This window comes from Phormidesmis sp. 146-12 (assembly GCF_052939495.1).
In genome coordinates, this window is record NZ_JBJPHS010000054.1 from 1 (window position 1) to 46950 (window position 46950).

Here is a 46950-nt window from a genome sequence, read left to right on the forward strand (position 1 = left end):
AGGGATCGATAGCTTTCTTGTCCATCCCCTCAACTAAAAACTGTCCGAACCATTGGAGTAGGGTGTGTTAAGCGACCCGAAACGCACTGCCTTGAAATCTACTAGAACGATCGCTGAAAGCTCTATCAAAAGGCATTCAACCACCCACCACCCACTTGATTGACAGGTCAGAGGTGAGATTCAGAAGATTCCCCCTGGCCACCTTAAAACAAGGGGGAAATTTGGGGTTCAAAGCTCGATCGTTGGTCACTAAAAGATTTAGAGAGATTAGAACCTGTTTTTTTGAGTTCCAATTTCTTCAGCTTTTGTGCTGCGTTTTTGCCTCATTTCCCATAGGTTGCTGGGAACGTCTCTCAAAATTTGGATTTGTCTTTACTAAACCAATATAAAGTTTTTATAAACTCCTCACAATTTCAGTGAAGTTACCGTATCATTCTCGAAGTTTCATTATTGAGGCTCAAGAAGAATATTTAACTAAGCCAATTTTCGCAAAAGGGTTAAGTGCAAGAGCTAACCCGCTGGTGCCAACTCCGTGATCTAACTGAGATGATAACAAACTTAGTGTGGTGAGTTTTTGATGAAATTCCTGACGAAATCGTTGGGGAGTGAGATCCTGCGTCTGCTATTGGTGTTGATCTTTACGGGAGGTTTTAACAGTCGAATTCAACCTGCGGTGACCCAAGAGGCGACTTCTACGATCGTCAACTCCGCAAGCGGTGGCTTTAGAACCACTGACAATCCCAATACTCCCGCGCAGGACGTAACTTCCAATCAAACTTCTCTTACAGCAGTCATACCGGGTCGATCGGGCCTGGACATTGCCAAAACGGGCGATCGGGCGGCCGCAGAACCCGGCGACATTGTGGTTTATCGGCTGCTGATTCGCAACACAGGGACGTTTCCCGCCAGCAATTTGACGATTCGCGATACGCTGCCGCTCGGTTTGCAATATGTGGCCAATTCTCAACGGGCGGCGATCGGGGGCACGACGGTCACACCCCCTCCGCCGACGGTCAGCAACTCGATCGTGACCTTTAGCATTCCAGGAACGCTGGCACCGGGGCAGACGCTAACCCTCGTGTATGGCGCGCTGCTTTCACCGGACGCAATCAGAGGGACGGGCAGAAATCTCGCAGTGGCGCAGGGGACGACTCCGGCTGGCCCGATTTCTAGCAATTCATCGAGCTATCTAGTGAGAATTCGTAGGGGCATTTTGTCAGACTGCGGCACGATCGTCGGTCGCGTGTTTGTCGATAAAAATTTCGATGGCGAACAGCAGCCTGGAGAGGCCGGCGTTCCCAATGCGGTGATTTTTATGGATGACGGCAATCGGATCACAACGGATGCCAATGGTTTGTTTTCGCTGCAATACGTGATCGCAGGCTACCGGACTGGCACGCTGGATTTGACGAGTCTGCCGGGCTATACGCTGGCTCCCAACCGCTATCGGATTGAGAATAACAGCCAATCTCGACTCGTAAAACTGGCTCCGGGCAGTCTGGGACGAATGAATTTTGCTGTCACGCCAACTTATGGAGGAGGACGGTAATATGCAGGTTTCCTCAATTCGATGGGGTTGTTTTACCTCAATTTTGGGCGCGATCGTGTTCTCTAGTTCTGCTCAAGCGAGTGGATTGGATGACTATTTGCGATCGGTAGAAGCGTTCAAGGTTCAACCTAATTCAGAAACTAATCCAGAAACTAATTCAGAAACTAATTCGGCGATCGCTCCCGAAATTCTCACGTCTGTCCCGCTTCAACAAACGGCTCAAGTTCCGGTCGCTACGCCTGCAACGGGCACAGTTCGGATTGAGTTTTCGCCAGCCAGCGATTCCCGAATTCCCGCAGACGGGCGATCGACGGTGACGCTTTCGGGGCAGATTCTCGATGCCAACAATCAGCCGATTTCTGAAGATGTGACGGTGACGCTGACCAGCAGTGCCGGGAAGTTTATTGGAGCCGACCAGGATAGCGATCGACTGGGATTTCAAGTCATTGCTCGACAGGGAAGATTTTCGGCTGAGTTGCAGTCTACTTTGGAGGCAAAACAGGTTCGCGTGAGAGCGGCGATCGACGGACTTCATGAAGCTAAACCAGAATCCAAGCCGTCTCCTCCCCCCTTTGCCTATCCCGGAACCTTACCCAGACACCCTTCTCAGACGTTGGAGGCTTACGCAACGGTAGAATTCATCACGAATTTGCGGCCGTCCCTCGTATCGGGATCGATCAATTTGCGAATTGGGGCAGCCGGGACGAACTACTACAAGAGTTTTGCGGATTTCCTCAGCGAGACTTCTTTTGACAAAGGGACTCAAGTCGGGTTTGATGCGTCGGTGTTTGCGATCGGCAAGGTCGGCGATTGGCTGTTTACGGGCGCATTTAATAACACTCGTCCGCTTAATCAAACCTGTGACGGCACAACTCGCTTGTTTCGCGATACGCAGTTTTGTGATCAGGTCTATCCCACCTATGGCGATAGTTCTACAGTCGATTATCTAACGCCGTCGATCGACAGTGTGTTTCTCAAATTTGAGCGCACGTCGCGAGTGCCGGGGGCGGGGTCTGATTATGCAATGTGGGGCGATTATAAAACTGAAGAATTCTCCAGCACTTCGCAATATTTCACGGCTACATCTCGCCAACTGCACGGCTTTAAGGGCAATTACAATTTCGGTAATTTTCAAGCCACGTTGATGTATGGCAACAATTTGGAGGGATTTCAGCGCGATACGATCGCTCCCAACGGCACGAGTGGAAACTATTTTCTGTCGCGTCGCTTAGTGATTGGCGGGAGTGAGAGCGTTTTTATCGAAACTGAAGAACTCAACCGTCCCGGAAGTATTGTCGATCGCATTCCGCTCAGTCGCATTCGAGATTACGAAATTGATTACGATCGCGGGACGATTACCTTTCGCAATCCCATTCAGACGACTGATTTTGATCTGTTTGGTCGAACGTTGGTGCGGCGCATCGTCGTCACTTACCAGTACGAAGGCATCGGAACGGGCGGCACTAACCTTTATGCAGGACGGGCACGCTACAACTTTTCGCGAGAAGTGCAGCGAGAAAGCTGGGCGGGAGTCAGCTACCTGAGAGAAGATCGCGGCAGTCGTGACTTTGAACTGTATGGAGCCGATGCGCTGTTCTCGTTTGGCAAAGACGGTCAGATCGTTGCGGAGTTTGCCCGATCGACCAATGCCGATCCCTTTTTGGGCGATGTCGAAGGGTCAGCCTACCGTTTAGAGGCGAAAACGTCTTTATTTGCGGGGGTGTTGGCGCGGGGCTATTACCGATCGGTGGATGAGAATTTCTCTAACAATGCCACCTTGAGTTTCGTCCCCGGACAGACGCGCTACGGTGGAGATATTGCCGCTAAGATTGGGGCTTCGACGCAGTTTCGGGCGCAGGTCGATCGCGAAATCAACTACGGCATCGCTTCAGGATTTGGATTGGGAACCGATTTATTCAATCCCAGCAGCAATCTTTTTTGTGATACGCCGGGGTTGGCGCGATGTGGTCAAGAACCGTTTCGGATCGGGCGAGTAGACAACAGTTTGACGATGATCAGCGCTGGATTTGAGCAAAAAATCGGGGAGTCGGCGTTGAGTTTTGATTGGGTCAATCGGACTCGTGACGATCGCGCGACCAACAACCTTGATCAAGACAGCAATCAATTAGTGTCTCGCTTATCGGTGCCGTTGACCAAAACGCTGCTGTTTCGCGCCCAAAACGAACTCAGCCTCGGTGACGACGATCCGCTTTATCCCAGTCGAACCACCGTCGGATTAGATTGGAAAGTTTCTCCGGGCGTGACGATGCGACTGGCGCAGCAGTTTCTCTCAGGCGGACAGTTTTCTAGCAACTCAATCACCAGTCTGGATACGATTATCGATCGCAAACTTTCAGACGATACCTCGCTCACAGGACGCTACTCAGTTCTGAATGGGATCAATGGCACGACGGGACAGGGTGCGATCGGCTTAAATCATCGGATTCGCTTGTCACCGGGCTTGAGAATTAACCTGGGGTATGAACGAATTTTTGGCGATCTTTTTGCCTATACGGCCGCAGGTCAACAGTTCGCGCAGCCTTACGCCGTGGGGCAAAGTTCCTCCTCGCTGGGGGTGAGTTCGGGAGACAGCTACAGTGTGGGCGTTGAGTATAGCGACAATCCTGACTTTAAGGCGAGTGCCCGATTTGAGCGACGCAATTCTTCACTCGGAAACGACACCTTCTGGTCAGCCGGAGCCGCCGGAAAAATTTCGCCCGCTTTAACTGCGTTGGTACGATTTCAACAAGCAAATGCGGCTAACCAACTGCTCACCGGATTGGGCGACACCACAAATCTCAAAGTCGGTTTAGCCTATCGTGACCCCAACAGCGACAAATTAAATCTACTGTTTCGCTACGAATATCGCCAAAATCCGGATGCGACTCCCACCTCGCTACTCTTTGGGACGGGATCGGGGGCAAAAGTTCATTTAGGAGCGATCGAAGCCATTTATGCCCCCAATTTTCGCTGGGAGTTTTATGGCAAGTATGCGATCCGTAGCGCTCAGTCTACGTTAGCCAGAGATTTGCTGGGCACGAATGCCATCTCACTCGGACAGCTTCGCACCACTTATCGACTGGGATACAACTGGGATTTGGGTGGAGAAGTGCGCTGGATCGGGCAGTCGGTGACAGGCTTTAATGAATTCGGATTTTTGGCTGAAGTTGGCTATTATCTCACGCCTAACCTGAGAGCCGCCGTGGGTTACAGCTTTGGAGAAATCAACAACGATCGCGACTTTGAAGGCAGTCGATCGAAGGGTGGCTTTTATGTAACGCTCTCCTTTAAGCTCAATGAATTGTTTAACGGATTTGGATTACAGCGAGTCGTCCCGCCTCAACAGCAGCAAGAATCCCAGATAAAACCTGTGGCCACACAACCAGACATATCGCCGCAATCACAAATGTTGTCTCCGATAATCCAGTCGATGATTCGGGATCAATCCGCTGAGGCGGTCGTGAGAGGAGTGACAGAATGAACATGAAAACAGGATTTGCATCACTGCTGTTATTAATAAGTTACAGTTCGCTCATTCCGTCTTCAACCTTTGCCCAAACGCCAACGCGATTCAAAATCGTAGTCAACAGCGATCAGGACAGCGTACAGGCAGATAGTAGTCTGACACTCCGAGAAGCGATCGAACTGATTAACGGCACCTTACCAGTCGATCGATTGAGTGACGCTGAGAAGTCTCAAGTTTCAGTCATCAACGAATCCACCTCGCAAATCGACTTTCAGCTTCCATCGGGACAAACCATCATTCGAGTCGGGCGAGAACTCCCGGCGATCGTGGCTCCCGTGACGATCGATGGCACCACCCAAACCGGATACGAAGCCGATAAAGCGGTGATTGCCGAACTGCCCCTAGTGCAGCCGATCGTCGAGATTACGCCTGTTCAGAATACGTTTGTGCCGCGAGGGTTGACCATCACTTCAGACAATGTGACGATTCGCGGCCTGAGTTTGTATGGGTTTAACGATGATGTTGATGACACGGCCCGCACGCCACCCGCCGATATTTTCATCGCTCACCGCCTGCCGCCCCCGGATATCCGCAAACAGCCGACACCTGCTAATTTTGCGCCCTTTTACAGCGATGATGTGCCGCCCAAAAATGTCGTGATCGAAAACAACTGGCTGGGTATTCGTCCCGATCAGAGTGTGCCGCCGACGACTTCAGCCTTTGGCGTTTCGGTCTTCAACAGCACAGGTACTACAATTCGGCGCAACTGGATCGCCAACCACGACGGCAGCGCCATTATTACGTCGGTCAATTCCACCAATTTACAGGTGACTGAGAATGCGATCGTCGCCAACGGCCTGGCCGGAATGCCCGATGCGATCAGACTCGAAGGCAACATCGATCAATCCGAAATTTCTGGTAACTTAATCTGCGGCAACGATGGGTCAGGCGTTTACTTATTTAAGCCAGAAGGAGCCACCCAAATTAGAGACAATCGCATTACCTACAACGGCCGTCGATTTCGTCGCGCCGCCGTCTATCTCATGGGCAACAACCATCAGGTGACAGGCAATCTGATCACAAATCAAGCAGGGTCAGGCGTTGTGGTGGCAGCCTTTCCGCTCAGTCGGCGCAATACGATCGCCAACAACCGATTCGCCAACCTCGAAGGACTCAGCATCGATCTGGTGACTCAGGGAAATGTCAGCGTCCAAGCCTACCAAAAAGGAGACGGCATCAACCCCTTTAGAAACTCACCCAATCGCCGCAAAGATACCGGAAACGGGGCGATCGACGCTCCCCAATTCACCTCCAAGGCCTTCGTTCTTTCTGGCGCTCAGGCTCAAATCACGGGGAAAGCCGATCCCGATTCGCAAATCCAACTCTATCGCGTCACCGAAAACACGTCTCCCTACGGCACCCTCAGCGAACCCCTTGGCAACGCCGAAACCGACAAACAGGGCAATTTTACCTTTACCTCAGAGACTCTGAAGCCGGGAGATCTGATCAGCGCGATCGCCACCAATCCCAACTATGGCACCTCGGAACCTGCCTTGAATACGATCGTTCGCACCGCCGAAACTACCACTCCACCCAACCTTCAGCCGCCGACCAGTGCCACTCCTACCTGCGTCACGCCGCCGATCGCTCAAGTGCCTACTCCGCCGACCCCCACGCCTGAACCCAACGTTCCCGTCCGAATTACGGTGCCCAAAAACGTTCACTTTGCCCTCGATCAGTCCTACATCAGCCCCGAAAGCGCCAGCGTGTTGGATCGAATTGCCGCCGTCGTTCTCGCCAATCCCACGATTATTTTAGAACTGCAAGGCCACACCGACCCCCGCGCCAGCGATGACTACAACCAGCGATTAGGTCAACGCCGGGCCCTTTCAGTCCGCAACTATCTAATTCGCAAAGGCATCAATTCCGCGCGGATGACGATTCGATCGTTTGGCGAACGACAGCGACGCTCAGACGGAAACACTCGATTGGATTTTGCTCGCGATCGCCGCGTCGAAGTCATCTACAAAGATGCTCGTGATATTGAAGTCTTCGTCCAGGAAGAAGATTTGCAACTGGAACCAGCTAGAGGTGGAAGGTAATGCAACGCAGATTTTGGAACCCGCTTACGCTCAAAGCCGCTCACTCCTGGACTTGGCTCACCGGAGGTTTGACGGCCCTCTTGCTCAACTCGCTTGGCTCATCAGTGAGCGCCCAGACAATTCTCTTTCAAGAAACCTTTCGCGGTGCGGCGACGACCGATGTGTTTCTCTCTGGCGGCATCGGCGGATTTCCCTGTCTGACCGCTGCCACCCCCGCTACGGCCATCCCTCCCAGCATTCCTTCTTGTGTCGAAGGGGCAACCGATACGGTAGGCAGTGGAGCCTTACGCATTACCTCCAATGGAACCGAACAGCGAGGGTTTGTGATCTACGATCGCTTCATCCAATCGCAGTTTGGGCTATCGATTACCTTCGACTTTTTCTCTTTTAACGGCATTGGTGAGCAACGGGCAGACGGGATCACCTTCTTTTTGATTGACTCTCAGGCGACTCCCACCCAGGCAGGCTCGTTTGGCGGATCGTTGGGATATGCTCAACGCAGTTTTGGCGGTGTCGTCCCTGATGAACCTGGAATCGCAGGCGGCTATCTCGGCATTGGTTTCGATGAATTTGGCAATTTCGCCAACGATGCAGAAGGCAGAGGCGCAGGATTTTTTCCTCCGGGCGCTCCTCCCCCTGGGTGTGAAGTGTCTCCATTTGGACGCGATCCGGATGCTGCCACCCGCACGGGCGTTCCTGACTCAGTAACCCTTCGCGGGCCAGGAAATGGCACCACGGGATACTGCTTTCTGGCAAACTCTGGCACTCGTCCTGAAGGCATCGATGTTCCTACCACCGTTCGGACTGCTGCCCGCCGCACCGCCCGCATCACCTTACGACCTGGAACCAACCCAACCGTGCAGGTCGAAATCGACTTTGGGGCAGGCTTTGTCATAGTAATTCCCGAACGCCCCGCGCCTCCCGGATTGCCCGATCGCTTCCGATTTGGGTTTGCCGCTTCTACGGGCACGTTTACCAACTTTCACGAAATTCAGAATCTCGTCGTGCGATCGCTGGTTCCGGTTCCTCAACCTCAGTTAGGCGTTGCAAAACAGGTGGGCGTTCCGGTCAACAACAACGACGGCACGTTTACAGTTCCTTATCTGATCACGGTACAAAATCCGTCTCAGGTCAATCTCACCAGTCTGCAAGTCACCGAAGATCTGAGTCAAACCTTTGCCGGAGTGCCTGCGTTTAGTATTGTCCCTGGTTCGCTTCAAAGTAGTGCGCTGCGCGTCAATCCCACTTTTAATGGCACCAGCGATACTAACTTGCTTGCCGGAACGGATATTCTGACTTTTGGGCAGACCGCAACGATTAATTTTAGTGTGCGACTCACCCCCGGCACTGTCACCAGAACTTTCTTAAACACAGCGATCGGCACCGCTAGAGATCCCGACAACAATCCGGTTACCGACACTTCGACCAACGGCACCACCCCCGACGCAAACAACAATGGCAACCCTGGAGACGACAATACGCCCACGCCCGTCAATTTGCTGTCTCAGTTTCGCTTAGTCAAACGCATTACCGCCTTGACTCGTGGAGGGGCGCAGACTCGATTTACTCAATTTGTCGATGACCCTGGCGATATCAACGACACCGCCCCTGGATTTTCTCAGCTTTCTCCGGTTGGGCTGGCGACGGTCGATCGAGCCAATCCGCTGCGATCGGGCGATGAAGTTGAATACACTGTCTACTATCTCTCGGATGGCACTCAGCCTGCTTTTCTGGCGAATATTTGCGATCCGATTCCTGTGGGGACGACGTTTGTCGCAAACAGTTTATCGATTAGACGCGCCAATTCTGAAGCCCCAGGCGGCAGTTTCTTCTCTCCGTTAGCGCCATTGCCGCCCAATAATTCCTGCCCTGATCAGACTAATGCTAGAGGAGCGGCGCTGTTTGATTTGGGTACGATTCCTAATACGGCGGGCAATAACTTTGGGTTTGTTCGCTTTCGAGCCAGAGTGAATTGAAGGATGAGGGTTCCTATGAGCTTCTCTACATCACTGAGTCCGAATATGAATGGTTGAGGGCAAAAGTCCGAAGTCCCGCGAAATTGAGGGGTTGGGGGGCAGAAGCACTCTACATCGAAGCGAAAAAGCTTTATAGAATTCACCCTTAAACGTCTGAATGTATCGCTATCTGATATTCCACAAGCCTTACAACGTATTGAGCCAGTTTACGGATGAGAGTCCGACTCAGGAGCGCCAAACGCTAAAAGACTATATTCCCGTGCCGTCAGTGTATCCGGTGGGGCGACTAGATCAAGATAGCGAAGGGCTGATGTTGTTGACCAATCACGGAGCCTTACAGCATCGATTGAGTGACCCCAAATTTGAGCATCCTCGAACCTATTGGGTGCAGGTCGATCGCAGTCCCACTGACGACTTGTTGGAGCCACTGCGAACAGGCATTCAGATTCAACACTACAAAACTCGACCCGCGATCGTTTCGCTTCTCCCTCAAGAACCCACCTTACCGCCCCGCGACCCGCCCGTTCGCTTTCGTAAAACAGTTCCTACGGCCTGGCTCGAAATCACCCTCACCGAAGGACACAACCGACAGGTGAGAAAAATGACCGCCGCCATTGGATTTCCGACTCTGAGATTGGTGAGAGTGGCGATCGGGCACCTGCGTCTAGAAGGGCTGGCACCCGGACAATGGCGCGATCTGACTGATGAAGAACTGGCTCCTTTGCTCAAATTAAACCAGCGATAGCGGTTTCAATAAGACCTTCGACAAAATCACATACAAGACCGCTGCCACGATCACGCCATTCACAGGAGCGATATCAAAAAAGACAATACCCGTCTGATTGTTAGACGAAATATAAGCTACAACAGAAGCGACCACATAGCTGATAATACCAGCCCAATTAAAAGCAGGTTGAGTTTCATCTAACGAAGGGAACTGCCCCTGACGATAAAACCAGAAATCCGCCATAATGATCCCGCCAACCGGAGGAATCACAGTCCCCAAAAAGATCAGGTAGGGCACCAACATCTCATAGATACCTGCCCAGGCTAACACCAAGGCGATCGTCGCTCCTCCCAACACAAACACAGTTCGTTTATTAATCCGAAACATATTTGCACTGGCTACCGCAAACGCATAAATGGTATTATCTTGCGTCGTCCAAATATTGAGCAACAACAAAACAATTCCACCTAAGAGAATGCCTTGTTGAGCCATCACCTGCACAATATCTTGATTGCCATAGACCAGCGCGCAATAGGCTCCGGCAAACACCATCAGACCATTGACTCCCAAAAAGGCGGCCAAAGTGCCCCCGATCGCGGTTCCGCCTGAGTTGGCAAAGCGGCTCCAGTTGGTTGATTGCGTTCCGCCAGAGATGAAAGTTGCGACAATTACGGTGAGTGCCTGACCGACACTGAGTTGTGCCGTAGGCGCGATCGCTTGGATGCCCGCAAATCCGCCGACTTGGTGGGTGGCGATCACGAGACTCCACAAGATCAAAATCACCATCAGGGGCACGGCCAGCCGACTTAGCCAATCCATCGCTCGATAGCCAATATAAGCCGTTGAGCAAAACGCATAAGTAAAAAACAAAATGCTCAACCAGTTCCAGGAAGGCGGAATTCCTAATAGCTTGTTAACGACATCGCCCACCAGCGCAGACGTGTAAGCATACCAGCCAATCTGCGTAAAACCGAGAATAAAATCAACCCAGCGAGACCCAATATTACCAAAACTAAATCGCGCCATCAGCACCGTAGACAGCCCGCTTTTGTAAGCAATGTAGCCCAACGCAGAGCAGTAGAGACCCAAAATCAGATTTCCGATTAGAATAATGCTGATTAAGTCAGGCGCAAATCGAAACGCCGGGCCAACCTTTCCCCCCGCAAACAGCGTCGTCGAAGTCAGCGCAAACCCCATCAACAAGGGAGCCAACGACCAGATCGATCGCCGCTCACTCCACGGCACCGGACTCAATGGATAATCTTCTTCAACCAGAGACTTTGCAGCCGTCTGCGATTTAATGGAGCTACTCATAACACCCACATTCCAGCGTTAAGGATGGGTGAATTTTCGCATTCACCGCAGGGTTGAAAAGTATTACAAGTGACTGTTTTTTGAGTTGCTTTCTCAGTACGGCGATTATGTTATTTTAATCATCCATTTGTAATTTGCTGCCTTCATGATTTGCTATGTGGGAGCATTGGCAAAAACACCCCCACCTTGTTGACCTAAATGATCCTAAATTGGATTACAAACTTGCCGTTTTTCCGGTTTCTGCCTGTGTCTCGATCGGTTGCACGTTGGTATAGCCCATTCCACTCGCAATCTCGCGCAATAACGAAATTTGTTCTTCAAACTCCAGGGACTCGATCGCGCCCAACGCATTGCTTACCGCCTCAGAGGGACTGTAGCCTTCGGGCATTCCGACCACCGTTTCTCCCATTGCTTGGGCCCAGGCGTACCAGACCATCAGTTGGTTATTTTCCTTAAGTGCTCCGTAGGCGTGAGAATATTCGGTATCCGCTCGATTTACGATGTCACGCATCACATTCATCTGATTGTCGTGAGAAAGATTGTAAAACTCTTCCATCAAGATCGGCGCTAATTCTGGCTCGGTGGCCGCAGGGGCCGCAGGCGTGACCGACGCTCCCATTTTTTCATAAACGTAATACAGCAGCGCTAACTTATCGTCAGTGCCCAACTTGTCATAGGCGGCGATCGTCTGTTGGGTTTTTTCGTCCAAATATTCAGAACGCACCGTGTTTTGGTTTGCAGACTGAGCCATGAGTTATCTCCAAAAAATAATTCGTATTCATTAAAGAGGTATCAGGCTTTACAATTCATCGTCGCCCATCCTCCGACCGAAGTGAAGTCTCTCTTACGAAAGAGGTTCAAGATCTGCCCTCAGACGGTTCAGAACTACGGGGATCACTCTGCTACGGTGACAGCATCTCAAGATAGTTAGCCAGCGATGGCGGTCAAGAAATCAATAACAGGAGTTTTTATGTCAGATATTAACAATGTGAACCAAACCTACGACGCTCAACAGGCTGCCGAAGAAATTGCCGAAGGCGATCGTCCCGCTCCTCAAGTCGATGTCTCTAGCGACTATGAAGCCTCCAAGGAATACAGCGTCAGTGAAGTCGATCGTACGGGCGAGGGTCAAGAAGCTGCCGAAGCGGCCACCGCTCCCAAGTTTGAAGTTTCTCAGCCCGAAGCAACCAAGTTCACCGCAGAACCGACGGGCGACCCTAACGACTATCTCGACATGGCTAAAGACGTTAGCGGCACCAGTGGATCGACTGGAAATGTGAGCGATGATCTGGTCAAGAAAGCGATCGAGCTAGGACAACCCGGACAATAAAAAATCGTCACTTCGAGAATGCTTCGCTTCGTCGGTTGCAGAATCGCGATCGCCCCCTAACTCCCTCCCCTGCGGATGACTTTGAACTGGAAATCCTGTCCGAAAGTCGCCAGAGTGGGGGGGTGGGGGCAGAGGCATTAAAGGCTGAAGCGAAAAACAGTGTTGCTGATCGAAGGGATGAATCTGTGGGAAGTGTCCATCTTTTCGCCCCCTAAATCCCCCAAAATTGGGGGACTTTGAACCTTGAGGTTCCCGCCGCTTTGGGGCAATTCATCCCCTGATTCAGCAACACCCGAAAAACTAATCAACAGCACCGCCTACGTTATTTGGGTTCAAGAAAATCGAACTTTTTGTTGTTCTTGCTGTTCAAAAACGTGGCTTGCGTCCAGTCATTCGTTCTGGTTACATCAGTTTAATGAAGGGCGGCTACTCTCAAATTGGCGACTTCGACATCGGGCAAATCTTGGAACAGGGCGGTACTGAGATAGCGTTCTCCAAAACTCGGCTGAACCATCACAACTAGTTTTCCTGCATTTTGGGGACGTTTGGCCACCTGGATTGCAGCACACAGCGCAGCCCCCGAAGAAATGCCCGACAGAATCCCTTCTTCTCGCGCCAGACGACGACCATAGGCGATCGCGTCCTCATCCGCAACCTGAATCACTTCATCGATCAAGTCCACTCGCAAAACCTTGGGCACAAATCCCGCTCCGATGCCTTGAATCTTGTGAGGCCCTGGCTGTCCGCCCGACAAAACGTGACTATTCATCGGCTCGACCGCTACAACCTTAAAGTCTGGTTTGCGCGGTTTGATGACTTCAGCCACTCCGGTGATGGTTCCCCCTGTGCCAACGCCTGCGATGAGGAAGTCGATCGTGCCATCGGTATCGCGCCACAACTCTTCTGCTGTGGTTTCTTGATGGATTTTGGGATTGGCAGGATTCTCAAACTGTTGAAGCATGTAGGCTTCTGGTACAGCAGCCACAATGTCATTAGCGCGCCGAATCGCCCCTTTCATACCTTCGCTGCCGGGGGTGAGTTCTAGCTGTGCACCGTAAGCTTTTAGCATGGCTCGTCGCTCTTGACTCATCGTTTCTGGCATCGTCAAAATCAAGCGATATCCTTTTGCAGCGGCAACCATCGCCAGCGCAATTCCCGTATTGCCAGAAGTCGGCTCGACTAAGATTGTTTTTTGAGGGTGAATTTGTCCAGCAGCTTCGGCAGTCTCGATCATGCTGGCCCCAATTCGATCTTTGACCGAAGAAGCGGGATTCATGCCTTCGAGTTTGACGACGATCTGAGCAACACAGCCTTCTGCTTGAGGAATGCGATTGAGCCGAACGAGGGGAGTTTTGCCAATCAGTTCGGTAACGTTATCTGCAATGTGCATAAAGTTCTCCTGACGATGAGTAGCGGACGACCTTGAAGCGAGGAGGCTGATTTTTTCGCCCTAGCTCTGAGTATAGTACTCAATCTCGATAGGCTTTATGAACTTCGGAGGAATTTAAGAAAGTTTAGGAACGATCGCTGCAATTTAGCCTAGATCATCACTCTGCAAACAGCCTTTCTTTAAGCCAGATGCCTTCTTTAGCGTGGAGATAGCGCGGATCTGGGTGAAGCGCGATCGCTCGGTCATAACACTGCAAGGCATTGCCGTAAGCCATCATTTCAGTCAAGAGCAGTCCTCGATTAAACCAGGCTTGATGATCAGTGGGCGAAATGGCAACGGCGCGATCGTAAGCTGCCAGTGCTTCTCCGGGTCGCTTTAGTCCACATAGCGCATTTCCTCGATTGTTCCACGCTTTGTTATTGTTGGCGTTGAGGGCGATCGCTTGATCAAATGCAGCGACGGCGGCAGCAAATTCTCCTTCTACACAAAGGGCACAGCCTCGTCGGTTCCAGTCTTCTATACAGGTTGGGTCATGAGAACTCATACTGACAAGTTTAAGAAAACAGTTGCAAAAAGAATGAGAGGTCTTTGATCATGCAAAAAATGTTCTGAATTTGCAATCCATCCTTTGACTGACAACCGACCTGATTGACTGACAAAACGCCTGAAGCCCCCGTTTTTTGTAGGTTGGTGTTGAGCAACGCGAAACCCACCGTCGCCTCTCTCACATTAGGTTTTACCGAGTTCAACTCAACCTACTGGAAAAGATCTGTCAGTCAATCAGGACAACCGACTTGAGGAATTGATGGTGAGACAGTCAAAAAATCATGGCAAAATCAGAGTGAAAGCCGTTGTTATCCAGGATGTTGCATGTTGACTTCGACTGACTTTAGCGGACTGTTTAATCAGCGTTTCTTAAATAACTTTTTTCCGATTCCGGCAACGAGTTCTCTAGCGTTGGGTTCAGTGACTCCCAGTTTTGATTTATTGGATGTCAATCACGATCGCTCTGTTAAGTTATCCGATTATCAAAACGATCGTCCTGTGATTCTCGCCTTCACTCGCATCTTTACCGAAAAGCAGTATTGTCCGTTTTGTTTTCCTCACATCAAAGCGTTGAATGAGCAATATCAGCAGTTTGTCGATCGCGGTGTAGAACTGTTGTTAATCACCAGCACTGATCCGGCTCAAAGCAAAAAAGTCGTTCAAGATTTGGGGCTAAAAATGTCGCTGTTGACCGATTCTAGCTGTCGAGTGTTTCGAGCTTATCAAGTGGGTCAAGCGTTGGGTGCGCCCTTACCTGCTCAGTTTGTTCTCGATCGTTATGGCATTCTGCGCTACAAACATCTTTTCTCATTCTTGGATCACAATGCCAGCGTCGAAACGTTGTTAAGCGCGATCGAGTCCCTCTAAAACTAGACAAACTGCTTCGATTTAGCCGCCTTTATCTCGGCAAATCAGGGCAGACAAACTCTTGTTGAACAGCAGTCAGCGTGATGGTTTGTTTTTGCTTATTGGGAACTAAAATTTGTTGAAGTTGTAGTGTTGTATCAGTTAGTTGAGTGATCGTTGCAGTGTAAGTCAGTTGTCCATCTTCAACCACGCGCAAAACACGAGGGGCAGCTTTGTCGATCGTCCAGGTTGAAATTCGGTAAGTCTCGACACAAGAGGTCTGGAGAAGGGTTCCGTTAGGCAAAAAGACATAAATGCTTCCCAATGCTGGCTTTGAAGGTGCCTTTGTGACCCGCCAAACTCGACTAAAAAGCTGCGTCAAATGATTAGCACTTGTCTTGGGCGGAGAGGCGGCGATCGAGGCTGACGGCTGTAGGTTTTCTGCAATAGCCGATTGCGAACAAGTCACTACCATCACTAAAAAGCTAATAGGCAACGGTAAAAGATATTTGATCATGATGTTGATTAACCCTGTTTTGTTAACTTAAATTTGATCTATTTTTTTGCTTCGTTGTCTTGGACTTCTGCCCCCCAACCCTCCAATTCTGGGGACTTCCGGACTTTTGCCCTCAACCATTCATATTTGGACTCAGCGATGCCCAAAAATTCATAAGATCTTAGAATTCAGAAGTTGAGAATACACACTAATCCTTTCATCCCTCATCCCTCATCCCTCAAATATTGTTCATATCCAATCTCATCCAATTTTGCTTGTTTCTTCATCACGGTGTCAGCAAGACTTTGACGATAATTTTGCACCTGTTGTAAAAGCTCTGAATTGTGAGTTGCCAAAATTTGTATCGCTAATAATCCAGCATTTCTGGCATTGCCGATCGCCACCGTCGCCACCGGAATTCCAGCAGGCATTTGCACAATTGAATATAAAGAATCCAACCCTTGTAAATGACGACTCGCCACAGGTACGCCAATCACAGGTAAAGGAGTCAGTGCGGCCACCATTCCTGGCAAATGAGCCGCCCCTCCTGCCCCGGCTACAATCACCTTAATTCCTCGCGGGTGTGCTTGTTTGGCATAGTCCACCATGCGATCGGGCGTGCGATGCGCCGAGACAATTCTCACTTCATAAGAGATATTAAATTCTTCGCAAACTGCGATCGCGCCCTGCATCGTCGGCAAGTCAGAATCGCTGCCCATAATAATGCCAATTAACGGCTGAGTCATGTGATCGGAGTCCGGTAAACTAAATGAGGTTTTGAGAGGCTGAGAAATGAATCTGGCGATCGCGTCCCACCCTAACCTGGATATTATCAATGCTCGGCTCCCCGGATACGAAGGATTGCAGGTAATCTCAATTATTCAAGGCGTGATTCGCAAGATTGCGCCTCTTCAAAATCGAGAAGTCTCTGCGATCGCTCAGGTTCTCGATGTCGAAGGCGATTGGTTGTCACTGGGCGGAGTCGATTTGCAGATCAACGGTGCCTTGGGACTAGCCTTTCCAGACCTCAATTCTGAGAATGCACACCAGCTAGACACGATCGCCCAATTTCTCTGGGAGCAGGGCATCGATCAATTTTTACCCACGATCGTCACCACATCAGTTGAAAACATTCAGCGATCGCTGTCCACAGTTGCCCATCACGCCTCACGCCTCACGCCTCACCCCTCACGCCTAATCCCCGGCATCCATCTAGAAGGCCCCTTCCTCAACCCCCAAAAGCGAGGCGCACATCCAGCCGAATTTCTCCTGCCTCTGACCGTTGAGCAGATTAAGCGAGTGTTGGGAGATTATGCCTCCATCGTCAAGATTGTCACCCTCGCCCCCGAACTCGACCCCGCTGGAGACGCGATCGCCTACCTCCGTTCTCTAGGAATCATCGTCAGTTTGGGCCATTCTCAAGCCACCGCTGCTCAAGCACAACAGGCATTTATTCAGGGTGCATCAATGGTGACTCACGCCTTTAATGCCATGCCCAACTTGCATCATAGAGAACCAGGGCTTTTGGGAGCAGCGATTGTCCATCCCCAGGTGCAGTGTGGTCTAATTGCCGATGGTCAGCACGTTTCGCCAATCATGATGAAATTGTTGCTCAGAGCCAGTTGCGGCATTTTTTTGGTCAGCGATGCGCTCTCCCCGCTCGGCTTACCTGACGGACGCTATCCCTGGGACACTCGCCAAATTGACGTGAAAAACGGCACCGCTCGACTCCTGGATGGCACACTCTCCGGCACCACCCTACCGCTTTTAGTCGGCGTACAAAACCTGGTGAAGTGGAGAATTTGTCCAGTTGAGCAAGCGATCGCCCTGGCAACTCTGGCCCCCAGACGAGCGATTCAGCAAAACAATGGGTATCTTAACCAACCTGCACATCTGTTGCGCTGGCACCTAGACCTGATCACAGACGAATTGAAATGGTGGAGATTATAGAAGTATACGGAGCCACCGCACTCAGCTATTTGTATGATTTTTGTGTGACAGATTGATTTCTGGCTGACTCAAACCATTTTCGGTTTTGGGCTTGCCTTAGACTGCACGTTAAGGACAGCATCAGGGCGAGTGGCAATCCCCTGTGAACAAAAAAGGGGCACTTTTTTCAGGTGCCCCCAAGATACTCAGATTGACTTGTCAAAGCAAAAGTAACCTCACTGTCCACCAGCTTTCTAAATAGACATGGGCGAGATGTCTAAGCAGTGGTCATAGGGATTTTGCCTATCCGTAGGATAACTGAGAAACGTCAGGAGTAGTGTGAGCTACATGAAAATTTCATGAAAGCGAAACTTCATTCGTAGCTAAATCAGATAGGTCAATCCTAAATCAAATATTTGCTAGATCGTTTTGCGCCTGATGCGTGAAGCGATTTTATTTTGCAAGTTATGCGTCCAGGTCACCCAAATAAAGATTTAAGCAAAAAATAAAACTTGTGACAGATTCTCGTTTGGTTGGGGGACGATCGAGTAATACCATTAACCTGTTGGGACTGACACAAAGTAGGAACGTCAACGACTCAGCACTGAAGTGACTGAAGCTCTCCAGCTTAGAAACCTCAGTTTCAGTTGACCAGCCTCAGACCTTCGCGGTCTACGTTTTTTGAGTCACGACACCCTGGGATGCGACGCTAGTCCCCTGCTCTGTCGTTAATCGTTAAACATCTTTATTTGGGTTAAGGACGTGCGATTAGCCGAACAAGCTCTTAAAACATTGGCGAAGCGAACATCACTCCGCAAGGAGGCTACTGCGGTAGCAAACAACGTCGCGATGCGTACAGGACGAACGATTTGAAACGGTAATTGTCCCGTTGAAAGTGCAATACAAAAGCACCCCGAATCAATTGCCCCAAGGCGGTCGCGACACCCAAAATCTAGGAAGAACACGGTGGTTAAAACCGCTCGTTGGCTTCCCTCTCAGGTCTAAAGACACTGAGTTTCCCACCTATCGAGGAGTTTTTATGAACGTAGTGGATGACAAAACCGTTGTGCGAGAGTATTTCAACCAGACGGGGTTCGATCGCTGGCGGCGCATTTATAGCGATGGTGAAGTCAACAAAGTCCAGCTAGACATCCGCAAAGGGCATCAGCAAACGGTGGATACGGTGTTGGGCTGGCTAAAAGAGGATGGCAATCTACCAGAACTGACGATTTGTGATGCGGGCTGTGGAGTCGGGAGTCTGAGCCTGCCGATCGCGCAAACTGGGGCAAAGGTTTTTTCGAGCGATATTTCCGAAAAGATGGTCGGAGAAGCGACGGAATGCGCCACAGCTTTGGGTTTATCTAGCAATCCGACGTTTTTGGTGCAAGATCTGGAGGAACTAAGCGGAAAGTATCACACAGTAATTTGTCTGGATGTGTTGATTCACTATCCTGCTGACAAAGCGATCGTCATGATTGAACATTTAGCAAGTTTGGCAGACGATCGACTGATTCTTAGTTTTGCGCCTAAGACGTTTTTGTTGACGATTTTGAAGCGAATCGGTGAGTTTTTTCCGGGGCCAAGTAAGACAACTCGCGCTTATCAACATCGAGAAGCAGAAATTGTCAAAGTACTAGAAAGCTGCGGCTTCCAAATTCAGCGAAATGCGATGACCAGTACGCGCTTTTACTTTTCTCGCATTCTAGAAGCGGTTAGAAAATAGTCAGCAAGCGATCGCACGGAATGGAGTTTTATGGTTACACAAATTGTCAGACTCCATTCCTTGATAAATCGCTAATCCTCTTGGCTATTTCTTCTTTTTTCCTTTTTCTTTTTTGGCTTTTCCGTCCAGTGATCCCTCGATTTTGGCGTTGAATCCGTAGACTTCACGAGTCCCAGCGAAGGGCACTAAATTAATGGTGCGATCGTCTCCTGGCTCAAATCGGACTGCCGTTCCTGCGGGGATGTCTAGCCGCATTCCTCTCGCTTGTTCTCGGTCGAAATCTAGAGCAGAATTGACCTCATAAAAGTGAAAATGTGAGCCAACTTGAATGGGTCGATCGCCTTGATTTGCTACCTTTAATTGAAGGGTTTCTTTGCCTGCGTTGAGTTCGATTTCTCCGTCATCAATCAGCATTTCACCGGGAATCATACGCTGCTCCTAATTAAATCTATTGAATGGGATGATGAACGGTCACTAACTTTGTACCGTCTGGAAACGTGGCTTCGACCTGCACTTCATGAATCATTTCTGAGATGCCATCCATCACATCTTCTTTCGTGAGCAGCGTTGTCCCATAGCTCATCAATTCTGAAACTGTGCGACCGTCTCTTGCGCCCTCTAAAATTGCAGCAGAAATGAAAGCGATCGCCTCTGGATAATTTAACTTTAAGCCTCGATCTTTGCGTCTTTCTGCTAATAGCGCAGCCGTAAAAATCAAAAGCTTATCTTTCTCTTGTGGGGTTAATTGCATATTTATTCCGGTTGGTCACTATCGATAATGGCTTCTAGCTCGATTAAAAGATTGGGAAGATCCTCGATCACGGTGCTCCATACAACATCTAAGTTGATATCAAAATAGGCATGGGTGAGACGATTCCTCATTCCGATTACTTGTGTCCAGGGGATTTGAGGGGTTTCATTTTGGCGTTCTCTAGTGATGCGAGAAGCGGCTTCTCCAATAATTTCAACACATTTTACAAGCGATAACGTCAGCATTCGATTGGTTTCGAGATCATTTCTAGTGTGGCTTTGGGCAAACGCGATCGCTTCTTTAGCCGCTGTTCTCATATGCAATAAGCGAACTGAATCATCAATGAACATACTGAACTAAAGCTAGATCAAGAACTTTTTGCCGAAAATAATGACTCAAGTCTTCAGGCGTTCGCAAATCTACTTTACGACCCAGCATTTCTGTTAGCTCGATCTCCATTCCTGCTAATCGAATCAGTCCAGGAACATGGTTCGATTCAAACTCGACCAAAACATCAATGTCACTACTAACATGAAAGTCATCCCGTAAAACAGAACCAAACAAAGATAACTTTAGAATATGGTGCCGCCTACAAAAATCAGCAATTTTATCTTGAGGAATCTCGATCGGAAGTTTGCGCTTCATTTTAACCTCCGCTAAAGTTGCCAAACTCTGGGAATGCAAACCGGACGATCGCAGTAGAGTCCTCTGAGCGATCGCCAAACTTCTACAAACCACTGTCTTGCCTCCATTGTAGAGTGACCGCGATAGCGACACAGCAAGCCCGACATGAGACGAGTTACCCCTGCAAATTCGGGATTGCCTGTCCACAGCGATCGTGCCTTTTCGATGAATTCTGGCTCGACCGATCGCCCCACTAGCGCCAAACTGCCAATCACGGGGCAATTGTTCAAACCGTGGGGACTGGTGAAGGATTCTTCGCTACCCACAAGCCTCTGACGATCGATCCACAGCGGCCGATCTTCTTGCCAGACTTCGGTGTGCGATCGCCATTCTCCTTCAACGAACTTCTCGCCTCTGGCGCTGCGTCCAAATCGGGTCAGATCCCAGCCTAACCAGCAAGCGCCTGGTGCTAAATCGACGCGCAGATGTTGACGATAAATAGACTGATTGAAGACGATCGTTTCTTGAGGAAGCCATTCTAGACAGGCATCGGCATCTAGTCGAAGGTGCGTCGATTGTTGGGCGGGTTTGCCAGTGGTGCGATAGATTTTGGCGGCGGCGGCTGTGGTGATTAGCGCTCTGGAGGTGGGATGGAGTCGGAGATCACAGGAAAGGCGATCGCCGCCCACAAGTCCGCCTGCGGTATGGAGAATTACGCTGTGACAAACTTCGTCGCCCTCTGGATAAAAGGGGCGCTGTACTTTAAAGGGGGCTTGTCCGAGATTGCGGATTAGCTGAGTGGTGCCCTGGCGGTTGACAAATTCCAGGCAGAGGCGGCCGTGCCAATCGGTTGGGACATCAGTGGAAACAGGATGCGGTTGATTCACAAAATAAAGCGAGCTAACCCACCATTATTAGGCGTTGCTGATTGGAGGGATGAATCTGTGGGAAGTGTCCATCTTTTCGCCCCCTAAATCCCCCAAAATTTGGGGACTTTGAACCTTGGATTTCCCGCCGCTTTGGGGCACACCCCCTGATTTAGCAACGCCCATTATTATTTTGAAAAGATACCACTTTTAGGGAGTTTTGGTAGTTTGTCGGCTCTCATTTTGTAAGTGAGTCCTGAAACTTGCGGTGGGGAGAGTGTCTTTGTGCTTGCTTTAGCCCTGGGCAACTATGGGGAAACTGTCTTCTACAGCCCATGTGAATTGATTAATAACGAATTGGCGTTGCTGATTGGAGGGATCGATCTGTGGGAAGTGTCCGTCTTTTCGCCCCCTAAATCCTCCAAAATTGGGGGACTTTGAACCTTGGGGTTCCCTCTGCTTTGGGACAATTCATCCCCTGATTCAGTAACGCCAACGAATTAAATTTTGCACTTAGTCATTCCATGCATAGGCTTGAAGCCTGCTGTAGTGTCTTTCAGAGGACATCCAAACCCATCAATATTTTTGAGACTGCCAGATCTTGACAGGAACTTTTCAGTGAACTACTGTTATCGGAAGCAAGTCATATTGAAAATAATTGTCAATAAAAGATGAGATTATGAAGGTGTCCGGGATTGGGGCTGAACAGCGAGAAAAAGAAGTCGTCTTGCTAAAGCGATTTATGCGTTTGGGTATGCTACTTCCGATAGTAGAGGTGTCAGACGAGATAAAAGTTATTGCTGAAGAAGATACTCCGCCAGAGCCTCTTACCGAAGTGGATCAAGATGCTAGAGGCAGTGGAGATGGGGCAACTCAGTTTTCACTGTTCGATCCCAATCCGGGAACAGTTGCCAGTGACAAAGTTGTAGTGTTCGTCGAGTCTGATCCCATTGTTGCTCAAGTACCAGAAGTTGCCCAAATACCAGTCCCGCTCTCGACTTCGATCGTAACCCCAGAGGTGACTGATCCGATTCCTACTCCAAGCCCGTCTCCAAAAGCATCTGCTGCACCTTCTTCAAGTTCCTCTACGACCCCGATCGCTTCCAGTTTCGCAGGTCAGCCCAAATAGCTCAATCCATGCAGCAACCAGGAGCGTTTATATTTTGAGCTTGTTTCCGGTTTCATCGTTGTCTAATGCCTTCGACCTTCGGAAGGTGCAAGGAGTTGCGCTTCTAATCATCGGATTGTTGTTTACACTTGTGGTTGCTCTCGCACAGGGAGCCGTTCAACTCAGCCCAACTGAGGTTTGGCAAGCACTGTTACATCAAGGTAATCCAACCTATCAAACTATTATTTGGGACTTGCGGCTACCTCGAATTCTAGCAGCTCTGATTGTTGGTGCTGCCCTGGGAGTGTCTGGGGCATTGCTACAAGGAATGTTGCGAAATGGACTTGCTGATCCGTTTGTGTTGGGCATCTCAGCAGGGGCGGGACTGGTTGCGATCGCATTCATCACATTAGGCGTTTTGCAAGCCTGGATTCCATTAGCCGCTTGGGTTGGTGCCATTATTACCGCCGCTTTAGTTTACCTTCTAGGCTACACAGGTTCAGGCATCTCAACTGAGCGATTAATTCTCGGCGGAGTCGCGTTTAGTTCGCTGTTTGGAGCAGTCCAGGCAACTTTGTTGTTAATGGCAGAAGACGGACGGGTGCAAGCAGCGTTGAACTGGTTAATCGGCAGTTTGAATGGTCGCGGTTGGACAGAAGTGAATTCGGTTGCACCTTACATTGCGATCGCACTCCTGATCGGATGCTCTTTTGGACGATTGATCAATGTGCTGAACTTGGGTGACGAGCTAGCGGTGGGATTAGGCATTTCGGTTAGTCGATCGCGCTTGTCGATCGGAGCCATTGCCACCTTATTAACGGCGAGTGCAGTCAGTATGACCGGATTAATCGGGTTTGTCGGATTAGTTGTGCCGCATGGGGTTCGGCTACTCGTAGGAACCGACTATCGTTGGGTCTTGCCACTATCCGCGATCGCAGGTGCCTGGGTACTCACGTTTGCCGATTTGTTAGCTCGACTGGGAACTGTAGAATTGCCTGTGGGGGCGGTGACTGCACTGCTGGGATCACCGTTGTTTATCTGGTTACTGTATCGCCGTTCTGCTGGAGTCGCACGGTAATGCTAATCAACTTTGATCCTTTTGTCTTAGAAACGCGATCGCTCTCTGGCGGCTACCACGATCAGCGAATTGTTGAAAACATTGAATTAGCACTTCGGGGTGGAGAATGGTTAAGTCTAATTGGTGCCAATGGCTCTGGGAAGTCAACCTTACTGAAATTAATCAGCCGAATTTTACGCCTGCAAGATGGAGTCGTCTTGCTTGATGGTAAATCGATTCATCATCAACCTGCAAAGCTAGTAGCTCAAAAGTTAGCACTCCTACCACAACAGCAAACGATTCCGGATGGGTTGACCGTACATCAGCTTGTGAGCCTGGGCAGAACACCGCATCAATCCTGGTTGCAGTGGGAATTAAGTCGAGAAGATCAACAGAAAGTAGAGATCGCCCTGCTGCAAACTCAGATGGAAAAGTTTCGCGATCGTGCTGTTCAAGATCTCTCTGGAGGTGAACGTCAACGTGCATTTTTAGCAACGGCACTTGCTCAAGACCCTAAAGTATTGCTGCTTGACGAACCAACCACTTATTTAGATATTCGCTATCAACTAGAATTACTCGACCTGTTAAAGCATCTCAACCAAGAACGCAAGCTGTCGATTATCACTGTGTTGCACGAGATCAACTTAGCGGCACGGTATAGCGATCGCTTGGCAATGTTAGATCAAGGACAGATTTGGGCGATCGGGTCTCCAGAAACAACACTAACGCCTGAGAATTTATTGCAAGTATTTGGTGTAGAAGCTGTTGTGATGGAAACGCCAGTAGGAATACAAATCTGTCCGCTGGCTGCTCGCTGAGAACTTGAAATCTTACAGAATTTTGGCCTACCTATCGAACAATGGGCGTTGCTGAATCAGGGGATGAATTGCCCCAAAGGGGAGGGAAACCCAAGGTTCAAAGTCCCCCAGAATGGGGGATTTAGGGGGCGAAAAGATGGACACTTCTCACAGATTCATCCCTCCAATCAGCAACGCCGAACAATGAATATAGCCTGGAACATCGGTTTAACGACAGTTGAAAACCACCTTTAACAGCCCTATCAAGCTTGGACAAAAGAGCGACAACATTTTGTACGTCAAAGATAGCCGTAAAGCAACGTGAATTCGATAGAGTTTTTTCGCTTCGGTCTTTAACGCTTCTGCCCCCCAACTCCCCAAATCTGAGGGGCTTTCGGACAGGATTTCTTGCTCTGAGACTGAGAGCAGAAACACGATCGCGCTCTACTTGAGAGAGTTGTCCGACTCGTTGTTCTAGTAATAAGAAGACCAGCGATCGTTCTTCCTCTTGACGACCTTCCTCTAGAATGCCCTGATAAATGACTGACTCGCGCATGATGTCCTCCCGAAGCACAACAGCTTAATGGTTGGGCAGAGTGCGATCGACAACCCGTTAATACTCTCCTCAAAAATTCGGTATTCCAAAAAATCAAAAATCTGTGTAAGATATTCCGCAGGTGGAGATCACGCCCCGGAAATCTGATTTAGCCGATCAGACCTCCGAGGACTTCCACCTAAGTTACACGAACTAACTTCGGAGGCGTTCATGATTGTACTACGTCTGCTTTGCGATGGGATCTTGAAAGGTTGGAATCAAGATCCTGCATATACTTCACACAACTGGGGAACGTTTGAGCCGTCAGCGTTCCCATCCTCTTTGCACTAAACAGAGAGGACAAAACAACATGGCCGTTAGGAGACACCTTCCTGACTCGGTTTCGTTTAGCTTTGAGTTGCAATGCTCATTAGTGAGACGTTACCAAGTCACCGTTACGTTGGATTTGCAAGACCGTTTGATTTTTGTACCCTCTGGCATTCTCTCGGATGTCAGGAATTGTATTGAAGAGTTTGTTGAACAATTGAGTGAAGTTGCCTCAAATCAACTGGCGTATCTCAAATGGGATGGCACGAGCGATTTGACGACTGAATATCAAGTGATTCGCGTGTTAGCGGGCTATCAAATTCAACGGTCTTTAATGAAGTTCGATATTGTCATGGGGGCTGGTTCACTCATACATTTGGAGGAATTGCACAACAAAAAGACAATTCAACTGTAGGAGATTAGGGAGTTATGTCCACTTGGTCACGGCTCCCTTTAACGTCAGTTCGATGCAATCTTTCGCTACGGTTGATTAATCCGGGCAGCCCCCTAAATCCCCCACGAGTAGTGGACTTTGAAGCAGCATTCTTCTCTTAAAGTCCCCCAAAATTGGGGGGTTGGGGGGCAGAGGCTGTGAACAACGAAGCGAAAAACTCTCATCGAATTCACGTCCCTTTACTTCACCTTGAGATCGAAAATTCAATGTCTAAAATTCCCCCAGAACTGGCAGCTTGGGGGGCAGAAGCGCAAAACATCGCAGCGAAAAAACATTGTCGGACTGACGTTAATTCAGACTTGTTATCGCTGAATCTTTTTCACCTTACCTTCAGTGACCAGCGCTTGATAGATCAAAGCAGCCGCATCCGCACGGGTCGCCCCCCGATCGGGAGTCAATTTATTTCCATCCGGGTAGTCCACCACCAGACCCGACTCAACCGCCGCCGCCACTTTGCTGACTGCCCACTTTGGCACCTCTTGAGCATCTTGATACCTACTGAGAACCTGCACCGGGTCAGACTTGGGTTTGAGATTTAGCCCCGTCACCAGCGCCACCTGTAGCTGTGAGAGCGGAATCGGCTGATCAGGACGAAAAATGCCCCCCGGATAGCCATTCATAAAGCCTGTTTGAATCGACTCGTCGATCGCGCCCTTCGCCCAATAGTCCGCAGGCAAATCTTGAAAGGCTAAAGGCTGCTCCGATTTGGCCCTCTCAAACGCCTTACTGACAATTCCTGCAAATTCTGCCCGTGTCACTGGCTTGTCAGGCTGAAACGTGCCATCAGGAAAGCCTTGCAAAATGCCACGCTGAGTCAGTTCTGCAATATAAGGATTCGCCCAATAAGTCGCTGGCACATCCGAAAACCCCGTAACGCGAGGCGGTGGAGGAGACGCAGGCACCGGAGATGCAGGAGTCACAGCAGAACCAGTCTGAGGAATCGGGACAGGCGCGATCGTAAAGTTTTGATTGGGAGGATCAACCGTGGGCACACCAGGCATCGGACTCGCAGGCGCAACCACAGACGGCTGAATTCCCTCGCGCTCTACGGGAGACGCTGCCACACTGGGAACCGGACTCGCAACAGGAGCAGGACTGCTGAGGAGAGAAGATAGATCAAAGCCTGAATCAGGTTGACCGATCGCCCAGAAAAAAATCGCCCCAATGCTACCAAAGGCAACCAGAATGGCAATCAATTCGTCGGGTTCGAGTCTTCTACGAGAGGGGGGCGGTTCTGGGGAAGAAGTCATTTTGTTACACGGGGAATAAAAATTTCTTCTCCCAAATCCTAAAGCAAATTGCTCAATAGGGATAGTCTTTTAGCCCTAACTTGAGAGAGATTTTTGTGAATCTAATACCAAATTGAAAATAAGCTGTAACAGATCAACCAAGCAGGCTGAGTCAAAGTCCCTCAGAATGGGGGGATGTAGGGGGCGAGAATCTGTAGCAAGTAACCGTTGATTTGATATGAGAACGCTCGACCTTCAACCTCTGTTCAAAAATGGTGAATCAAACAAAATCGGCGTGTTGAATTGACAGTTATTCTTTCGATAAGTTTAGACTCGCTGTTTTGTAGAGAGCCTCTAGCGTTGTTCCATCTTGGGGATATTCAGCGACACCAATGCTGTAAGTAATATTAAATAAATTGCTATCGAGACTTGCATTTTCTAGTTGTTGAAGCGATCGCACCATATCCTTTAACCATTTCACCCCGTCGCTGTGAGTAATGCCATAGATGCCAATAATGAATTCTGCGCCATCCCAGCGAGAGACAACTTCTTGATGACGAAACGTTTGTTGTAATAAACGAGCAATTTGAGAAAGAAGTCGATCGCCCAGTGCATGTCCATACTGTTGATGAATCAACTTCAAATCATTGAGTTCTAATATCCCAAAACAGAAGGGCTGCTGAAACCGATCGCATCGATTGAGTAAGTGATGGATTTCCTGAGTCGATCGCCAGCGATTAGACAGCCCAGTGAGCGCATCAAGGTCGGTTTGTTTGCGGAGTAGGCGAGTTCGTTCGAGTCGATTGAGAATGCGCGTCATTAACTCTGGCGCAACGACAGGCTTACCAATATAGTCGTCTGCCCCGACTGCAAACACCTGTTGAATGGTTGTTGGATCTTTTTGTCCCGTGAGAAATAGAATCGGCAACCAATCCCAAAGCGGATCATTTCGCAACTGCTGACACAACTCAATTCCGTTCATACCGGGCATTTGCACATCTAATATTAGAAGATCAGGTTGCATGGTCTGTAACTTGTCCCAAAATTTAAGCGAATCATTCAGCGTCGTCACCTGCAAGCCCCACGGTTCTAAAAGGGCCCGCAGCAAGCGCAAGAAAAGGGGGTCGTCATCCACAATCAAAATTTTGGCTTCGGACGATCGCGCCACGCCTTGATCGATCGCTTCCAGCAACAAATTAGGTGAAATCTGTTTTGACAAAAATCCCTGTCCCCCATAGCGAGCGATCGTGCCTCGATCCACCGCCGCGTCACCCACAAACACCAGCACAGGTAAAGGAGGCATTTGCGACAGATCTTTGAGTAAATCTAATGCCGCTTGCTCGTTTGATAAATCCAATAGCACCAGATCTGGACAGACCCGCCGAATGGCATCTTTTGTAGAGGAATGATCAGATACGATCGTCTGCAAATGGTGCGCCGGAATCTCAGTAACAAGTCGATTTAGAAACGCCTGATCATCACTCACCAAGAGCGATCGCAGCGGTTCTGATTTTTTCGCTCCCTTCGTTTTTGTAGAGATTGGAGAATGAGCGCGCTCGATTGCTTGACGTAACGCAAATACTTTTTCCCAGACGGTATAAGCCTGGATTTGGCTCAAAGACTTTTGCCGAAACTGTTGTTCAAGTTGTTGAGCGATCGCGGCTTCTTGTGATAAGCCCAGCATTCCCAGAGCGCCAATCAAGCGATGACATTCCTGTTCTGCTGTTTGTTGTAGCTCTGATTCTAGTGAGTGTTGTAATAAATTTTGGGCAGCTTGTTCTAATACAATCATGCGGTCTATGAGTTGAAGTCGATCGCTCTGCCACTGATCCGTTTCGATTAGAGACTCTGCAACGTGATCGACGGGTTGATTGTCTGCTTGCGAATCTTTGGCATCGCCCGATACTTTCGCAAATGCCGCATTGAGCCGATAGCCCAGCCCATAAGCTGTTTCAATCAAGTCCGCTGCGCCTGCTGCTTTTAGCTTTTGTCGGAGTCGTTTGATATGTGCTCTGACGGTTTCTTCTCCGGGCATGTCATCAGCGATCGACCAAAGCTGATTGAGAATCGCGCTGTGACTAAAAACGCGCTGCTGATTGCGTAAGAATAACTCTAAAAGTGCATATTCTTTACGCGAAAGAGTGAGCGGTGCCCCAGCATAGGTGACTTCACAATTGATTGGATTCAAACACAACTGTCCCCACTCCAACAGCGGAGACGCGATCGTAGTGCTTCGTCTCAACAAGGCTCGAATTCGCGCTTCTAACTCCTGCAAAACGACGGGCTTGACGACATAATCATCTGCTCCGGCATCCAATCCCAAAATTTTGTCAGTACTTGTCCCTTTTGCAGTCAACAATAATACTAAAACCTGATTGCCCTTCGCTCTGAGCCGACGACAAAAACTAAGGCCATCCAGGTTAGGCAACTGCACATCCAGGACAATCAAATCATAGTCAAGCGATTCGACAAACGCCCAACCCTGCTCACCATCAGCAGCCACATCCACGCTATAGTGCTGCTCAATTAGGGAAGCTTTGAGGCGATCGCACAGGAGTCGATCGTCTTCTACCAGAAGAATTTTCATAAATTAACTTTATCAAATCTTTAAAGGGAAATATATTGTGTAAGACTGTAATTTACAACTTCAGGCAGATGTTTTTCTCTTTACAGCATGAATTGTTACGTCAAATTAGCGTAGTTTTACTGTGCTTTTTTGATACGCTTAACTCTAACTGAGGCGAGTTTTTTTATCTGGTTGACTTATTATTTTTGAGTGCCCGCTATGTCTTTTTCTAACGGCGACCCCCTTCTAGTTTTGGTGATTGATGACGATCTTTTTACACGACTTCAGTTACGAAAGTTGCTTGAGCAGGAAAATTATCAAGTTGTAGAAGCAGACAGTGGGCAACAAGGTCTTCATCTCTATCGCCAACTCAAACCTGATCTAGTCTTGCTAGACGCGCTGATGAGTGAGATGGATGGCTTTACCTGCTGTGCCAAACTTCACGCTTTAGACCATCGTGCGCCAATTTTGATGATCACTGGATTAGACGATCAGATCTCAGTCGATCGCGCTTTTGAGGTAGGAGCCAGCGATTATGTGACAAAGCCAATTCATTGGGCAGTCTTGCGGCAGCGGTTACGATGCTTAACTCAGCAAACCCGTCTGCATCAACAGCTAGAAGCCACCAATCGAGTATTACAGGATCTTGTCTGGCGTGACGATCTGACCCAATTAGCGAACCGTCGATGCTTTGATCTTCATCTCAAGCAGGAATGGAAGCGATCGGCCCGAGAACCGTTTCCGCTCTCTCTGATTTTGTTGGATGTCGATTACTTTAAGGCGTTTAACGACACCTATGGGCATCAAGCGGGCGATCGCTGTTTGCGGCAAGTGGCTCAGGTTTTGCGATCGGCAGGAAAGCGCTCTACCGATCTGATGGCTCGCTATGGAGGAGAAGAGTTTGCGATCGTGCTGGCTAACACGCCGATCAGCGGAGTCACCGATCTTGCTAACCACATTTGCTCTCAAATCAAAGCGCTGAAGATTTTGCATCAAGCGTCTCAGGTTTGTCCTTATGTGACCGTTAGCTTAGGCGTTGCGACAATGATTCCTACCGCTCAAACCATGCCGACAACTTTGATCGAGGTGGCAGACAGAGCGCTATATCAAGCCAAGAGACAGGGGCGCGATCGCGTTGTTATTTCAGAAGCAACGTTACAGATTGCGTGAGGCTCGGTTTTGAATTTAATGTGAATTCGAGTAAGTTTTTTGGCTTCGCTGTTCCGCTCTTGTTGTCAAACCTGCTATTCAACAAAGCCGATTAGTTTAACTTTGGGTTGGGGTAAGTGCTGAAATTGGGCTGCCATTGCTTCGATTTCTTGGAGTTGTCCCAGGGCTAAACCACAGGGTCGGCCGTATTTTGCTTCGACACGATCGCTAGCAATTCTCAAAGCAGTGCGCGATCGCGTGATGAAATCTTCTAAGTCATATTCGCTGCCGGGGGTGAAGTATTCTTTGACAATCAGTGAGGGCGAATAGCAGATTTCTTGGGAGCCGTCGGGCAGTTCGATTTGAAAGCGGATTTCTGGCATGGTTAGCAAACCGTCGGTTGAGGAGAACAAAGCTGTAGTGACTGATTGTAGTGGGCAACATGTTGTTTTGCAGAAGCTTCCCAGGTGTAGCGATCGCAGACCGTTCGACTTTGTTGTACTAATGACTTTGAGATTTCGGGGTGGATCACTGTTTTCATGGCTTGCGCGATCGCTGTAGAGGAATGGGGATCGATTAAGATTGCCTGATCGCACGAGAGAAATTCGGTAAATGGAGGCTGATTGGCCGTGATGATCGGAATGCCAGAGGCGATCGCTTCCATGACTACCAATCCCCAACCTTCTTTGACCGACGGAAACACAAAAGCGTCAGCCAGTCGATACAGGGCCGGTAATTCTACGTCTGAAATTACGCCGGGGAAAATCAGTGCGTCAGCCACATTTGCCAATTCTGCCAGCTCAAAGAACTCGTCGCGATAGTCTTGATAATCAAATAGCGTGGCTCCCCCTGCCACAATTAATTGAGCGTTGGGATGAGAAGCCAAGACTTCGATGAATGCGTTGAGAAGAGCGATCGAGTTTTTGCGAGGTTCGATGCCGCCAACGGTTAGATAAATAGGATTGCCTCGTAAGTTTAATCGCTGTCTTAATGCAAAATCAGTACGATTGGGAATGGGAGAGAAACGATTTTGATCAACTCCATTCATTACTCTAAGCGCCTTAATTTGGTAAGTTTGCTCAAGTGCAATTTGCCAGCGATGACTGACACAAAAACACAGATCAGCATCGCGAATCGATCGATCTTGACAACGCTGTAGATAGGCACTTTCGTAATCCTCAATATGATGAACAGTACGAATAAAATGAGGGATCTTTCCGAGCGATCTTAAAATTGATAACGCATTCGCACTAATACAATCTTGAGCATGGTAAAAATCGTAAACTTGATCTGAAGCGAATAGATAATTTACAAATTCTTGAATGCGCTGATGAATCAAATCATCAATGTTGTCAGGAGCAGGTTGAGCAGGAACTAATTTAACCTCACAGGCGAGGGAGCGATCGAATCCCAACCCATCCTTATCCAATGCATACACACAAACGTAATGTCCCTGTGAATGCAGCGCTTCTGCCAGCTCCAACGTATGAATGACGCTACCTCGTGGCTTTGTCGAATAGGTGAGTAACGCAATTCGCAATTTCTGAGTCATGATAACCTCTCATTCCTGTTCACTTTTATTGTCTTGTAGAGAATCCAGTCAGGCTTTCTTTAGCTAAGTCCCAAAACAGAACGGATTGATTACTCGATCGCAACACTAAATGATGAGTCGGCTCGATTTCTCCGATCACTTCACAGACCAAATCTTGCTGACGAAACTGCGCCTGCACTGCCTCCACGTTCTCTGGTCGAACACTCAACAAAAACCCATAGCTCGGAAAACAAACCAGCCAATCTTCTAGCGACAACTCAGCCGGATGGGGAATCGCATCCAAATCGAGCACCGCCCCACAGCCCGACGTTTCTAGCAGCATTAACAGCGTGCCAACAATGCCGCCCATGCTAATATCTTTTCCGGCATCACACAGATCTGACTCTGCCAAAAACGGCAAAATTTCATACTCTCGCCGCAACTGCATTGGATCAGCTTTAGTTGCCGCATTCCAAAAGGGATATCGAGCATGAGACTGACCCCGAAAATTAGTCGCCATTAACAACCGATCGCCCGATCGCGCCCCAAAACTCGTGATCAACCGATTCGCTCGCCCCATAATCGCCACAGACAACGCATCATAAGAACTGTGAGCATTGGTATGTCCGCCGACGATCGGCACACTGTACGCCTGAGACGCGGCCTTCATTCCCTCAATTAAAGGCACACTCAGCGCAGTAGACTGGCTCCAAATTGCATCAACAATGGCGATCGGTCGTCCTCCCATTGCGTAAATGTCGCTCACATTCACCATCACAGCACTCCAGCCTGCAAACCAGGGTTCGGTTTCGACGAGGGACGGTAAGATTCCCTCAGCCGCCAGCAGTAGGTAGCTTGTCCCATCCAAGATGGCGGCGCAGTCATCTCCCAACAGCACTTTTGAGGAGGATTGGGCGTGAGCGAGTTGGCAAGAAACGGCTTGAATGTCCTGCTTGTGTAGAATGCCGATCGACTTCTGTAACCGTTTGACCAGATCGATTAACATTACGACGCTTCCTGAGACAGGGCGGGACGCAGATCAGAAGTGGGCGGGTAGTAGCTCAAATCAGCTTCCATCAAGTGATGCGGCAGTCCGCAGACGGTGATTTCTTCTAGAGAATTCCAGTGCAGTCGTTGAAAAAATCGCACGTTTTGTAGCTGTACCGTTGCCAAAAATTTCTCACAGCCCCAGGTGTTGGCCGTTGTCACCGCTTTGTGGATCAAGCCTTTACCAATCCGACCCACGCGCCGATGATCTGGATGAACGCCTAACCGACCGCCATACCAGAGTCGAGGTTCTGGCTCATAAATACGAACGATACCGAGAATGGACGATGTAGAGCTTTGAGATAGCGCAATGATAGGGTGAGCGATCGTATCAATCTCATCCACGTCACTTTCAGAGAATAAGGATTGCTCTGCTACGAAGATTGCATGACGCAAGGCAAAATAAGCAGAAACTTCAGACGGTGTGATTGCGAGTTTGAATAAATAAGACATTGCTAGAAAAACTGCTGGAATTAAGATTCAAAAACCGATAAGGCAGAACAGGCCCCACATTTCCCACAGCCTGCTTTAATTGATTTTGAGGACATTCCAGCCCGATCGAGCATTCCACCAACTTGCTGATAGAGACTGTACATAAACTCACTGCTAGGAGGCGCATGAGTCGCGAGAGGCGTTCCGCTAATAGGCACAAACGGCACCACAAAGGGATAAACACCGATCGCAATCAGTCGATCGCAAGCCTGTAAAAGCGTCGGCAAATCGTCCCCCAAACCTGCTAACAAATAAGTGCTGACCTGTCCCCAACCAAAAACGCGAACGGCCGCCTCAAACGCCTCAAAGTAGTAATCAATCGGCACCGTTGCTTTACCAGGCATAATCCGCGATCGTACCTCTGCACCGACTGCCTCCAAATGCATTCCCAAACTGTCTACGCCTGCGTCCCTCAGTCGCTCAAACCAGACAAAATCATCCGGAGGTTCACACTGAGCCTGCATGGGTAAATGAACCCGATTTTTGATCGCTCTGGCACATTCAGTTAGGTAGGCGGCTCCTCGATCGCTCGTGTTGGGCGTTCCTGTGGTCATCACCATGTGTTGAATGCCATCGAGTCGAACGGCGGCTTCTGCGACTTCTGCGAGTTGAGCGGGAGATTTGCGAGCGATCGTGCGATCGGCTGACAACGATTGACCAATGGCGCAAAACTGACAGGAAGTGGTGACATCGCCATAGCGTATACAGGTTTGCAAAACGGTGGTTGCCAATACGTCTCGGCTGTGCAGCAACGCGATCTTCCAGTAGGGAATGCCATCTGCGGTTGTCAAGCTATAAAACTTGGGCTGAGAAGGAAAATTAATCGCTGCGATCGCGGCTCCATCCAATTCCAATATGGTTTGCTTGGTGGACGCATCAAATCGTGCGCTGTAGGGTGATTGAGCCGCCGCACTGGTGAAGACGGGAACCATCACGGTTGTATTGTCGATCGCGATCGCTTTGTGATCCGAGGGCCCTGCGCCGCCTTTGCGTCCAGACGCTCCCATTCCATGCTCGATCAGGTTTAATCCCTGTGATTGAAGATTGGTAATTAGCTGTTGTTTATCCATTCACTTTATTGATCAAGAATGATGGAATGATCAGAGTTCAGACGTTCTTCTAGCATTTCTAATCCGGTTAGATTGAAATCAGAATTTACGCGAAAATCTGTTCTAGAATCTATTTCAACCGACGTTCTTAATTCTGTGTTGACTTGTAGTTGAAGTAGGTCAGGACGCGCATAGTGACCCACGGAATCCATCATGCGTTTGCGTTTTGTGATGAGAGAAAAATCGAGGTCAGCGATCGCCATGCCTTCTCCCTCGACGATCGGCGGACAAAGATGCACACCTTCAGGGCTAATGATTGCTGTATTGCAGCCCCCACTCAGCACTTTTTGCAGCTTTTCATCTGGGGTAACTTGGGCGATTTGCTCTGGAGACAGCCAGCCTGTCGAGTTGATTACAAAACACCCCGCTTCTAATGCATGATGGCGAATCGTCACCTCAATCTGGTCTGCAAAAATCTGCCCCACCATTGACCCTGGAAACTGAGCGCAATGAATTTGCTCATGTTGAGCCATCAGCGCAAATCGAGCCAGCGGATTGTAATGTTCCCAGCAGGCCAGGGCACCGAGTTTACCGATCGCACTTTGCACCACTTTTAGCCCTGATCCGTCTCCCTGCCCCCAGACCATCCGCTCGTGATAGGTGGGCGTAATTTTGCGGCGTTTGAGCAACAAAGAACCATCCGCATCAAAAATCAATTGTGTGTTGTAGAGCGATCCGTTATCTCGTTCAGTTACACCCAAAACGACAACCATCTGATGCGATCGCGCCGCCCGACTTACCGCCTCCGTTGTCACACTCGGAACTTCTACCGCTTCTTGATAAAGCCGCATGTGTTCTTTGCCCATCAAAACCGGAGGCTGAACGAAGGAAAAGTAAGGATAGTAAGGAACAACCGTTTCGGGAAAAACAATCAACTGTACGCCCTGTTTGGCGGCATCGTCGATCGCATTCAATACCTTCTCGATCGTTCCTTCTCGACTAAACAACACAGGACTGATCTGCACCGCCGCCGCTCGGACAATGGGTAACATATTCACGCCTCATTAACGTCTCGATCGGGTTTCTCGTGTCGTCTAGCGCTTCTGCCCCCCAACCCCCCTTATTGGGCGACTTTAAGACAAGAATTTTGGTTCAAAGTGGTCAGCAGGAACTAGATTCAAAGTCCTCTACTCGTGAGAAATTTAGGGGGCACCCGAATCTGAAACCAAGTGAAGATTTTCGGTGGAGATTTTCGACCAAGCTTGAGGTTTTTACAGTGTCCAGGTGTCCAAAATAAACGCGCCATCTTTGCGATGCAACAACACCAGATCCAAGACATCAAGCGGACTAATTGGACGAATCCCCTCAATCAATGAAGGTTCACCGTGACCATAGAGTGCTTGCAAAGCAAAGCGACAGGCGTAGACTTTGCCACCTTCAGACATGAACTTGCTGAGTTGATTGTTGAAGTTTTGGTGTCCCGGAAACGCTTCGTCGCCAATCTTGGGAAAGCCACGCTGTACGCCCAAAGTCACCCCCGGACCGTATAGCAAAATCGACGTTTCAAACCCTTTACGCAGTAGACGAGTCGCTTGCAGCAGATTGACAAATCCGATCGACCCCTCAAATGCCACTGTGTGAAAGGTCACTAACGCCTTCTCGCCCGGTTCTGCTTTGACATCTGGAAAAACTTTCTCCTCGTAGTCGACAAAGAAATCACCCGCTTGATGGGCAGGAGTCGTTACTTCAGGCATATTCCCTCATCTCTAACAAACTGATTGTGATGCAAGATTAATGGCTGATTCAAACAAAACTTTGTATCTGGGAATACGAAAAAATTAGGTCTAACGATATGACCAGGAATGGAAAGAATAATCGTCAGAACGATCGCAATCCTTCTCAGATAACCTGTCTAAATCAATAGGTGAGCTGCCATTCAGTCATCACGACTACGAACCGATCAGAAATTCGTTCACGACACTCCACGTACTCGGATCGGAAACTCTCTGTCTAGTGACAATGCGATCGGCGAGATAGTTAGCGTCTCGATCGATGCCCGAAAATCGAGCCGAACCCCAGGTATACAGCCACGGCAATCCCAAAAAAAACAGTCCTCGAATGCTAGTTACGCCTCGCTCATGTCCCGGATAACCCTTGCCATCAAAGACCGGAACTTCAATCCAGCTAAAGTCTGTTTGATAGCCTGTACACCAGACCACCGCTCCAATATTAGCTTGTTTGCAATTGAGGGTTAAATCTTCTATTTGAGGCTGCCAAACGGGTGTGTAAGGAGGATCTATAGGTGCCTGAATTTGCTGCTTTTCAATAAAGCCATCAATTGATTGTTTAATGCTTTCTGCAACTGCATCAGCTTGATCTAAATTGTGTTGTAAGTCAGACCAAAACTCTAGTTGTCCTTGATGAATTGTTTTTAACCGTCCATGTAGCTGCATTCCTTCTAAAGCAAACTGTCTAAGATCAATTTCACGTCCACCATCGCGCCCGGTGACATAGTGGTTGGCTTTTGTTCTCACCTTTTCTTTTTGAGGATGGTCGGCGATCGACAAGTCATAGTAACCCATCGCATCTAACCATTCGACCACATCTTTTCCTCGATATCGACGCGGCGATCGGGGCGCACCTCCGACACACAAATGCACTTGTTTACCTGCTAAATGCAAGTCTTCGGCAATTTGACAGCCTGACTGTCCGGTGCCCACGATGAGAATGGCTTTGTCAGGTAAAGACTCCGGATTTTTGTAAGTAGATGAATGAATTTGTACAATGTCTTGAGGCAGCCGTTCGGCAATTTTTGGCACTTTAGGAATATGGTAGCTGCCTGCTGCAATAACCACTTGATCTGCGGTAAAGTCTCCGATCGTCGTCGTCAATTCAAAATGAGCCTCACTTTGCCAAATTTTGGAGACCATCACTCCCTCTTTGACAGGGGGATTAAAGAATGCCGCATAACTTTCTAGATATTGAACAATCTGATCCTTTTGCATAAACCCATCGGGATCGTCGCCTGCGTAAGGATAGCCCGGAAGCTTGCATTGCCAATTGGGAGTCACGAGACAAAACGCATCCCAACGGCGCGATCGCCACTCATGTCCAATCTGATTTTTCTCAAAGACAAGATGATCAACGCCTCGCTCCTTTAGGCAATAGCTCATTGACAATCCCGCCTGACCCCCGCCGACAACCAGTACAGAATAGTGCGTTTTCATGGGCAAATTTGGATATCGGTGCTGCCAGAGTACGCGCTGATGAAGCGAGAGGTTTGTATTTCCGACTACGAAAGTTTCAAGTCTGATACTATGGGCAGGACTTACGATCGAACGCTAGAGAATTTTGGAGAAGTGCGATCGTCCCTCATCTAAATCGATAGGTCACAGAACGTGCAGAACGCTGCTAATTTTGCCACGATCAGATTACAGCAGTCCGTCCAGAACAAAGTGAAAGATGTTGACACCCCAAAACCAATAGAAGTATTTTTTTCATCCCTCATCCCTCATCCCTCATCCCTCCTTTAGGTTTATATGTCCAAAGAATTTACCGTCGGTGACAAAGTTCGCGTCCTGATCTTGCCGTCTTTTGTAAAAACAGCCGACCCGATGCCGATGCTGCGTCCTCCAAATGTGATTGCTTTAGGTGAAGAAGGAATTGTAGTCGATCGTCGTCCTGGTAACTATTGGGCGGTGCGGTTTGCTAGAGGCACTTATCTACTCGACAGCCAATACCTGGAAGGCTGCTAAGGCTCATGGATTTAATAAACTGGGTGAATTAATTTGCAGCTATGAGAACAAAATCTGCACAAGCTAAAACGCTGTATCCAGATTCTCCCTTCTTCGGTTTAACTGAGCCGTTCACTGATATGAAACACCTTTGATCGATACGCCTTCACCTGCAAATCGATCCCTGTAATCGCCGTTCCGACAACCACCGAAAATGCTCCTAGCTCGATCGCTTTCCTGGCCATCTCAGCCGACGCAATCCCCCCCTCACAGATAATCGGAACGTCTAACTCTTTAACCATCTGCTCCAATAAATCAAACCCTGGAGGCGTTAGATGTTTCGTCTGGGATGTGTAGCCATAGAGCGTCGTCCCCACCATATCGGCACCTGCTTTGACGGCAGCGATCGCCGCCTCCAGACTATCCACATCCGCCATCACGGGTTTCTCTAATTCGCTGTGAATGCGTTGAATCAGTTCTGTAATGGTTTCACCATCTGGACGATCGCGCAATGTGGCATCGATCGCGATCACATCGGCACCCGCTTGAGCGATCGCTTGGGCATGGTCAAACTGAGGCGTGATATAAACTTCAAATCCTGGAATTACCTGCTTCCACAATCCAATAATCGGACGGGAGACACGCTGCCTGACTGCTGCAACGTGAGCCGGAGTATCGATTCGCACCCCAGCCGCTCCTTGATTAACCGAAGCTTGCGCCATTGCTGCAATCACGATCGGTTCATGCATCGGCGAGTCTGCTGGAGCCTGACAAGAAATCACTAATCCGCCCAGGCTGTGAATTACACTAGAAAAATTACTCATAAAATTTATTCAGGGTCGATCGAAAGCATGATAGCAACAGAGCGACCTAGAATGGGCAGCGCCCCCTTGCGGTTAGCTCAAAGAGATCGTCTTCTCAAAAGTCAGTCACAAGTGAGTCATTCATCTCAGTCTGTTATTTGAAAAGAACGATAGGGAATTTTATGGGGGTGCCGTTGTAGTCTGATCAAGGGTCTCATCTACCAGCCTTTTTGCCAACCCCGGTCAAACCAGGCTCACCTCTCTCTAGCGCCAGCCGTCCCAAAAACCTTGTAAGCAATGAAGCTAATCTTTCTCGGATCAGGGTCTGCCTTCACCATTGGAGCAGACAACTATCAGTCAAACATGCTCCTGGTAGATGAGCGCAACAACAAACTTTTAATCGATTGTGGTTCAGATATTCGATTTTCTCTTCATGCTTTAGCCTATTCTCATCAAGATATTACAGACATTTATATTAGTCATTTGCACGGCGATCATGTTGGCGGATTAGAGTACGTCGGCTTTAGTACCAAATTTGATGCGCGGTGTCCCACGCCTAGACTTTATCTCAGCGAAGAACTGGCTGATGATCTCTGGGAACACACATTATCAGGAGGAATGCGATCGATTCAAGGAGATACGGCGACCTTAGACACTTATTTTGATGTGCAGAAAGTGCAGTCGAGCAGCTATTTCTTTTGGGAGAAAACGCGCTTTGATCTGGTGCCAACAATTCATATTCGAGGCAAAAAGACGATCGTTCCTAGCTATGGTTTGTTTTTTGAGGTCGATCGCACTAAAGTTTTTCTGACTACAGATTCTCAGTTTTGTCCTGATGTGATTGGTGATTATCTTGATCAAGCTGACATCATCTTTCACGATTGCGAAACGTCTCCCTTCAAGAGTACTGTTCACGCCCATTACGAAGATTTGGTTACTTTGCCAACAGCGATTAAACACAAAATGTGGCTCTATCATTATCAGCGTGGCAAACTGCCTAACGCTCAAAAAGATGGGTTTTGTGGATTTGTCAAACGGGGTCAGGTTTTTGATTTTGCCCGTCTCGAAACGCTGCGTGGTCGCCAAAAAATGATGTCACTGCTGCCTCAAGGACGACTTAAATAACACTCAGGCGATCGCACCCCAAACATCCATCGTCTAACTCACATTACCAGGTCGGATCTGAGAATAAATTGATGGTGAGGCTCGGTCGTCCGGGAGGCACTGATGAGATACAGCTACAAACGGTTTCTTCGTCATCGATCTCGACTTCACAGGCGTGACAAGACCCCATCAAGCACCCCGTCGGAATTGAAATGCCAGCCCGTTCGGCCACTTTGAGCAAAGGTTCACCTGGCTCGGCGGCGATCGTCACATCATCAGGTAAAAATCGGATGCTAACGCTCATGGCAAAATCTAAAAAATATCTAAACGAAGTTAAGTTTTTTGAGGATCAGCCCTTAGTGTATAAGACAAGGACAAACGGGTACGTTGCACCGAAAGGGTTAGGGACTAGAGCGCACTTCACTGAGTTGGGGTTGCGCTTGTTTTTTGGATGGGAGAAGATTTTAGATGTCGGACTCAATTAAGAAGTCTACTGTTTAACGTCCTAACGTCCACTATCTAACACCAATTTTTTGTGAAGTTGCATAGATGAGATTCCCCTGTCCCTCAAGAAAAAGGAACCGGATTCTTTTATTTTCTACTCTTTTTAAGGGGGGGGTAGGGAGATCAAAAGACGTGAAACTTTAGAGAGAATTGGTTTAACGCCCAATGTCTAACGTCCAGCCTTCTACGATAACACTGGCTTTAAGTCGAGATGAGGCTCGATCGCATCTGCAAGTTGATCTAGCATGAGTTCTCTTTGTTCTCGATAGTTGGCGACTCCTGTCGGCAGTGAGCCTAATCCGCGTTGTTGACGAAGCCGATTGAGCCAGGCACGTCGCCACGGCCCGTTGTCGAAAATGCCGTGCAGGTAGGTGCCCCAAACTGATTGCGATTCATCTACCAGACCCAAATTCTGATCGTCAAAGAGAAACTGAGTCCCTTCTGGCTCGATTAGCCGCGTCCGTCCCTGGTGAATTTCGTAGCCCGAAACGGGTAGCCCTTCCTGCGGAAAGTTAGAAGTGACATTGCGCTGACGGGCGACTTTTTGACCTGCAATTACGGTCTTGAGTGGCAATAGCCCCAATCCTCGATAACGACCTTCCTGCCCTTCAATGCCTTCAGGGTCGGCGAGAATTTTGCCCATCATTTGATAGCCGCCACAGATGCCGAGAATGGTTCCTCCGGCGGCGACGTAGTTTTGGATTTCTTCGGTCATGCCTGCTTTGTGTAGTGCAATCAGATCCGCGATCGTCGTCTTTGAGCCTGGAATAATCACCGCGTCTGGGTGACCCAGCCCTTGCTTGGGGTGAATATATTTCACATTAACGGTCGGTTCAGCTTCGAGCGGATCAAAGTCAGTAAAGTTAGAGATGCGCGGCAGCCGAATCACCCCGATCGTAATTTCTCCTTTGGTGTTGGCTTGACGATCAAGCAAGCTCAGTGAATCTTCTGCCGGAAACGCATTTTCGAGCCAGGGAATCACACCCACGACTGGAATACCCGTGCGTTCTTGGAGCCAATCAATTCCAGACTGAAGCAGCGATCGCTGTCCCCGAAACTTATTGATCACGATGCCTTTGATTAGCGATCGTTCGTCCGGATCAAGCAATTCTAAAGTGCCGACGACGTGTGCGAAAGCCCCACCGCGATCAATGTCTACGACCAACAACGTTGGCGCGTTCAAGTGTTTAGCGACCCTCATATTAGTTAGATCGCGATGCTTGAGATTGATTTCTGCCGGACTGCCTGCCCCTTCGCAAATCACTAAATCAAATTCTTCGCCCAGTCGCCGGAGGGATTCTTCGATCGCCTGCCATCCCGCCTCAAAAAACTGTTCGTAATATTCAGCCGCTCCCACTTTACCAATGACCCTGCCCTTCAAAATCACCTGCGAAGTCATGTCTCCTTGGGGCTTGAGCAAAATTGGATTCATCTCGACCCAGGGCACCACGCCCGCAGCCCACGCCTGCACTGCTTGTGCATAGCCAATCTCGCCCCCATTTGCCGTCACGTAGGAATTGAGTGCCATGTTTTGCCCTTTAAAGGGAGCCACTCGCCACCCGCGCCGCGCCAAAATTCGACAAAGCGCCGCCGTAATCATCGACTTTCCTGCGTGGGAAGTTGTCCCGACGACCATAATTGATTTCATTGAGAACCTCTGAGACGGGGGGAGAGAAGGGATGAGGGATGAGGGATGAGGGAGGAAAGGGGAAGGATTAGTTGGAGTTCAGATTGCTTGACTTGAATCTCAACACCAGAGACTACAAAAACATTTCATCCCTCCTCCCTCCTCCTTAGTTAAAAGGGTACGCGGAGCCAACGACTGACTGCATTGTAGAAGCGATCGCTCAAACTGGGCTGAAGATTTGCGCCGCCAGCGGTTTGCCAGTGGTTGACGAGTTGCCGACCGAGGGGAGTCAGCCGAAAACTATCGGTTAAGCCCTGGCCGTCTACCTCTCTTCGTAGCAGACCCACCTGAATCAGCCAAAGAAGCTCGCTTTCGGCGATCAGTTCGGTGAGGGGGCGTTTGGTGTATTGCTGTTGTAGTCCGCTCGTGCCTGTGATCGTGGGCAGTGAAATGCTGTGGGTCATCATCGAAGCGTACAATTTGAGCCGAAATGGGGCACATCGGACGGCACGATCGGCACGGTCAAGCGTGCTTTGAGGATAGTCAATAGAGGACGAAGGAGTGAATGTCATGACGCAATTCGCACTAGGAGCCAGAAAAGTTTGAATCGAGATGATTAGCTGATCTCAATCTATCTTAGTCATCTTCATCAACACTGTCACATCGGGGGATGCGTAAAGCGCGATCGTAAGCTATCAAATTCATCAGATCATATTCGTTATGAGTACAGTTAAGGGATTGTATTTCTAAAGTGTGATGGATCAGAAGGTGGCGATCGTGACGGGCAGCAGTCGTGGGATTGGGGCAGGATGTGCGCGGGAGTTGGCAAAGCAAGGCTATCGAGTTTCGCTAATGGCCCGATCAATGGGCGTTCTCGACTTGGCCGAGGAGTTGGGCGGAGTGGGGACTCAGGGATCGATTGCTAACCTTGAAGATTTGCAGCGATTGGTAAAATCAACGTTGACTCAGTTTGGTCGAATTGATGCCGTTGTCAACAGTTTTGGCGATCCGTCTCGACCTGACTTGCTCTCGATTTCGGATGAACTGTGGCTCGAAAATTTTGAGATGTTGTTTCTTAGCGTGGTGCGGTTGGCAAGATTGGTGACCAAGAAAATGGGATACAAGCCTCGCACTTTTAGGGCGACTTTGGTATGCTTGTTCTAGTCCACAACACAGGCAGAGGCTCGCGCCTTGAGCGGAGGAACCTGTCTCGCAAGGGGTGGTAATGCCTGAGAAAGTTTTGGCTCCTAGGGAGCAGCAAGAATTTTCTCTATCGATACAGCGGTGGGGCGCATCGCAGTGAATTTTGGTGAGGGTAAAGTCGCAGGACTCCCGATGATCCAAGAATCCCCGAACTTCAGGACGGGGAGTCGTCAAAGAACCGATGCAACAAATTGGAGGTGGTGTGATTGTCAACATCTCTGCCTGCGATTCTCAAGAACCAAACCTGGCTACTCCGTTTAGTGGAACGCTGAGGGCGGCGATGGAGGGATTCACTAAAATGTACGCAATGCGGTATCGCCGCGATCGTATTCGTATGATCTCCGTTGCGCCTTTTTTTGTAGCCGATTCAATGATGAGTTAGCAGGCTGGAACGTTCCGTCTGACTTAATGTGGGGTCGTCCGGCGACCTACGCTGAATTCGCTAAAATTGTCGCATTTCTCATCTCTGACGATGCAAAATTCATCTCAGGGACGACGATCAAAATTGGTGAAGTCCGCTCTGCTGCAATCTAGCCAACAGTTACATCACAAAGTACATTACAAGGCACACGGGCGGCGATCGTACTCATCTTCTTGCCTACAGCACCAGTTTTCATGGCAATTCAGAACCGCTCAACTTGAACAAGTTACCGACGTTCCTTTAATGGGTCGTTCTGGTTCAGAGTTCAGTCGGTTCTATGTCGATCGCGCGACTGCATGACTTTCTGACGCTTCAACAAAGGAAACTCAAGCGCTTCACGTTGCTTTAGATAGAGTTGTGCGACCTGCCGCGCCAATCCTCGAATCCTGCCGATATATCGCGCCCGCTCTGTTACCGATATGACTCCTCGCGCATCCAACAGGTTAAACGTGTGAGAACATTTCAGCACCTGATCGAACGCAGGCAGCACCAATTTTTTCTGCATCAACTGTTCTGCTTCTTGCTCATAGAGTTTAAACAGCGTAAACAGCAAATCTGGATTAGAAGCTTCAAAATTGTAAGTCGAGCTTTCGATTTCTCCTTGCAAGTGGACATCTCCATACGTGAGACGATCGTTCCACTGAATCTCAAAAATAGAGTTCACATTTTGCAGATACATGGTCAACCGCTCCAGCCCATAGGTGATTTCGATCGATACTGGGCGGCAATCAATCCCCCCGCACTGCTGAAAATACGTGAACTGGGTTACTTCCATTCCATCAAGCCAGACTTCCCAACCAACTCCCCACGCCCCGACCGCTGCGTCTTCCCAGTTATCCTCGACAAATCGAATATCGTGATCCTCCGGGCGAATGCCTAACGCCTTCAGCGAATCTAGATAAATCTCTTGAATATTGTCTGGCGACGGTTTGATTAGCACTTGGTACTGATAATAGTGCTGCACTCGATTTGGATTTTCTCCATACCGCCCATCTCCTGGACGACGACACGGTTCTACATAAGCTACTGACCAGGGTTCTGGGCCGATCGCTCTCAAAAACGTATGCGGACTTTTAGTTCCCGCTCCCTTCTCAGTGTCGTAGGGCTGAACGATCAAGCACCCGCGATCGCTCCAAAACTGATGTAGCGTCGCAATCACCGTCTGAAAATTCACCGCACGTTCCCCGCCACTCTACTTGCTAGTCAATTGTCGCTCAAATTGGCAGAACAGAAGGTGAATCAGCAAAAGAAACTGAGGCTAAAGTTGACTTCATGAATTCTGTGCCGTCATCAGATCATCGCCATGTCCCACGCTCACGATCGTCCCCAAGGTATTCGAGTTGCAGCCCTTGTCCAAATGTCGGTTGGAATATTAGGACTCTTATACACTGCTCCGATCGTCATCCACGTATCCTCAAATCTCCAGGGTCAACCTCAAGCATTCACTCCGTTTATCGCGGGAATTGGTGAATCTTTGATGCTTCCTTTGTTGAGCCTTGTACAAGTTGTGACAGGGTTTGGAATGCTGAAGTTTAGGCGTTGGAGTTGGCTTGGCAGTCTGATTGTGCAAATCATGATTCTCCTTGCCAGCCTGCTGGGTTTATCCTTCATGGGGCTGATTCAACTCGTGAGCCTGATTACTTCAGTTGGTTTGATCTACTTTCTGGCAAAGCCGAGTGTGAGAATCGCTCTACGGCGGGATCGTCAATAAGCCAAAGCTGAACGTTCTTGTGGATCAAATCTCATGAAAACTTAAAAGAGCCGCACTTAGGAAAACTCGATAGCCCCTTTGCTCAGTAGCTATTGCCATCAGTGGGCGAGAAGCTGGATTTAGGGTGGTTTGATTGTTTCTAAGTTCACAAGAAGCTGTCTTTAGAACAACACTTTTCTCTGTCGCTACGCGAAAAACTGCACTTGAGTGGGTTCGACGTTCATTAAGGGCAAGCGCATCAAGACTGATTGCAGAAACAGTTGAGTTAAGCGTGAATTGATCGTTCTTAACTGCTAAAGAAACCATAGTCAAGTGGATTCCATTTCTACTTGCAGTGGCTCTTCTAACAATAAGAAAAAATTAAGCAACTCTAAGAGACACATAACTCTTTCTATATGCTTTAAAGGAAGATGCTAAGTCTCATTCAAAAGGAGTCTAAAAAAGTTTGAGAGCGATCGCCGCAGACTTAACATTGGCTTTACAAAATCAGATGCAGGAATGAAGAAGCGATGAGCATGTAGGGGAGATCACCAAAAATTTTGCGCCTGTCTACCTGAAAATTTCTTTACTTTGCTCAGTTTCTCCCAAGGCGACAAACTTCCTCACCAGCTAAATTGCAACTGTTATGTAGAAGCTACACAAGGAATTGCATTCACCATGCCACGACGCAAAAAAATCTCTCGCGTTCTTGAAAAAGCAGAACAACGCTTGTCTAGCTTGAAATCCATTAGCCCCACCCTAGACTTGGGCAACGGACTCACGCTCTCGTCCTACTCCAATCTGATCGAAAACCTGCGCTCCATAGTCGCTACCCTGACTGCCTGACAAATCTTTTCTAATTGAGGGTAGAACCAGGTTTACAAACAA

The 46950-nt window shown here is 49.0% G+C and carries 49 protein-coding genes; 20 read left to right on the forward strand and 29 right to left on the reverse strand.

All coding sequences use genetic code 11. The features are described from left to right. Positions 1–577: 577 nt before the first annotated feature. The 5 genes from ACKFKF_RS20900 (at position 578) to ACKFKF_RS20920 (ending at position 9838) form a co-directional block, all read left to right on the forward strand. On the forward strand, positions 578–1549 hold the full coding sequence (locus tag ACKFKF_RS20900; RefSeq protein ID WP_446869513.1) for a hypothetical protein: 972 nt from the start codon (positions 578–580) through the stop codon (positions 1547–1549). A 1-nt stretch (position 1550) separates the two neighbouring features. Continuing rightward, positions 1551–5030, forward strand: coding sequence for an Ig-like domain-containing protein (locus tag ACKFKF_RS20905; RefSeq protein WP_446869515.1), 3480 nt, complete (start codon positions 1551–1553; stop codon positions 5028–5030). After that, positions 5027–7117, forward strand: coding sequence for an OmpA family protein (locus tag ACKFKF_RS20910; RefSeq protein WP_446869516.1), 2091 nt, complete (start codon positions 5027–5029; stop codon positions 7115–7117). The genes ACKFKF_RS20905 and ACKFKF_RS20910 overlap by 4 nt, the downstream gene beginning before the upstream one ends. Next, complete coding sequence (locus ACKFKF_RS20915) at positions 7117–9093, forward strand: hypothetical protein (RefSeq protein ID WP_446869517.1); 1977 nt, start codon at positions 7117–7119, stop codon at positions 9091–9093. Before ACKFKF_RS20910 ends, ACKFKF_RS20915 begins: the two co-directional genes overlap by 1 nt. Before the next feature lie 157 nt (positions 9094–9250). Continuing rightward, positions 9251–9838, forward strand: coding sequence for a pseudouridine synthase (locus ACKFKF_RS20920; protein WP_446869518.1), 588 nt, complete (start codon positions 9251–9253; stop codon positions 9836–9838). Here ACKFKF_RS20920 and codB read toward each other — a convergent pair. Further along, complete coding sequence (codB, locus tag ACKFKF_RS20925) at positions 9824–11134, reverse strand: cytosine permease (protein ID WP_446869519.1); 1311 nt, start codon at positions 11132–11134, stop codon at positions 9824–9826. The genes ACKFKF_RS20920 and codB overlap by 15 nt on opposite strands. 214 nt (positions 11135–11348) lie before the next feature. Further along, positions 11349–11885, reverse strand: coding sequence for an orange carotenoid protein N-terminal domain-containing protein (locus ACKFKF_RS20930; RefSeq protein WP_446862561.1), 537 nt, complete (start codon positions 11883–11885; stop codon positions 11349–11351). Positions 11886–12104: 219 nt separating this feature from the next. On the opposite strand from ACKFKF_RS20930, the gene ACKFKF_RS20935 reads away from it, so the two are divergent. Next, entirely contained in the window at positions 12105–12464 is a 360-nt protein-coding gene (locus ACKFKF_RS20935; RefSeq protein WP_446862562.1) for a hypothetical protein, read from the forward strand. 412 nt (positions 12465–12876) lie between these two features. On the opposite strand, the gene cysK is transcribed toward ACKFKF_RS20935, so the two are convergent. From cysK to ACKFKF_RS20950, 3 genes are all read right to left on the reverse strand, one after another. Continuing rightward, a complete protein-coding gene (gene cysK / locus ACKFKF_RS20940; RefSeq protein ID WP_446869520.1) occupies positions 12877–13854 on the reverse strand; it encodes a cysteine synthase A in 978 nt (325 codons plus the stop codon). Positions 13855–14011: 157 nt separating this feature from the next. After that, positions 14012–14398 carry a tetratricopeptide repeat protein gene (locus ACKFKF_RS20945; RefSeq protein ID WP_446869521.1) on the reverse strand — a complete coding sequence of 129 codons (387 nt, stop codon included), beginning with the start codon at positions 14396–14398 and terminating at the stop codon, positions 14012–14014. Between the two features lie 10 nt (positions 14399–14408). Beyond that, positions 14409–14567, reverse strand: a complete 159-nt coding sequence (locus ACKFKF_RS20950; RefSeq protein WP_446869522.1) for a hypothetical protein — start codon at positions 14565–14567, stop codon at positions 14409–14411. Between the two features lie 157 nt (positions 14568–14724). Between ACKFKF_RS20950 and ACKFKF_RS20955 the strand changes: the two genes are divergently transcribed. Beyond that, the gene (locus tag ACKFKF_RS20955; RefSeq protein WP_446869523.1) at positions 14725–15267 is read left to right on the forward strand and encodes a peroxiredoxin family protein; all 543 of its coding nucleotides are present in this window, start codon (positions 14725–14727) and stop codon (positions 15265–15267) included. Between the two features lie 31 nt (positions 15268–15298). Here ACKFKF_RS20955 and ACKFKF_RS20960 read toward each other — a convergent pair whose 3' ends face one another. Together ACKFKF_RS20960 and purE are read right to left on the reverse strand one after the other, a co-directional pair. Beyond that, positions 15299–15763: a hypothetical protein gene (locus ACKFKF_RS20960; RefSeq protein WP_446869524.1), complete on the reverse strand. Its 465-nt coding sequence runs from the start codon at positions 15761–15763 to the stop codon at positions 15299–15301. Positions 15764–15966: 203 nt separating this feature from the next. Then, positions 15967–16488, reverse strand: a complete 522-nt coding sequence (gene purE, locus ACKFKF_RS20965) for a 5-(carboxyamino)imidazole ribonucleotide mutase (RefSeq protein WP_446869525.1) — start codon at positions 16486–16488, stop codon at positions 15967–15969. Positions 16489–16534: 46 nt separating this feature from the next. On the opposite strand from purE, the gene nagA reads away from it, so the two are divergent. Together nagA and bchM are read left to right on the forward strand one after the other, a co-directional pair. Next, complete coding sequence (nagA, locus tag ACKFKF_RS20970; RefSeq protein WP_446869526.1) at positions 16535–17692, forward strand: N-acetylglucosamine-6-phosphate deacetylase; 1158 nt, start codon at positions 16535–16537, stop codon at positions 17690–17692. Between the two features lie 1018 nt (positions 17693–18710). Then, a complete protein-coding gene (gene bchM / locus ACKFKF_RS20975; RefSeq protein WP_446869527.1) occupies positions 18711–19394 on the forward strand; it encodes a magnesium protoporphyrin IX methyltransferase in 684 nt (227 codons plus the stop codon). Between the two features lie 84 nt (positions 19395–19478). Here bchM and ACKFKF_RS20980 read toward each other — a convergent pair whose 3' ends face one another. Genes ACKFKF_RS20980 through ACKFKF_RS21000 form a run of 5 tightly spaced genes read right to left on the reverse strand, consistent with a single transcriptional unit; the run spans position 19479 to position 21656 of the window. After that, the gene (locus ACKFKF_RS20980; RefSeq protein WP_446869528.1) at positions 19479–19823 is read right to left on the reverse strand and encodes an urease subunit beta; all 345 of its coding nucleotides are present in this window, start codon (positions 19821–19823) and stop codon (positions 19479–19481) included. Between the two features lie 19 nt (positions 19824–19842). Further along, positions 19843–20145, reverse strand: coding sequence for an urease subunit gamma (gene ureA, locus ACKFKF_RS20985; protein WP_446862571.1), 303 nt, complete (start codon positions 20143–20145; stop codon positions 19843–19845). 2 nt (positions 20146–20147) lie between these two features. Beyond that, positions 20148–20495 carry a HepT-like ribonuclease domain-containing protein gene (locus tag ACKFKF_RS20990; protein ID WP_446869529.1) on the reverse strand — a complete coding sequence of 116 codons (348 nt, stop codon included), beginning with the start codon at positions 20493–20495 and terminating at the stop codon, positions 20148–20150. Then, complete coding sequence (locus ACKFKF_RS20995; RefSeq protein WP_446869530.1) at positions 20485–20790, reverse strand: nucleotidyltransferase family protein; 306 nt, start codon at positions 20788–20790, stop codon at positions 20485–20487. Before ACKFKF_RS20995 ends, ACKFKF_RS20990 begins: the two co-directional genes overlap by 11 nt. Before the next feature lie 11 nt (positions 20791–20801). Next, the gene (locus ACKFKF_RS21000) at positions 20802–21656 is read right to left on the reverse strand and encodes an urease accessory protein UreD (protein ID WP_446869531.1); all 855 of its coding nucleotides are present in this window, start codon (positions 21654–21656) and stop codon (positions 20802–20804) included. Positions 21657–22314: 658 nt separating this feature from the next. On the opposite strand from ACKFKF_RS21000, the gene ACKFKF_RS21005 reads away from it, so the two are divergent. From ACKFKF_RS21005 to ACKFKF_RS21015, 3 genes are read left to right on the forward strand one after another with little or no spacing between them, the layout of a single operon-like run. After that, entirely contained in the window at positions 22315–22764 is a 450-nt protein-coding gene (locus tag ACKFKF_RS21005) for a hypothetical protein (protein ID WP_446869532.1), read from the forward strand. 34 nt (positions 22765–22798) lie between these two features. Next, the gene (locus ACKFKF_RS21010; RefSeq protein WP_446869533.1) at positions 22799–23821 is read left to right on the forward strand and encodes a FecCD family ABC transporter permease; all 1023 of its coding nucleotides are present in this window, start codon (positions 22799–22801) and stop codon (positions 23819–23821) included. Next, entirely contained in the window at positions 23821–24618 is a 798-nt protein-coding gene (locus tag ACKFKF_RS21015) for an ABC transporter ATP-binding protein (protein ID WP_446869534.1), read from the forward strand. The genes ACKFKF_RS21010 and ACKFKF_RS21015 overlap by 1 nt, the downstream gene beginning before the upstream one ends. Positions 24619–24739: 121 nt before the next feature. Here ACKFKF_RS21015 and ACKFKF_RS21020 read toward each other — a convergent pair whose 3' ends face one another. After that, entirely contained in the window at positions 24740–25153 is a 414-nt protein-coding gene (locus tag ACKFKF_RS21020; protein WP_446869535.1) for a DUF4351 domain-containing protein, read from the reverse strand. A 349-nt stretch (positions 25154–25502) separates the two neighbouring features. On the opposite strand from ACKFKF_RS21020, the gene ACKFKF_RS21025 reads away from it, so the two are divergent. Next, positions 25503–25874: a hypothetical protein gene (locus tag ACKFKF_RS21025; protein WP_446869536.1), complete on the forward strand. Its 372-nt coding sequence runs from the start codon at positions 25503–25505 to the stop codon at positions 25872–25874. A gap of 341 nt (positions 25875–26215) precedes the next feature. On the opposite strand, the gene ACKFKF_RS21030 is transcribed toward ACKFKF_RS21025, so the two are convergent. Then, positions 26216–27163, reverse strand: a complete 948-nt coding sequence (locus tag ACKFKF_RS21030) for an S-layer homology domain-containing protein (RefSeq protein WP_446862362.1) — start codon at positions 27161–27163, stop codon at positions 26216–26218. Between the two features lie 289 nt (positions 27164–27452). Continuing rightward, entirely contained in the window at positions 27453–29729 is a 2277-nt protein-coding gene (locus ACKFKF_RS21035) for a response regulator (protein ID WP_446869537.1), read from the reverse strand. A 198-nt stretch (positions 29730–29927) separates the two neighbouring features. On the opposite strand from ACKFKF_RS21035, the gene ACKFKF_RS21040 reads away from it, so the two are divergent. Further along, positions 29928–30878, forward strand: coding sequence for a diguanylate cyclase domain-containing protein (locus ACKFKF_RS21040; protein ID WP_446869538.1), 951 nt, complete (start codon positions 29928–29930; stop codon positions 30876–30878). 74 nt (positions 30879–30952) lie between these two features. Here the strand turns inward: ACKFKF_RS21040 and ACKFKF_RS21045 are convergent, their stop codons facing one another. The 8 genes from ACKFKF_RS21045 to ACKFKF_RS21080 form a co-directional block, all read right to left on the reverse strand. Further along, positions 30953–31240 carry an MSMEG_0570 family nitrogen starvation response protein gene (locus ACKFKF_RS21045; protein ID WP_446869539.1) on the reverse strand — a complete coding sequence of 96 codons (288 nt, stop codon included), beginning with the start codon at positions 31238–31240 and terminating at the stop codon, positions 30953–30955. A gap of 2 nt (positions 31241–31242) precedes the next feature. Continuing rightward, positions 31243–32409, reverse strand: coding sequence for an MSMEG_0565 family glycosyltransferase (locus ACKFKF_RS21050; RefSeq protein WP_446869540.1), 1167 nt, complete (start codon positions 32407–32409; stop codon positions 31243–31245). A 25-nt stretch (positions 32410–32434) separates the two neighbouring features. Continuing rightward, positions 32435–33394 (reverse strand): sll0787 family AIR synthase-like protein, encoded by a 960-nt coding sequence (locus tag ACKFKF_RS21055; RefSeq protein ID WP_446869541.1) that lies wholly within the window; start codon positions 33392–33394, stop codon positions 32435–32437. After that, positions 33394–33888 carry an MSMEG_0567/Sll0786 family nitrogen starvation N-acetyltransferase gene (locus ACKFKF_RS21060; RefSeq protein WP_446862356.1) on the reverse strand — a complete coding sequence of 165 codons (495 nt, stop codon included), beginning with the start codon at positions 33886–33888 and terminating at the stop codon, positions 33394–33396. Before ACKFKF_RS21060 ends, ACKFKF_RS21055 begins: the two co-directional genes overlap by 1 nt. Before the next feature lie 20 nt (positions 33889–33908). Next, a complete protein-coding gene (locus tag ACKFKF_RS21065; protein ID WP_446869542.1) occupies positions 33909–34997 on the reverse strand; it encodes an MSMEG_0568 family radical SAM protein in 1089 nt (362 codons plus the stop codon). Between the two features lie 5 nt (positions 34998–35002). Continuing rightward, positions 35003–36028 (reverse strand): Nit6803 family nitrilase, encoded by a 1026-nt coding sequence (locus ACKFKF_RS21070; RefSeq protein WP_446869543.1) that lies wholly within the window; start codon positions 36026–36028, stop codon positions 35003–35005. Positions 36029–36247: 219 nt separating this feature from the next. Continuing rightward, positions 36248–36730, reverse strand: a complete 483-nt coding sequence (locus ACKFKF_RS21075) for an MSMEG_0572/Sll0783 family nitrogen starvation response protein (RefSeq protein ID WP_446869544.1) — start codon at positions 36728–36730, stop codon at positions 36248–36250. A 195-nt stretch (positions 36731–36925) separates the two neighbouring features. Continuing rightward, positions 36926–38203, reverse strand: a complete 1278-nt coding sequence (locus ACKFKF_RS21080) for an MSMEG_0569 family flavin-dependent oxidoreductase (protein ID WP_446869545.1) — start codon at positions 38201–38203, stop codon at positions 36926–36928. A gap of 312 nt (positions 38204–38515) precedes the next feature. Here ACKFKF_RS21080 and sipA point away from each other — a divergent pair, with 312 nt between their 5' ends. Further along, complete coding sequence (sipA, locus tag ACKFKF_RS21085) at positions 38516–38731, forward strand: regulatory protein SipA (protein WP_446869546.1); 216 nt, start codon at positions 38516–38518, stop codon at positions 38729–38731. Between the two features lie 98 nt (positions 38732–38829). On the opposite strand, the gene ACKFKF_RS21090 is transcribed toward sipA, so the two are convergent. After that, the gene (locus ACKFKF_RS21090) at positions 38830–39534 is read right to left on the reverse strand and encodes an N-acetylmannosamine-6-phosphate 2-epimerase (protein ID WP_446869547.1); all 705 of its coding nucleotides are present in this window, start codon (positions 39532–39534) and stop codon (positions 38830–38832) included. A gap of 276 nt (positions 39535–39810) precedes the next feature. On the opposite strand from ACKFKF_RS21090, the gene ACKFKF_RS21095 reads away from it, so the two are divergent. Continuing rightward, a complete protein-coding gene (locus ACKFKF_RS21095; protein WP_446869548.1) occupies positions 39811–40638 on the forward strand; it encodes an MBL fold metallo-hydrolase in 828 nt (275 codons plus the stop codon). Positions 40639–40681: 43 nt separating this feature from the next. On the opposite strand, the gene ACKFKF_RS21100 is transcribed toward ACKFKF_RS21095, so the two are convergent. From ACKFKF_RS21100 to ACKFKF_RS21110, 3 genes are all read right to left on the reverse strand, one after another. Continuing rightward, positions 40682–40921 (reverse strand): 2Fe-2S iron-sulfur cluster-binding protein, encoded by a 240-nt coding sequence (locus tag ACKFKF_RS21100; protein WP_446869549.1) that lies wholly within the window; start codon positions 40919–40921, stop codon positions 40682–40684. Positions 40922–41305: 384 nt separating this feature from the next. Beyond that, positions 41306–42769, reverse strand: a complete 1464-nt coding sequence (cobQ, locus tag ACKFKF_RS21105) for a cobyric acid synthase CobQ (RefSeq protein ID WP_446869550.1) — start codon at positions 42767–42769, stop codon at positions 41306–41308. A gap of 149 nt (positions 42770–42918) precedes the next feature. Next, positions 42919–43320: an Npun_F0494 family protein gene (locus tag ACKFKF_RS21110; protein WP_446869551.1), complete on the reverse strand. Its 402-nt coding sequence runs from the start codon at positions 43318–43320 to the stop codon at positions 42919–42921. A gap of 184 nt (positions 43321–43504) precedes the next feature. Between ACKFKF_RS21110 and ACKFKF_RS21115 the strand changes: the two genes are divergently transcribed. The 3 genes from ACKFKF_RS21115 (at position 43505) to ACKFKF_RS21125 (ending at position 44672) form a co-directional block, all read left to right on the forward strand. Further along, a complete protein-coding gene (locus ACKFKF_RS21115) occupies positions 43505–43912 on the forward strand; it encodes an SDR family NAD(P)-dependent oxidoreductase (protein WP_446869552.1) in 408 nt (135 codons plus the stop codon). Positions 43913–44132: 220 nt separating this feature from the next. Continuing rightward, positions 44133–44333 carry an SDR family NAD(P)-dependent oxidoreductase gene (locus ACKFKF_RS21120; protein WP_446869553.1) on the forward strand — a complete coding sequence of 67 codons (201 nt, stop codon included), beginning with the start codon at positions 44133–44135 and terminating at the stop codon, positions 44331–44333. Positions 44334–44423: 90 nt separating this feature from the next. Continuing rightward, a complete protein-coding gene (locus ACKFKF_RS21125; RefSeq protein WP_446869554.1) occupies positions 44424–44672 on the forward strand; it encodes a hypothetical protein in 249 nt (82 codons plus the stop codon). Here the strand turns inward: ACKFKF_RS21125 and glyQ are convergent. Next, entirely contained in the window at positions 44638–45546 is a 909-nt protein-coding gene (gene glyQ / locus ACKFKF_RS21130) for a glycine--tRNA ligase subunit alpha (protein ID WP_446869555.1), read from the reverse strand. The genes ACKFKF_RS21125 and glyQ overlap by 35 nt on opposite strands. A 129-nt stretch (positions 45547–45675) precedes the next feature. Here glyQ and ACKFKF_RS21135 point away from each other — a divergent pair, with 129 nt between their 5' ends. After that, entirely contained in the window at positions 45676–46083 is a 408-nt protein-coding gene (locus ACKFKF_RS21135) for a hypothetical protein (RefSeq protein ID WP_446869556.1), read from the forward strand. A 24-nt stretch (positions 46084–46107) separates the two neighbouring features. Here the strand turns inward: ACKFKF_RS21135 and ACKFKF_RS21140 are convergent, their stop codons facing one another. Then, complete coding sequence (locus ACKFKF_RS21140) at positions 46108–46389, reverse strand: hypothetical protein (protein WP_446869557.1); 282 nt, start codon at positions 46387–46389, stop codon at positions 46108–46110. Between the last annotated feature and the right edge of the window lie 561 nt (positions 46390–46950).

Bases quoted from the DNA above. Each gene is read 5' to 3' on its own strand.
- ACKFKF_RS20900 (WP_446869513.1), top strand. From the start codon at position 578: ATGAAATTCCTGACGAAATCGTTGGGGAGTGAGATCCTGCGTCTGCTA.
- ACKFKF_RS20905 (WP_446869515.1), top strand. From the start codon at position 1,551: ATGCAGGTTTCCTCAATTCGATGGGGTTGTTTTACCTCAATTTTGGGC.
- ACKFKF_RS20910 (WP_446869516.1), top strand. From the start codon at position 5,027: ATGAACATGAAAACAGGATTTGCATCACTGCTGTTATTAATAAGTTAC.
- ACKFKF_RS20915 (WP_446869517.1), top strand. From the start codon at position 7,117: ATGCAACGCAGATTTTGGAACCCGCTTACGCTCAAAGCCGCTCACTCC.
- ACKFKF_RS20920 (WP_446869518.1), top strand. From the start codon at position 9,251: ATGTATCGCTATCTGATATTCCACAAGCCTTACAACGTATTGAGCCAG.
- codB (WP_446869519.1), bottom strand. From the start codon at position 11,134: ATGAGTAGCTCCATTAAATCGCAGACGGCTGCAAAGTCTCTGGTTGAA.
- ACKFKF_RS20930 (WP_446862561.1), bottom strand. From the start codon at position 11,885: ATGGCTCAGTCTGCAAACCAAAACACGGTGCGTTCTGAATATTTGGAC.
- ACKFKF_RS20935 (WP_446862562.1), top strand. From the start codon at position 12,105: ATGTCAGATATTAACAATGTGAACCAAACCTACGACGCTCAACAGGCT.
- cysK (WP_446869520.1), bottom strand. From the start codon at position 13,854: ATGCACATTGCAGATAACGTTACCGAACTGATTGGCAAAACTCCCCTC.
- ACKFKF_RS20945 (WP_446869521.1), bottom strand. From the start codon at position 14,398: ATGAGTTCTCATGACCCAACCTGTATAGAAGACTGGAACCGACGAGGC.
- ACKFKF_RS20955 (WP_446869523.1), top strand. From the start codon at position 14,725: ATGTTGACTTCGACTGACTTTAGCGGACTGTTTAATCAGCGTTTCTTA.
- ACKFKF_RS20960 (WP_446869524.1), bottom strand. From the start codon at position 15,763: ATGATCAAATATCTTTTACCGTTGCCTATTAGCTTTTTAGTGATGGTA.
- purE (WP_446869525.1), bottom strand. From the start codon at position 16,488: ATGACTCAGCCGTTAATTGGCATTATTATGGGCAGCGATTCTGACTTG.
- nagA (WP_446869526.1), top strand. From the start codon at position 16,535: ATGAATCTGGCGATCGCGTCCCACCCTAACCTGGATATTATCAATGCT.
- bchM (WP_446869527.1), top strand. From the start codon at position 18,711: ATGAACGTAGTGGATGACAAAACCGTTGTGCGAGAGTATTTCAACCAG.
- ACKFKF_RS20980 (WP_446869528.1), bottom strand. From the start codon at position 19,823: ATGATTCCCGGTGAAATGCTGATTGATGACGGAGAAATCGAACTCAAC.
- ureA (WP_446862571.1), bottom strand. From the start codon at position 20,145: ATGCAATTAACCCCACAAGAGAAAGATAAGCTTTTGATTTTTACGGCT.
- ACKFKF_RS20990 (WP_446869529.1), bottom strand. From the start codon at position 20,495: ATGTTCATTGATGATTCAGTTCGCTTATTGCATATGAGAACAGCGGCT.
- ACKFKF_RS20995 (WP_446869530.1), bottom strand. From the start codon at position 20,790: ATGAAGCGCAAACTTCCGATCGAGATTCCTCAAGATAAAATTGCTGAT.
- ACKFKF_RS21005 (WP_446869532.1), top strand. From the start codon at position 22,315: ATGAAGGTGTCCGGGATTGGGGCTGAACAGCGAGAAAAAGAAGTCGTC.
- ACKFKF_RS21015 (WP_446869534.1), top strand. From the start codon at position 23,821: ATGCTAATCAACTTTGATCCTTTTGTCTTAGAAACGCGATCGCTCTCT.
- ACKFKF_RS21020 (WP_446869535.1), bottom strand. From the start codon at position 25,153: ATGCGCGAGTCAGTCATTTATCAGGGCATTCTAGAGGAAGGTCGTCAA.
- ACKFKF_RS21025 (WP_446869536.1), top strand. From the start codon at position 25,503: ATGGCCGTTAGGAGACACCTTCCTGACTCGGTTTCGTTTAGCTTTGAG.
- ACKFKF_RS21030 (WP_446862362.1), bottom strand. From the start codon at position 27,163: ATGACTTCTTCCCCAGAACCGCCCCCCTCTCGTAGAAGACTCGAACCC.
- ACKFKF_RS21035 (WP_446869537.1), bottom strand. From the start codon at position 29,729: ATGAAAATTCTTCTGGTAGAAGACGATCGACTCCTGTGCGATCGCCTC.
- ACKFKF_RS21040 (WP_446869538.1), top strand. From the start codon at position 29,928: ATGTCTTTTTCTAACGGCGACCCCCTTCTAGTTTTGGTGATTGATGAC.
- ACKFKF_RS21045 (WP_446869539.1), bottom strand. From the start codon at position 31,240: ATGCCAGAAATCCGCTTTCAAATCGAACTGCCCGACGGCTCCCAAGAA.
- ACKFKF_RS21050 (WP_446869540.1), bottom strand. From the start codon at position 32,409: ATGACTCAGAAATTGCGAATTGCGTTACTCACCTATTCGACAAAGCCA.
- ACKFKF_RS21055 (WP_446869541.1), bottom strand. From the start codon at position 33,394: ATGTTAATCGATCTGGTCAAACGGTTACAGAAGTCGATCGGCATTCTA.
- ACKFKF_RS21060 (WP_446862356.1), bottom strand. From the start codon at position 33,888: ATGTCTTATTTATTCAAACTCGCAATCACACCGTCTGAAGTTTCTGCT.
- ACKFKF_RS21065 (WP_446869542.1), bottom strand. From the start codon at position 34,997: ATGGATAAACAACAGCTAATTACCAATCTTCAATCACAGGGATTAAAC.
- ACKFKF_RS21070 (WP_446869543.1), bottom strand. From the start codon at position 36,028: ATGTTACCCATTGTCCGAGCGGCGGCGGTGCAGATCAGTCCTGTGTTG.
- ACKFKF_RS21075 (WP_446869544.1), bottom strand. From the start codon at position 36,730: ATGCCTGAAGTAACGACTCCTGCCCATCAAGCGGGTGATTTCTTTGTC.
- ACKFKF_RS21080 (WP_446869545.1), bottom strand. From the start codon at position 38,203: ATGAAAACGCACTATTCTGTACTGGTTGTCGGCGGGGGTCAGGCGGGA.
- sipA (WP_446869546.1), top strand. From the start codon at position 38,516: ATGTCCAAAGAATTTACCGTCGGTGACAAAGTTCGCGTCCTGATCTTG.
- ACKFKF_RS21090 (WP_446869547.1), bottom strand. From the start codon at position 39,534: ATGAGTAATTTTTCTAGTGTAATTCACAGCCTGGGCGGATTAGTGATT.
- ACKFKF_RS21095 (WP_446869548.1), top strand. From the start codon at position 39,811: ATGAAGCTAATCTTTCTCGGATCAGGGTCTGCCTTCACCATTGGAGCA.
- ACKFKF_RS21100 (WP_446869549.1), bottom strand. From the start codon at position 40,921: ATGAGCGTTAGCATCCGATTTTTACCTGATGATGTGACGATCGCCGCC.
- cobQ (WP_446869550.1), bottom strand. From the start codon at position 42,769: ATGAAATCAATTATGGTCGTCGGGACAACTTCCCACGCAGGAAAGTCG.
- ACKFKF_RS21110 (WP_446869551.1), bottom strand. From the start codon at position 43,320: ATGACATTCACTCCTTCGTCCTCTATTGACTATCCTCAAAGCACGCTT.
- ACKFKF_RS21115 (WP_446869552.1), top strand. From the start codon at position 43,505: ATGGATCAGAAGGTGGCGATCGTGACGGGCAGCAGTCGTGGGATTGGG.
- ACKFKF_RS21120 (WP_446869553.1), top strand. From the start codon at position 44,133: ATGCAACAAATTGGAGGTGGTGTGATTGTCAACATCTCTGCCTGCGAT.
- ACKFKF_RS21125 (WP_446869554.1), top strand. From the start codon at position 44,424: ATGCAAAATTCATCTCAGGGACGACGATCAAAATTGGTGAAGTCCGCT.
- ACKFKF_RS21135 (WP_446869556.1), top strand. From the start codon at position 45,676: ATGTCCCACGCTCACGATCGTCCCCAAGGTATTCGAGTTGCAGCCCTT.
- ACKFKF_RS21140 (WP_446869557.1), bottom strand. From the start codon at position 46,389: ATGGTTTCTTTAGCAGTTAAGAACGATCAATTCACGCTTAACTCAACT.